The sequence below is a fragment of the Arthrobacter yangruifuii genome (assembly GCF_009192775.1).
Classification (GTDB): Bacteria; Actinomycetota; Actinomycetes; order Actinomycetales; family Micrococcaceae; genus Arthrobacter_B; species Arthrobacter_B yangruifuii.
On the sequence record NZ_VTFX01000003.1, the window covers coordinates 112670 to 170340 of the forward strand.

Here is a 57671-nt window from a genome sequence, read left to right on the forward strand (position 1 = left end):
CCGTCGTAGGCGGGAAGGGGCTCGGCATGCTTCGCGGAGCTGCCGCTCCAATCGGTGGAGAAGCCGCCCGGTTCGATCAGGGTGACCTTGATCCCGAAGCCGGCAACCTCCTGGGCCAGTGACTGGCTCAGCCCTTCAAGCGCCCACTTCGAGGCGTGGTAGATGCCCACGGACGGGAAGGCGGAGATGCCGCCGATGGAGGAGACCTGGATGATGTGGCCGCTGCCTTGGGCACGCAGGTACGGCAGGGCGGCCTGGGTGACCCAGAGTGCTCCGAAGAGGTTGGTTTCAATCTGGCCGCGTGCTTCGGCCTCGGAGAGTTCCTCGACCATGCCGAACTGACCGTACCCGGCGTTGTTGATGACGACGTCGAGCCGGCCGAAGTGCTCCTGCGCCTGCCGGACGGCGGCGAAGACCGCGTCACGGTCCGTGACGTCGAGCGAAAGCGGCAGGACCCGGTCGCCGTAGGTGTCCGCCAGTGCCGTGAGGCTGTCCGTGCTGCGGGCCGTGGCGGCCACCGAGTCGCCGCGTTCCAGGGCGGCTTCCGCCCATTCGCGGCCGAAGCCGCGCGATGTTCCCGTAATGAACCAGATCTTGCTCATGCTGTGCTCCCTGCTAAGTGTGGTGCCGAAACTGCGTGCTTGACCAAAAGCGGTCAGTCGGCGCTGATCTGGCGGCGGAAGGTGTCCCGGCCGCGGTGGAGATCCCACAGGACGCCGGCAAGGGCGTCCGGATCCTTCTCGGGATCGCCTTCAATGATGCGGCCGCCGATGATGAGCTGCGATACGTGGATGCCTTCCTCGCCGAGGACCTCGTGGAGCAGCTGGGCATAGGCCGCCTGGCCGGCGAAGGCCACCGAGGTTCCGGTGACGCCGCGGCCGGGCTTCACGGCGGAGCCGCCGTTGACGAAGAGGATGGTGCCGCGGTTTTCACCGAGGAACCGCATTCCGGGCAGCACCTGGTGGACCGCGGCAACCGGACCGTAGATGGAGAACTCGACGGGACCCACCAGGTCCGCCGGGGTGGTCTCGAGGACGGGCCGCATGAAGTCCTTCTGCGGCAGCGGGCTGTACTGCAGCACCTCGACCGGGCCGAGGGTCTCGGCGGCGGCCTCAAGGGCGGCGGCGATGGACTCCGGTTTGCGGACATCGGCAGCGAAGCCGCGGGCCTGGATGCCGGCCTTCCCGAGGTCTTCCGCCAGCGCGTCCAGTTTGGCCTGGTTCCGGGAAATCAGGGCCACCGAGAATCCCTCCGCGCCGAATCGCCGTGCGACGGCGGCCCCGAGGCCCCGCCCTGCTCCAATGATCGCGATTGTTGTCATGGGAAAGGGAACCCGTTAGGCGCCCGAATAATTCCGGGTCCCGGCCGCAGAGGCGGGAAATGGAGGAATACAGCACTTAAACCAACGATGCCCCGGCCTTTTTGCCGGGGCATCGTTGTCACGGGAGGCAGTGGTTAGTGCCCCCGGTCAATCCATTCCTGCAGGTGCGGCCCTTCAGCACCGATCGACGTCGAATCTCCGTGCCCGGTGAGCACCTTGGTTTCCGCCGGCAGCGTCAGCAGCCGTTCGCGGATGGACTCGATGATGGTGGGGAAATCGCTGTAGGAGCGTCCGGTGGCACCGGGACCGCCGTTGAACAGCGTGTCGCCGCTGAACACCACCGGTTCGGGAACATCGTCGCCGGCAGCCAGGGAGAAGCACACCGACCCGGGGGAGTGGCCCGGGGTGTGCAGGGCGCGCAGGGTGTGCCCGGCGATCTCGAACGTATCGCCGTCCTCGATTTCATCATCCGGTCCCTCGTCCGGGAACACTGCGTCCCAGAGCATCCGGTCCGCTGCGTGCAGGAACACCGGGGCGCTGAAGCGGTCCCGGGCCTCGCCGACGGCGCGGATGTGGTCATCGTGGCCGTGCGTGAGCAGGATGGCCATGACTTCCCGGTCCCCGACGGCTTCGGCCACGGCATTGATGTTGTGCGCCGGGTCGATGACAATCACCTGGGCGTCGTCGCCGACAATCCAGACGTTGTTGTCCACGTCCCAGGTGCCGCCGTCGAGGGAGAACGTCCCCGAGGTGACCACGTTGTCGATGCGGAACATTACAGTTCCACCACCGAACGCAGGACCTTGCCGTCATGCATCTTGGTGAAGGCTTCCTCAATGTCGCCCAGCCCGATGCGCTCGGTGACGAAGGCATCCAGGTCCAGCCGGCCGAGCTTGTACTGCTCCACCAGCATGGGGAAGTCACGCGAGGGCAGGCAGTCGCCGTACCAGGAGGACTTCAGGGAGCCGCCGCGGCCGAAGACGTCCGCCAGCGGCAGTTCGATCAACATGTCCGGGTTGGGGACGCCCACCAGCACCACGCGGCCGGCGAGGTCACGGGCGTAGAAGGCCTGCTTATAGGTTTCCGGGCGTCCCACGGCGTCAATGACGACGTCGGCGCCGAAGCCGCCCGTGAGGGCGCGGATGGCCTCCACCGGATCTTCGTCCTTGGAGTTGATGCCGTGCGTGGCGCCCTGCGCCAGCGCCATCTCCACCTTGGCGGGGTCGATATCCACCGCGATGATGGTGGTGGCTCCGGCCAGCTTCGCCCCGGCGACGGCGGCAATGCCCACGCCGCCGCAGCCGATCACGGCCACGGATTCCCCGCGCTGCACGGCGCCGGTGTTGATGGCTGCACCGATGCCGGCCATCACGCCGCAGCCGAGCAGGCCCACCGCGGCGGCGTCGACGTCGTCGTCCACCTTGGTGCACTGGCCGGCAGCCACGAGGGTCTTTTCAGCGAACGCGCCGATGCCCAGGGCAGGCGTCAGCTCGGTGCCGTCCTCCAGGGTCATCTTCTGCGTGGCGTTGGCGGTGTTGAAGCAGTACTGCGGCTCGCCCTTGCGGCAGGCACGGCACTCACCGCACACGGCACGCCAGTTCAGCACCACACGGTCGCCGGGAGCCACCTCGGTGACGCCGGGGCCGACGGCGGAGACGACGCCGGTGGCTTCGTGGCCGAGCAGGAACGGATAGTCGTCATTGATGGCGCCCTGCTTGTAGTGCAGGTCGGTGTGGCAGACGCCGCAGGTGAGGATGTCCACCAGTGCCTCGCCGGGACCGGGATCCGGAACCAGGATGGTCTCCAGGGAGACGGGGGCGTTTTTTTCCTTGACGACTACGGCCTGAACCTTATGAACCATGAGTGTGCTGCCTCTTTCGATGTTCGGGCGGGAAGCCTGAGTCCGGCATCCCGCCTTCCATCCTATGAAGCCTTTCACCGGGGGCGAAGCCGGGAATTACGCTTCCGCTTCCGGCGCAACCGTGCGGGGCCTGCCGCTGCCGCCGGCGGCGCCCTACGATGAAAGACGGAAAGGCCCGCAGGCGGCCGCTCCCCGCCCGCGGGAGGCCCCCTGGGGCGCCGCCTACCCCCGAGGACGGCCCCATGAACGCCTCAGTGTCCGGCAGCAGCACACCGGATTCCCCCGATGGTCCGCGGAACCGGGGGACAGGGCGGCGTACCGCACGGTCCCTCTTCCTGCTGCCGGTGCTGCTGGTCCTGGCCTGGCTGGCCGTCGGCGGTATCGGCGGCCCCTACTTCGGAAAAATCAGCGAGGTGGCGGACAACAACCAGACCTCGTATCTGCCCGCCAGCTTCGCGTCCACGAAGGTGGCTGCGCTGCAGGAGAAGTTTACGGACAGCGACGCTATCCCCGCCGTCATCGTGTACGTGAACAATGACGGCCTGACGGACGCGGACAAGGACTTCGTCACCGGCCGGACGTCCGCGTTGTCGGATGTCAGCGGCGTGGCCGGCACGGTTTCCCCGCCCCAGTTCTCCGCTGACGGCAAGGCAGCGGAAATCTTTGTGCCGGTGCAGGACAATGACGGCGCCACGGCCACCGTCCAGGATCTGAGCAGCGTCGTGGCGAAGGACCTTCCGCAGGGACTGGACAGTTACGTCACCGGACCGGCCGGACAGCTGGCAGACATCACGGAGGCCTTCGGCGGCATCGACACGTCGCTGGTGCTGGTGGCGGCAGTGGCGGTGCTGGTGATCCTGGTAGTGGTCTACCGTTCACCGCTGCTGCCGTTCCTGGTCCTGCTGACGTCCATTTTCGCCCTCTCGGCAGCCATCCTGGTGGTTTTCTACCTGGCCAAAGCCGGAACCCTGACCTTGAACGGCCAGGTCCAGGGCATCCTGTTCATCCTGGGTATCGGTGCCGCAACGGACTATTCGCTGCTCTACGTCTCCCGGTACCGGGAATCCCTGCGGGACTTTGAGGGCAGGTGGGACGCCACCAAGGCAGCGCTGAAGGGAACCTTCGAACCGGTGCTCGCGTCCGCGGCCACCGTGGTGGCCGGGCTGCTGTGCCTGCTGCTCAGCGACCTTAATTCCAACAAGGCGCTGGGGCCGGTGGCGGCCATCGGCATCGGGTTCGCGTTCCTGGCGGCCATGACCCTGCTGCCGGCACTGCTGATGCTGACCGGGAGGGCGGCCTTCTGGCCGCGCCGGCCGAAGTTCGGTTCCGAACATCCGGACCGGGACGGGAACTCCGCCAAGGGCCTCTGGCCCCGGGTGGCCCGGGCCGTCAAGGCGCATCCTCGCCGGCTCTGGGTGATTCCCACCGTGGTCCTCCTGATTGCCGCGGCTGGCCTGCTGCAGCTGCGGGCCTCCGGGGTGCCGCAAAGCGATTTCGTGCTGGGACAGACCGCCACGAAGGAAGGCCAGCAGGTCCTGGGCGAGCACTTTCCCTCCGGCTCGGGCAGCCCGGCGCTGATTGTCGCCCCGGAAGGGGAACTGGATGCCGTGGCCCGGAACATCCTGGCGGTTCCCGGGGTGGATGCCCTGTCCGTGAACGCTACGGGAACCCCGGCCGGTACCCTGCCGGTGACGGCAGACGGGGTGCAGGCCTCACCCGTGCCGGGAACCTCGGGCGCACCGAAGGTGGTGGACGGGAAAGTCCTGCTGGAAGCCACGCTGAAGGACGCCGCGGAGTCCGACGCCGCGGAGCAGGCCGTCTCGGCCATGCGGGAGAAAGTGGCCGGGATCAGCGACGTGCTGATCGGCGGTGTGACGGCCACGACCATCGACACCAACGCTGCCGCCGCCCATGACCGGGACCTCATCATCCCGGTGGTTCTGGTGGTGATCCTGTTCCTGCTGATGCTGCTGCTGCGGGCATTGCTGGCCCCGTTCCTGCTGATCCTGACGGTGCTGCTGTCCTTCGGGGCCACCATGGGTGTCTCCGCCCTGGTGTTCAACCACGTCTTCCGCTTCCCGGGAGCCGATCCGGCCGTGCCGCTGTTCGGCTTCATCTTCCTGGTGGCCCTGGGCGTGGACTACAACATCTTCCTGATGACCCGAGTGCGGGAGGAAAGCATCGGGCACGGCACCCGCGAGGGAGTGGTCCGCGGGCTGATGATCACCGGCAGCGCCATCACCAGCGCCGGCATTGTGCTGGCGGCAACCTTCGCCGCCCTGGGCGTGATTCCGGTGCTCTTCCTGGCGCAGCTGGCCTTTATTGTCGCCTTCGGGGTGCTGCTGGACACCCTGGTGGTGCGCTCCCTGCTGGTCCCCGCGCTGACCTATGACATCGGCCGGCACGTCTGGTGGCCGTCGCGCCTGGCCCGGAACAACGCCGGATCCGGCACGACGGCGGGCCGCACGACGGCGGGCGGCACGACGGCGGAGGGCTAAAGCCCCAGGCGGGACTTCACTTCCGAGGCGGACGGGTTGGTGGCGGAGGATCCGTCCGGGAAGATCACGGTGGGCACCGTCTGGTTGCCGCCGTTCAGTGCCTCCACCAGGTCCGCCGTGCCCTCGACGTCTTCGATGTTGACCTCGGTGTAGCCGATGCCCTGGCTGTCCAGCTGGGACTTCAGGCGGCGGCAGTACCCGCACCAGGAGGTGGAGAACATGGTGATGGTTCCGGCTGCGGGGGTAAATGCTTCGGCTGTGGCGGCCACGGTAGTGCTCCTCTTCCAGGGGAAATAGCTGATTGCCTACTCCAACAGTATTCCGGCCGGCGGCATTCCCGGTGGCAGACTGAAAGCATGTGCGGACGATATGTGATGGCCCGGACCACGGCGGACCTGGTGGCCGAAGCCGAAGCGGAAGCGGAAGCGGACGCGAACCTGGAACTGCGTGCCTCCTGGAACGTGGCGCCGACGTCGGACGTCCCGGTGGTGCTGGAACGCCTGGTGGACGGCCGGCGCGTCCGGGAAGTGCACGTGGCGAAGTGGGGGCTGGTGCCGGGCTGGGCGAAGGATGCCTCGGTGGGGGTGCGGGCTTTTAATGCACGAAGCGAGACGGTGCTGGAGAAACCCACGTTCCGGGACGCCGTCGCTGCCCGCCGCTGCGCCGTTCCGGTGGACGGCTACTACGAGTGGAAGGCCGGTCCGGGTAAGGCCCGCCGGCCGTTTTATGTCTCCCGGACCGACGGACGCCCCATTTTCCTCGCGGGGCTGTATGAGTGGTGGCGGGACCCGGCCAAGGGCCCCGGCGATCCGCAGCGGTGGCTGCTTTCCACCACGATCCTGACCGTTGCCTCGCCCCCGGCGGACAGCACCGAACCGGTGCTGCGGGAACTGGGGGAGCTGCATGACCGGCTGCCGCTGCCCCTGTCCCCCGAGGCGATGGCCGCCTGGCTGGATCCGGCGGCGCTTCCCCGGCGGAATCCTGCCGGAACAAACTCCGCCGGAACGAGTCCCGGCGGAACAAACGCCGCCGCGCTGGTGGGGATGGCCGTGGCACAGGCCCACCCCGCGGCGTCGGACTGGCAGGTGCGGCCGGCGCACCCGGAGGTGGGCAATGTCCGCAACGACGGAGAGTACCTGCTGCACCCGGATACCTCCGCCGCGGTGGACGTGCTCTTTTAGCCCACCGGGCTGTCCAGGCCGGATACCTCCGACGTGTCCGGAGTGAGGGCCGAGATGGTGACCCGGCCCTCGTCGTCCACTGACAATCCGGGATTGAAGCAGACCTCCCACCGGATACCGTCCGGATCGGTGAAGTACCCGGAGTACCCGCCCCAGCTCATCTGCGTCCCCGGTGCGGTGATCTGCCCGCCGGCGGCCGCAGCGTTGGCCAGAACCTCATCCACCTCCCCGGGGGAACCCACGTTGTGCCCCAGCGTGAAGGGCGCCTCACGGATGTCGCCCACCGGGCCGGCTTCGGCCGCCAGATGGTCGGCGCGGAAGAAGGCCAGGACCAGCCCGTGGTTGATCTGGAAGAACAGCACTTCCTCGGGAACGTACTGCACCGGGTCCCAGCCCAGCCGGGATACGTAAAACGCGTAAGTTACTTCGAGGTCCCGTACGCCTACGGTGACCACGGATACATGGGGGTTCACGTCTCGATCCTGCCACCAACGGCCCCGGATTACGCATTCCGGCGGAGGAGAATTTCGCAGCCGTGTCCCGGCGGGCCCCGCCAGCACGCACGAATTGCGGGGCCGCGGCCCGACGGTGCTGGATACTCTTAAAGCATGGAAGCAGCTGAGCAGAAATCCGTTTCGGGACAGCTAGACAATGTCCGGGCAGCAATTGACGAGATTGACGAGGAAATCGTTGCGCTGATCTGGCGGCGCGAGCGGCTGGTCCGCCTCGCCGGGGGACTGAAGGAAAATGACGCCGCCGTCCGCTCGCCCAAGCGCATGGAGGAAGTGATAGCCCACGTCCGGCAGGCCGCCGAGGAGCAGGACAGCGACTCCAACGTGGTGGAGCGGACCTACAAGGCAATGATCGAGGCCTTTATCGACTACGAACTCAAGGTTCGGCACCAGGCGGAGACCCAGCGGAAACTGGACGCGTTCAGCCGGAGCTGAGGACCGGGCCGGGGCATCGGGTAGGTTATGGCCCATGACGCTCACCACTGCTGCTGGTCCGTTCCGGGGGAAACCATGAATCCGGGAAAGACGGCGTCAGGGGAGAACCGCTGGCGTCTCGTGGCCGCCGCGCTGGCTGACCCGCGGCGCCTGCATCTCTACGCCCGCGCCGTGCTGGCGGCCGACGACGGCGCCCCGCTGGATCCGGCTGGACTCACTTCTGCAGAGGCCAAGTCGCTGGCGGTGCTGCAGCAGGCCGGGCTGCTGGACGTCCGGGAAAACCGGGTGGCGCCCTCCCCGGCAGTCTTCCGCGACCTGCTGGCCGCCGGAGTCCGCCCGCCTGATTCCTCGGCCCGCAGGTTCCTGGTGAGCGGCAGGGTCGAAACCTATCCGCGCAAACGCGCGGACCGGTTGGAGCTGCTGCATTTCCTGGCCGGAGAGGTCTTTGAACACGCCCGCCCGCCGGAGCCCGGACTGCGCCCCGTGCTGACGGAGAAGGAACTCACCACCCGGCTCGCCAAATTCACCGCCGACCCGGCCTCGATCCGCCGCTACCTGGTGGACGAAGGCATTGTGGCCCGGGATGCTTCCGGTACCCAATACTGGCTCACCCGGCCCCGCCCGGCGGAAGGCATGGAATTTGCCTGACGCTCCCGGCCGGCCCGCTACCGCTCTTTCCTGCCCCGATGCAACGGCGCGCACCGTTCCCGGGCTGGTCAACTTCCGTGACCTGGGCGGCCGACGCCGGAGCAACGGCGTGCTCACGCCGCACGGCGTCTTCTTTCGCTCCGAGACTGTGGATGCAGTGCCCCCGGCAGGCTGGGAGAAGCTGTACACGCTCGGGATCCGCACCGTCGTCGACCTCCGCCAGCCCGGCGAGCGCGCCCGGGACACCGGGACCCGTCCGCCCTGGCTTACCACCGTGCCCGTGGACCTGGACGGGCTGGCCGACCACCCGGATTTTTGGGCAGGCTACTGGGACAACGGGCTGATGGGCACACCCCTTTACTACCTTCCGCACCTCGTCCGCCTGCCCCAGCGGATGGGCGCAGTACTGGCGGCCCTGGCCGAGGCACCCGAGGGCGGGGTGCTCTTCCACTGCATGGCCGGGCGGGACCGGACCGGGATGACGGCCATGGTCCTGCTCGCCGCGGCAGGGACGGAACCGGAGGACATCCGCGACGACTACTTCGAGACGGTCCGCAACGCCGATGCGCTCGCTGCCGCCACGGGCCGTCCCAACCCGGAGGCCCAAGCCGAGCAGCTCTGCACCGTGCACGGCACCAGTATGGACGGTGCCTTCCGTGCGGCGCTGGAGGGCCTGGACCTGGAGCAGCTGTTTGACGCCGCCGGGCTGCCCGGCGACGTCCGGACCCGCATCCGCACCTGGCGGGGAACCGTTTCCGTGCTGTCCTGAGGTGCTACTCCGAGGTTCCCGCCTCCAGGATGGACACGATGGAGAAGAGGGTAAAGCAGACAGCACCGAGTCCAACCAGCACGTGCGCGGGGACAAAGAACGCCGGGTCCGTGCCTGCGGCTTCAAAGAGGAACGCGGCGAAGAACAGGCAGGTGAGCGCTGTTCCGATGGGCATGAGCGGGATGCGGTTGGCCAGCTCAAACGTGCGGCGCCACACGAGGGCCAGCAGCAGCACTTTCGACAGGATGCTGAAACAGATCAGCCCCAGGCCGATCAGCACACATCCCGGGGCCAGCCGATAGGGCTCGTCGGAACTGAACAGCACGAACAGCCCCAGCAGCAGGTTGACCGTGCCCGCGGCCGCCACGAGCCCGGCCCAGGCGAAACGTTCGCCGTCGCCGAATTCGTTGCGCACCTGGCGCACGATGCTAGCGACCAGAGCGATCAGTGACGTGCAGATCGCCGAGAGACCGATCAGGACGTGGCCGGCAACGAACCCGGGAGCATCTCCGCGCACCAACAGGCCGATCGCGAGGGAGAAACCGGCGATGGCTGCCACAACCGGAACTGCTGTCAGCACGGCGCCGATGGTGCGGGAGTGAGCACCTTCCGGCGGACCGCTCCGAGGCTCGAGTAACTGCGCTGACTGGATGAGCGAGAATTTGGTGGATGCGGCCGCTACGGTGCTGACGCATGCGGAAACGAAGCCGACGCCGATCACCACGAAGCCTGCCGTGAGGTTTTCCGCGGTGCCCTCCCGGTTGGCCAGAACAATGCCCCAGATGACGGCGGCGGCAGCAACCACGTAGCCGGAGAGCGGCAGGATGATTCCCCACACGCGCCCGTAGCGGTCGATGAGCTGCCGAATGATGGTGGCCGCCGTAGTGAACAGTGCATAACAGATGGCGGTCAGCCCCACGTTGACGTGTCCGGCGACAAAGTGGTCTGCATCCTTTGGTCCGGCCAGGATGTAGAGGCCATAGGACAGGCAGACAGCGCCCATCAGAAGCGGTATGGCACGAAAAATGACACTCACTGTGTGGTTCATGGCGTACCCCGTGAGAAACATCGTGGATTCCGCCCGGCTTCGACACCATGGCCGGTGCGCGGCTAGTGCCAGTCTGCGCCTGCCCTACCCGTGGAACAACGCCGGAGGGAGGAAGCAGTACATTCGGGCCAGCATGCGGAAGCAGTTTCCACCGGACCCTTGACGGGGCAGGTCCGCGGTCGTGCCATGGAGAGTGTCTGCGTCAAACTTTCCTTAGCCCCCAAGAAGGTGGATATGGCAGAGCGATTCACCGCCCGTGGAACAACAGCAGCCCACCCCGCCGCAGGGATGACCGGAGCCATGGGCGCTCCGGTCAGCACCGTGTCGCTCGCGGCCCATTCCGGTGCAACGCTGGCCCATCCGGCAGCCGTTCCGCATTCCGGCGCTTCGGCGGCGGGTGCCGATTCCCCGGACCTCCCCTCCGGCAGGCAGCCGGCACCGGAGCACTCCCGACGCCGTGTCGCCGTCGTCTTCGCCGGCCTGATGCTCTCGGTGCTGCTCGCTGCCCTGGACCAGACCATTGTCTCCACGGCGCTTCCCACCATCGTGGGGGACCTGCACGGGCTGGACCACCTGTCCTGGGTGATAACCGCGTACCTGCTGACCTCCACCATCGGCCTGCCCATCTACGGCAAACTCGGGGATCTGCTGGGGCGCAAGAACATCTTTATCTTCGCCATCGTGGTGTTCCTGGGCGGCTCGGCGCTGTCCGGCCAATCACACAGCATGGCCGAACTGATCACCTACCGGGCCATCCAGGGCGTGGGCGGCGGCGGGTTGATCATTGGCGCGCAGGCCATCATCGGCGACATCATTCCGGCCCGCGAGCGCGGCAAGTACATGGGCCTGATCGGCGCGGCCTTCGGCATCGCCTCCGTTAGCGGGCCCCTTCTGGGTGGATACCTGACCGATTACTGGTCCTGGCGGTGGGTGTTCTACATCAACCTTCCTATCGGGGTCATTGCGCTCGCCGTCATCATCGGCGCACTGCACCTGCCAAGGAACAGTGCCAAGGGCGTCCGCCTGGACTATGCCGGTGCCGCCCTGCTGGCCATTGGCAGCGCCGCCCTGGTACTGCTGACCAGCTGGGGCGGCAATAACTATGCCTGGACATCCCCGACCATCCTGACGCTGGGCGCCGTGTTCATCGTCGCCGTCGCCGTGTTCATCCCGGTGGAACTGCGGGCCAAGGAGCCGCTGCTGCCGCTGCGGCTGTTTTCCATCCGGAATTTCCTGATCTGCACCCTGGTGGGCCTGGCCGTGGGGCTGGCAATGTTCGGTTCCATTGCCTACCTGCCCACCTTCCTGCAGATTGTCAACGGAGCGTCCCCCACCATGTCCGGGCTGATGATGCTGCCCATGACGGCCGGCCTGCTGATCACCTCCATTGGCACCGGACAGCTGATCTCCCGGACCGGAAAGTACAAGATCTACCCGATCCTCGGTTCGGCAACGATGATTCTCGGCCTGCTGCTGCTCTCCCGGATTTCCAGTTCGACGCCGTACTCGCTGACTGCAGCGGGCATGTTCGTGCTGGGGCTGGGCATCGGGGCGCTGATGCAGAACGTGGTGCTGATAGTGCAGAACAGCGTCCCGTCCCATGACATGGGCACCGGAGTGTCCACCTCCAATTACTTCCGCCAGCTGGGCGGGTCGCTCGGGATAGCACTCTTCGGATCCCTGTTCATTCGCCGGCTGAACGACCAGCTGGCCTCTGCTCCCCCCGGGGCGGGTGACCCCGCATCCGGCGGGGCCAACTCGATCAGCCCCGAGGCCATCAAAGCCCTCCCGCCCGCGGCTCAGGACTTCGTCAAATCCGCCTTCGGTGAGGCGCTGCCGCCGATCTTCCTGCTGGGGGTGCCCATCCTGGCGGTGGCGTTTATCCTCACGCTCTTTATCGTGCAGCAGCCGCTGTCCAAAACCGCCCGCGTGGAAGCGGAAGTCGAATAGGGCACACCAATCAGCGAGGAGAACCATTTCCGCTATGTCCCACAAAGCCGTCACGCCGCGTGTTGCGGCAGTTCCACCCCGTCCCGTGCAGGCAGTGCCCAGACACCGGGAGGAGACCGTCCAGGGGGAACCGAAGCGGAGCCTTCCCTTTGTCCTTACCGGCCTGCTGCTGTCCGTACTGCTGGCTGCCCTGGACCAGACCATCGTGGCCACGGCGCTGCCCACCATCGTGGGTGACCTCAACGGGTTGGAGCACCTGTCCTGGGTAGTGACCGCCTACATCCTGGCTGCCACCATCGGACTGCCCATCTACGGCAAGCTCGGCGACCTGTTCGGCCGCAAGAACATTTTCATTTTCGCCATCGGGGTGTTCCTGATGGGCTCGGTCCTCTCCGGCCTGTCGCAGAACATGGGCCAGCTCATCGGTTTCCGTGCCCTGCAGGGCATCGGCGGCGGTGGCCTGATGATCGGGGCGCAGGCCATCCTGGGGGATCTGGTGTCTCCCCGGGAGCGCGGCAAGTACATGGGCCTGATCGGCGCTGCCTTCGGGCTGGCTTCGGTGGGCGGTCCGCTGCTGGGCGGGTGGATCACCGATGCCTGGTCCTGGCGGTGGGTGTTCTACATCAACCTGCCTATCGGAGCCCTGGCGCTCGCCGTCGTCATCGCCTCGCTGCACCTGCCCAAGCCGCAGGGGCGGCGCCCGAAGCTGGACTATGCCGGCGCGGGACTGCTGGCGCTCGCGAGCGCGGCGCTGATCATGCTGACCACCTGGGCCGGCACCACCTATGCCTGGTCCAGCCCGCAGATCCTGATCCTGGCCGGTGTGACGCTGGCGGCCGGAGCAGCCTTTGTCCCGGTGGAGCGGCGTGCCCCGGAACCCCTCCTGCCGCTGGGCCTGTTCCGGCACCGGAATTTCCTGATTCCCGTGCTGGTGGGCATCTCCGTGGGGATCGCCATGTTCTCCACCATCTCCTACCTGCCCACCTTCCTGCAGATGGTCAACCGGGCCACCGCCACGCAGTCGGGCCTGATGATGCTGCCGATGATGGGCGGGCTGCTGCTCACCTCCATTGGCACCGGCCAACTGATCTCCCGCACGGGCCGGTACAAGATCTATCCGGTGCTGGGATGTGCGGTGATCATTGCCGGGCTGGTGCTGCTCTCCAGGATTTCCAACACCACCCCGTACAGCTTTACGGCCATCGGCATGCTGGTGATGGGTATGGGCATCGGCATGCTGATGCAGAACCTGGTCCTGATTGTGCAGAACAGCGTACCCGGCAGGGACATGGGCGCGGCTATCTCGGCAGCCAACTATTTCCGCCAGATCGGGGCGTCGTTCGGCATTGCACTGTTCGGCTCGATCTTCATCCACCGGCTGGGCAACGAGCTTGCTGCCGCACCGCAGGGCGCCGGGGCTGCGGTGGGCGGGGACATCAATTCCCTGAGCCCGGCGACCCTGCGCGGCCTGCCGGCTCCCGTCCAGGACTTCATCGGGTCGGCCTTCGGACACGCGCTGCCGCCGATTTTCCTGCTCAGTGTGCCCATTGTCGCAGTCGCCCTGGTGCTATGCCTGTTCATCCGTGAGGTGCCGCTGTCCACAACGGTGCGGAGGGAAGCGGAAGAAGAGCTCTAGAGCGTACTCAACCGGAATGCCTGCACCGGATATCCCCGGTACATGGTCCCGTTTGTCCCCGGCCAGTCGTACACTGGTGGCGGAGCATTCGAACATATGTTCGAATTAGTTGCGGGTTAATAACCAGTGGCGGCCAAGGACGCAGGCGGTATGCCTGCACGGCGGGCGGAGAGGAAGCTGAATGGGTGTCTTCAGCGAAGCAATAGAGGTGGTGTGCTCGCCCGCGGGCCAGCCGCTTCGGCTGATCTGGGGCGGACACACCTACCGGGTGGGTGCGGATCCCGTGCGCTGGTATGAACGCCGCAACTGGTGGGAAGAGGAAACCCGTGCCGAACGCGGGCACGGCGCCGGGCTGGTGGATACCGAGATCTGGCGGGTCCAGGCACGCCTCAATGACCGCTCCGAACTGCGCACCCTTGACCTCTCGCACCATGTCCGCAGCGACCGCTGGCGCCTGATCCGGATCCACGACGCCCTGAAGGACAGCGCCTGAGTATGGGCTTTATCCATCTGCACGCAGCCACCGCCTTCAGCGCCCATTACGGGGTGTCCTGGCCGGAGGAGATGGCCTCCGCCGCCGCGGCGGACGGAGCCGACGCCCTGGCCTGCACCGACCGGGACGGGCTCTACGGAACGGTCAAGCATCTGCGGGCCTGTATGGACGCCGGCATTGATCCCATCGTCGGTGTGGACCTGGCCGTGCTGGATGACGGGAACGCCGTGACGGGACGGGTGGTCATCCTGGCCCGCGGACATGCCGGGGGAGCAGGTTACCGTGCACTGTGCCGGCTGATCTCCGCCGCACATGCCGCCACCTCCGCCTCACGCGCCCGTACCGGGAAGCCGGTGGGCGTCACCATGGAACAGCTCGCCGGGTATGTCTGCGTAGAGGGGGAGGAAGAACCTGTCCTGACCGTCCTGGTCGGCCCGCAGTCCGACGTCGGCCAGGCCATGCGCTGGCGCAGCTACGCCGTCGCCCGCACCCTGTTCGGCCGCTGGCGCTCGCTGATCCCTGCCCGGGCGCTCGCCGTGGAGGTGGTCACGCATCTGTCCGCACCGGGGGAGAACCTCAGCCTTGCCCACGCAGTGCGCATGTTCCGGCTGGCCGATGAGATGCGAGTGCCCGCCATCCTCACCAATGCCGTGCGGTACGTGGATGAGGACGGAGCCGCCACCGCCGACGTGCTCGACGCCGCGCGCTCGCTGACCTCGCTCTCGCGGCTGCCCGATTTACAACCCAACGCACAGGGCTGGCTCAAGGGGACACGGGAGATGACCGCCCTAGCCCGCGAAATCAGCTCGGAGGCAGGCTACGGCGCCTCGGGAGCGGCACGGATGCTCGCCGACACTGCGGCGCTCGCGGACAGCTGCCGGATAGACCCGGTGGCGGACATGGGCTGGAAGCAGCCCGTGGTACCGGAAGCCTCGGTGATCGGCATCGAGGCGGAACCTCTGATCGAACTGCGCCAGCGCTGCGAGGCGGGGATCACCCGCCGGCTGCGTCCCCGGGACTCCATTGCGGAAATGGAACTGCGCAACCGGCTCGAGCATGAGCTGGGCATCATCGAGCGGCTGGGGTTCGCCTCGTACTTCCTCACGGTGGCGGAGGTCTCGGCCATGATCACCGGAATGGGAGTACGCGCTGCGGCCCGGGGATCGGGGGCCTCCTCGCTGGTGAACTACCTGCTGGGCGTCAGCCACGTCAACCCGCTGGACCATGACCTGATCTTTGAACGCTTCCTCTCCCGGGACCGCTCCACGCTGCCGGATATCGACATTGACGTGGAAAGCGCCGAGCGGCACAACGTCTATCACCGCATCTTCGAACGCTTCGGCTCCGAACGGGTCACGCTGATGAGTATGCAGAACGGCTATAGGGCACGCGGGGCAGTGCGCGACGCCGGCATGGCGCTGGGCATGGCGGAAGCGGAGATCGGCGCTGTGGCTAAACAGCTATGGCGTTTCTCGGCCCGCAACTTCCGCGAGGCGCTCGCCGAAAAGCCCGAACTGCGGGAATTCTCCGGCCAGGTGGAAAAGAACCGGCAGCTGGACCTGCTGGTGGACCTCACCGAACGCCTGGACCGGCTGCCCCGGCACATTTCCATGCATCCCTGCGGAGTGATCCTGGGGGACACCTCCCTGCTGGACCGCACCCCCGTGCAACCCAGCGGACTGGGGCTGCCCATGTCCCAGTTCGACAAGCACGACATGGACCCCATGGGCATGCTCAAGCTCGACGTGCTGGGTGTGCGGATGCAGAGCGCCATGGCCTTCGCCGTCCGCGAAGTGGTGCGTGTGCATTCCTCCCGCGAGGACGTTATTGCCGCAGGCCGGCACCGGGCGGGACCGCAGACCCCGGATCCGGAGTTCATCGAAGCGGACGGCCGGATCAACCTGGATGCCGTGCCGTTCGACGACGAACCCACCTATGAGCTCATCCGCAGCACGCACACCCTGGGCTGCTTCCAGATCGAATCCCCGGGCCAGCGCGAACTGGTGGGCAAGATGGCGCCGCGGGAATTCAATGACCTGATTATCGACATCTCCCTGTTCCGGCCCGGCCCGATGAAATCCGACATGGTCCGGCCGTTCCTGGAACACCGGCACGGATTCTCCCCCGAGGTGTACCCGCACGAGGCGCTGCGGCCGGTGCTGGCCGAAACCCACGGCGTCACGGTCTTCCATGAACAGGTGCTGCGGACCCTGAATGTCTTCACCGGCTGCGGACTGGCGAAGGCGGATGAACTGCGCCGCCTGCTGGGCAACGAGACCGCCGAGCCGGGGGTGGAGGAATACTTCCGCAGCAAGGCAGCCGCCCGCGGCTACACCCCGGACACCATCAACAAGGTCTGGGAGACGCTCAAGGCCTTCGGCAGCTTCGGCTTCTGCAAGGCCCACGGCGCCGCCTTCGCCGTGCCCACCTACCAGTCCGCGTGGCTGAAGGCGCACCACCCGGCCGCGTTCCTGGCCGGGATCTTTGAGCATGATCCCGGCATGTACCCCCGCCGGCTGCTGGTGGCCGAGGCCCGGCGGATGGGCATCCCCATCCTGCCCCTGGACATTAACCGCAGCGGCGACACCTACCGCGTGGAACGCCTCGACGACGGACGGCTGGGTATCCGGCTGTCCCTGGCCGGAATCTACGGGCTCTCCGCCGTGGAGCTCCGGCGCATCGCCGCCGGGCAGCCCTACGACTCCCTGGCGGACCTGCGGGCACGGGCGAAGGTGTCCCGGCCCACCCTGCGCCGCCTGGCCCGGCTCGGTGCCTTCGATTCGCTCAGCCATCAGACCGGGTCCGGGGCGAGCCGGGCGGACCTGATCTCCTACCTCGACGCCGCTGCGGCCAAGCCCGCTTCCCGCAAATATGATCCGATTCCCGGGCAGCTGGCCCTGCCGCTGGGGGATACCGAGCTGGCGAACCTGCACCACGAGCTGCCCGAACCGGGACTGCGGGAAAAGGTCCGCACCGAACTGGACCTGCTGTCCGTGGATGTCAGTGCGCATCTGATGGAAAGCTACGCTCCGCTGCTGCGCAGCCTCGGGGTCACACCCGCGGAAGCCCTGGTGGACCTGCGCAACGGGACTGAGGTGCTGGTGGCCGGGATCCGGGTGGCCACGCAGACCCCGCCCATGCGCGGGGGCCGCAGGGTGGTGTTCATCAGCCTCGACGACGGCACCGGATGCATTGACTGCACGTTTTTTCATGAGGCGCAGGAGAAATCCGGTCCGCTGCTGTTCGGTACGGAACTGCTGCTGGTCCGCGGCCTGACCCGCCGTACCGGCCCGCGGGGCATCAGCCTCCAGGCGCTCGAAGCATGGAACCTGGCGGACACGGACTCGCTTCCGAAGCCCGCCGCGCAGCGCGGCATGTTGGTGGGGTCCAAGCGCAGCGGATAACATCGGTACGGGCGGAAGTGCGGCCGTGTCCAGGCCGTGCAGCAGACGCCGTACAACGAAATCTAGGAGACAACCGTGTCAGTGCCAGAGAAATTCACCCTCATCGTCGACGGCGAAGAGACCACGGTGGATACTGGCACCACCGGTGCGCAGCTCTTCTTCGACCGCCGCGACGTCGTCGTGATGCGCGTGGACTCCGTCCTCAAGGACCTGGATACCCCGCTGGAGCAGGGTGACGTTGTGGAATCCGTCACCATTGAATCCGAAGACGGACTGAACGTGCTGCGCCACTCCACCGCCCACGTGATGGCCCAGGCCGTGCAGCAGCTGCGCCCGGACGCCAAGCTGGGCATCGGCCCGTACATCAAGGACGGCTTCTACTTCGACTTCGACGTGGCCGAGCCGTTCACCCCCGAGGACCTGAAGACCCTCGAGAAGATGATGCAGAAGATCATCAACTCGAACCAGAAGTTCGTGCGCCGCGTGGTCAGTGAAGACGAAGCCCGCGAAGCCATGGCCAACGAGCCGTACAAGCTGGAGCTGCTCGGCACGAAGGACGGCGCCGAGGAAGCCGGCGAAGGCGCGAACATCGAGGTCGGCGCCGGCGAGATCACCATTTACGACAACGTGGACCGCAAGTCCGGCGACGTCATCTGGTGCGATCTGTGCCGCGGCCCGCACCTGCCCAACACCAAGCTGATCTCCAATGCCTTCGCCCTGACCCGCTCCGCCGCCGCCTACTGGCTGGGCAACCAGAAGAACCAGATGCTGCAGCGCATCTACGGCACCGCCTGGCCCACCAAGGACGCCCTGAAGGCCTACCAGGAACGCCTGGCCGAAGCCGAACGCCGCGACCACCGCAAGCTGGGCACCGAACTGGACCTGTTCTCCTTCCCGGACGAGCTGGGCTCGGGCCTGCCGGTGTTCCACCCCAAGGGCGGCATCATCCGCAAGGCCATGGAGGACTACTCCCGCCAGCGCCACACCGAGGCCGGCTACGAATTCGTCTACACCCCGCACATCACCAAGGGGCACCTGTACGAGGTCTCCGGCCACCTGGACTGGTACCGCGACGGGATGTTCCCTCCCATGCACGTGGACGAGGTCACCGACCCGGAGACCGGTGAGGTCACCAAGCCCGGCCAGGACTACTACCTGAAGCCGATGAACTGCCCCATGCACAACCTGATCTTCCGCTCCCGCGGACGGTCCTACCGCGAACTGCCGCTGCGCCTGTTCGAATTCGGCTCCGTGTACCGCTACGAGAAGTCCGGCGTGATCCACGGCCTGACGCGCGTGCGGGGCATGACCCAGGATGACGCCCACATCTACTGCACCCGCGAGCAGATGAAGGACGAACTGACCAACACCCTGAACTTCGTCCTGGACCTGCTCAAGGACTACGGCCTGGATGACTTCTACCTGGAACTGTCCACCAAGGACCCGGAGAAGTACGTCGGCTCCGACGAGGTGTGGGAGGAAGCCACCCGCACCCTCGCCGAGGTCGCCGAAGCCTCCGGCCTGGACCTGGTTCCGGATCCGGCCGGCGCTGCCTTCTACGGCCCGAAGATCTCCGTCCAGGCCCGTGACGCCATTGGCCGCACCTGGCAGATGTCCACCATCCAGCTGGACTTCAACCTGCCCGAGCGCTTTGAACTCGAATACCAGGCCGCCGACGGCACCCGCCAGCGCCCGGTCATGATCCACCGCGCACTGTTCGGCTCCGTGGAACGCTTTATGGGCGTGCTCACGGAGCACTACGCCGGCGCGTTCCCGGCCTGGCTGTCACCGGTCCAGGTAGTGGGCATCCCCGTGGCCGAAGCGTTCAACGACTACATGTTCGACGTCGTCGACAAGCTCAAGGCCCAGGGCATCCGTGCGCAGGTGGACACCGGCACCGACCGGTTCCCGAAGAAGATCCGCACCGCCTCCAAGGACAAGATCCCGTTCGTCCTGATTGCCGGCGGTGACGATGCCGAAGCCGGCGCCGTCTCCTTCCGCTTCCGTGACGGCAGCCAGGACAACGGAGTGCCCGTCGACGAAGCCGTGAAGCGGATCGTCGAAGCCGTCCGGAACCGGGACAAGTAGGGCGGCGGGGACGCTATGGGAGAACAACCTGACGACGCCGCAGTGACGGACACGTTCGAACTCGCCGGAGTCCCCGACGCTTTCCAGCGGCTCTGGACCCCGCACCGGCTGGCCTACATCAAGGGCGGACAGAAGCAGGTCTCCTCCAAGGAGACCTGCCCGTTCTGCGCCGCACCGCAGCGCTCGGACGAGGAATCACTCATTGTCCACCGCGGCAAGCATGCCTTCGTGATCCTGAATCTCTTTCCGTACAACGCCGGCCACCTGCTGGTCTGCCCGTACCGGCACGTACCGGACTACACGGACATCGATCTGGAGGAGACCGCGGAAATTGCGGCCCTGACCCAGACCGCCATGCGCGTGCTGCGGAAGGTCTCCAGCCCCACCGGGTTCAACCTGGGCATGAACCAGGGCGAAACCGGAGGCGCCGGGATTGCAGCCCACCTGCACCAGCACATTGTTCCGCGGTGGGGCGGGGACGGAAACTTCCTGCCGATCATCGCGCAGACCAAGGCCATTACCCAGACACTGGGTGACGTGCGCCGGCAAGTGGCGGACGCCTGGCCTGCGGACGGCTCCGGCCGGGACAGCGAGGACTGACACGTGCTCAACAAATATGCACGGGGATTCTTCACTGCCGTTTTCACTCCGCTGGCCACCTGGCTGCTGCGGCACCGGGTCACTCCGGACATGGTCACCATCGCCGGCACTCTCGGCGTGATGATCGGCGGCCTGGTGTTTTATCCGCTGGGCCAGCTGTTCTGGGGCACCATCTTCATCACGCTGTTTATCTTCTCCGACGTCATAGACGGCATCATGGCCCGGCAGCAGCAGCGCAAGGGCAGCTGGGGCGGGTTCCTGGATTCCACCCTGGACCGCTTCGCCGACGGCGCCCTGTTTGCCGGCGTCGCCATCTGGTTTTTCACCGGCGGCGGCAATGACGCCATCGGTATTGCGGCGATCCTGTGCCTGGTGGTGGGCATGCTCGTGTCCTATATCCGGGCCAAGGCCGAGTCGCTGGGCTTCACCGCCAACGTCGGCATTGCCGAACGTGCCGAGCGGCTGGTTTCGCTGCTGGTGGCCACCGGGCTGGTGGGTCTGGGCGTGCCCGAGGTCCTGCTGCTGGCGGTCCTCATCCTGCTGACCCTGGCCAGCTGCGTGACCATCGGCCAGCGGATGTACACCGTCCGGAAGCAGGCGCGGATGAACAACCCCGCGTAGGCGCCTCCGACCTTAACGGAAAAGACAGAAGGCGGGAACCGGTGATCCGGTTCCCGCCTTCTGCTGTTCGGCGTCCTGCGGGCGGGGCGGGCCGCCCGGGAAATTCCCCGTAGTAGGCTTCCGGCCATGGACAGAAGCATCGGCACCTCGGATTATCGGCTCTACTCCCGCCCCGCTCCCGGCGGAGGCGGGGACTATGTGGAAGTGGTGGACGACGGCGGGGAACTCCCGGCGGCTCCCGCCCGCGCGCAGGCGGAGGCCGGGGAAACCGGACCCGCCGCCGGCGCTGCCGGCGGCTGGGGACCGGATACGGCCCCCCGAAGCCGGTTCAACCCCTATCTGTGTGCCGCATGGGCGGTTGTGGCCCTGATGCTCGCCGGCGGACTGACCTGGCTCTCCGGTGCCCTTCCGGAGATGGCAACTGTCTACTCCAGCAGCGCGGCACACATGACCAGCCAGGACCTCATGAGGATGAACTTCCAGATGATGGGTGTGTACCTGCTGCCCTTCGGCCTTGCCGGAGCCCTCGCCCTGCTCACCGTTCAGGCTGCCCGCTACCGCGGGCCGGGCCGGCGCCGGTCCTAGGCCAGGCCGCGCCGGTTCAGCAGCGGCTCGATCTGTGCGTCCCGGCCGCGGAAGTTCCGGAAGGCCTGCAGCGGATTGATACCGTTGCCGCGGGAGAGCAGCTCGGTGCGGAAGTGTTCCCCGTTTTCGCGGGTGAGGCCGCCGTTGTCCTTGAACCATTCCACCGTATCGGCGTCCAGGACCTCGCTCCAGATGTAGGCGTAGTAGGCGGCCGAGTAGCCGCTGGCGTAAATGTGCTTGAAGTACCCGGTGCGGTACCGCGGCGGCACGAGGTCCAGGGCGACGCCGGCTGCCTGAAGTGCCTGCGCCTCGAAAGCCTCCGGGTCTTCAACGGTTTCGCCCGGTGCCAGCTCATGCCAGGCCAGGTCCAGCAGGGTGGCTCCGAGGTATTCGGTGGTGGCGAACCCCTCGCCCCAGACCGCCGCGGCGTTCACCCGGTCAATGACGTCCTGGGCCAGCGGCTCGCCGGTGACGTGGTGGTTGGCGAAGTTACGCACCACCTCGGGCCAGAGCATCCACATCTCGTTCACCTGGGACGGGTACTCCACAAAGTCGCGGGGGACCGCGGTGCCGGAGAGCAGCGGATAGGTGACTGAGGAGAAGAGCCCGTGCAGGGCGTGTCCGAATTCGTGGAACACCGTGACCACTTCGTCGAAGCTCAGCAGCGTCGGTTCGCCTTCGGCGGGCTTGGAGAGGTTGAGGTTGTTCAGCACCACCGGTTCCTGCGCCAGCAGGCGGGACTGGTTCACCAGCGAGTTCATCCAGGCGCCGCCGGCCTTGGTGTCCCGGGTGTAATAGTCGCCCAGGAACAGGCCCAGCCCGGTGCCGTCCTCGTTCTTCACTTCCCAGACGCGGACATCCGGATGGTAGCCGGACAGATCCGTGCGTTCGGTGAAGGTGAGTCCGTACAGGCGGTTGGCGGCGAAGAACACGCCGTCGGTCAGGACCCGTTCCAGTTCGAAGTACGGACGCAGGGCGGCGAGGTCAACATCGAACTTCTCCCGGCGGACCTGCCCGGAATAGAACGCCCAGTCCCATGCGGCCAGCTCATGCCCGTCCCTCGCGGCGGCTTCCTGCAGCTCCCCGGCTTCGGCCCGGGCATTGCGGACGGCGGCCGGAGCCAGCTTGTCCAGCATCTCGTGGATGGCGTCCAGCGAGGGCGCGGTCTGATCATCGGTGGCGTATTCGGCGTGGGAGCCGAAGCCCAGCAGGGCAGCCTTCTCGGCGCGCAGGGCCGCCAGCTCGGCGGCGATGGACAGTGTGTTGGACTCATTGTCCCGGAATCCGCGGTTCAGGGCGGCGGTGTGCAGCTGCCGGCGTACCTCACGGTTCGTGAGGGAGGCCAGGGCAGGCTGCGCCGTGGGCAGGACCAGGGACAGCAGATACTTGCCCTCATGGCCGGCTTCCCGGGCGGCCGCTGCGGCGGAGGCCACGTCGTCGTCGGACAGTCCGGCGAGATCGGCGGCGTCGTCCAGGACCAGGGCCGAATCATTGGTGTCTTTGAGCAGGCGCTGGGAAAACTCGGTGCTCAGCTCGGACAGGCGGGCGTTCAGTTCGCGCATCCGGGCCTGGCCGGCATCGTCCAGCTGTGCACCGGCACGGATGAAGCGGCGCTGGTATTCGGAGACCAGGCGTGCCTGCTCGTCATCCAGGCCCTCCTGCTGCCCGGCGACCGCCTGAACCCGCTCGAAGAGCTGCCGGTTCAGGTAAATGCTGTCCTCGTGTGCAGCCAGCTGCGGGCCGACCTGCTGCTCGATTTTCTGTACGCCTTCGGTGGCATCCGCGTGGGACAAAGTGAAGAAGACCAGGGCGGTGCGGCCCAGGACCTGCCCGGCGGTTTCGAGGGCGGCCACCGTGTTGTCAAAATCCGGGGCTTCCGGGTTCGCGGCGATCGCTTCGATTTCCGCCGTGTGCCGGGCGAATCCGGCGTCGAAGGCGGGGAGGAAGTGGTCCTCGCTGATCTGCCCGAACGGCGGAAGCTGGTACGGCAGGGTGCTGGGGGAAAGGAAGGGGTTGTCCATAAGGCCCAAGACTGGCACACCGTCCTCCCTCGGACCAACATGACGGTGCCGTAGGATCGCAGGCAATCCCCGCTGCCCATGTTGTGCAGATCCGGGGCCGGCCACTGAAGGAGTCGGGCTCCATGAGGCACCACACGTATGTCAGCGGGCGGGGACGGACCGCCCGGGCAGCCATGCTGATCCTGTTCTGCCTGCTGGCGGGAGCCTGCAGCCCGGCGGGGAACGACGACGGCGGGCCGGCAGGTACGCCGTCGTCCACCGCGCCCTCGCCAGCCGCGCCGTCCGGGACAGGCGGGGCAACGGCGGCCGCCCCGGAGCCCGAACCTGCAGCGGTTCCGGGCAAGGGGCCGGAATGTCCAACACGGAACTGCTTTTCGGTGCTGCTGGCCGGGGATCTGCTGGTCCATCCCCAGCTCTGGGACCAGGCCGCCGCGGATGCGGCGGTGACGGGAAAAAGCCCCTGGATTTCGAGCCGCTGCTGGCCGGCCAACGGACCTATATCGGTGCTGCGGACCTCTCCGTGTGCCACATGGAGACGCCGGTGGCGGAGCCGGACGGTCCGTACGCGGGCTATCCCATGTTCAACGTACCGCCGCAGATCCTCACGGCCGCTGCCGCCGTCGGCTACTCCGGCTGCACCACGGCCAGCAACCACACCGTAGACGCCGGGACCGAGGGGGTGAACCGGACCCTGGGGGTGCTGGATTCCCTGGGCCTGGAGCACACCGGATCATATGCCGCGGAGGCCGGTGCCGGCGCGCCCATGCGCCTGTCCGCCCCGGCCGGGGAGCTCGCCGTCATCGAGGCAACCTACGGGTTGAACGGGCTGGCGGCGGAGTATCCGTGGCAGGTGGACCTGCTCGACGCTCCGGCGATGACCGCCAAGGCGAAGGCGGCCCGTGCGGCGGGGGCCGACGTCGTTGTCGCCGCTATCCATGCCGGGGAGGAATACGCATCCATGCCCAACGCCCAGCAGGTGGAAACGGCCCATGCGCTGGCGGACAGCGGTGAGTTTGACTTCATTTACGGCCACCACACCCATTCGGTGCTGCCGATCGAGAACTACAACGGCACCTGGATTGTGTACGGGCTCGGCAACGCCGTGACGGAGCTTTCGCCCTGGTACAACGTCAACAATGAGGGACTGATTGTGCGGGCACAGTTCGCGCGCGACGACGCCGGGGACTGGTCCGTCAGCGACCTCGCCTGGGCGCCGTCAGTGATTGTCCGGGACCCGTACCGGTGGTGTTCCGTTGCCGGGGACCTGCCGCAGGGCGAGTGCGCCCCGGTGTCCCAGCGGGAAGCGGTGCGCACACGGACCATTCCGGTGGTCGAGTCTCTGGGAGCCGCCGACGCCGGGGCACACGAGTGGCTGGTGTCGCAGGACGGCGGGGGAGGGTAGGCGAGGGTTGTGCTGGCTAAAGCCCTTTGGTGAGGAAAATCCACTCCGGTGAACCTTGCCGCACCGGGCTTCGATCCCAGTTCCCCCAGCACTGATCGACCGTAAGTCCTGTGGCTTGCAGCCCTGAGGTCACCGTATCCCAGGAGGGGAAGCGGAGGGTCTCGGTCGTGGTCCAGGTGCCGGATCCGTTGGTCCAGGTATCCGTGTGCGTGACGAGGTCACCGTTGCGCCGGACGGTCTGGATGACTGTTCCCCGACTGGTGCTGTGCGTGCCCTCCCACCGGCGCCAGGCTTGAGCATCCGGGTTGCGCACTTCAAATGCCAGCCTGCCTCCGGTCCGCAGTGTCCGTCCGGCATGCGTGAGCACCTGCACCCAGGCGGTGTCATCAAGGAAGTACTGCGCCACATGTCCGGTCATCAGAACCAAATCGGCCCACGCATCCGGCAGGCGTTCCGCGGTTCCTCGAATCCAGGCGACGGCGTCGGCGTGCGGCTGGGATGCAGCAAGGGAGAGCATGGTGTCTTCCGGCTCGACGCCGGTGACCTCATACCCCTGCCCTGCCAGCAGGCTGCACAGCAGGCCTGTTCCCGATCCGATGTCCGCAACGCGGCGGGCTCCCGTCTCGGCGGCCAGGGTCAGGTAGAACTGCAGGTCCTGCCGGGATTCGGTATCGGCGTCGTAGGCGGCAGCAAGCTCAGGGACGGCGTAGTAGTTGGCCGGCTTCGGTGCAGTCACGAGGCTCGTTTCGGTCGGGGGCTTTTCATTGGGGGAGCAGGGTAGCTTCGGTCTGGGTAGGCGCCTGAACGGTAGCACGCGTCCCGGATCTGGGGTGGCCTGCGGGGGCACGCCTCCAGCACCCGGAACCGGCAGACCGCGGCAGGATCCTGACCGAACCTTTCAAGTATTTTCCCAAGTCAGGACCGGGGTACTTGGCGTTGTGGGTAGTTTTCCACAAGGACGAAAACTCCTATTGCAGGCTTGGTCTTCAGCCCATAGCATCGAACACATGTTCGAATCAAATCCAGGGTATTCACCACCTGTTGACGGCGCGTATCGCGGCAACGAACCGTCATCCCCGCAGGTCGCCATGTGGATCGCCGAGCTGTCTTCCGGGCGGGTCATGGAGGAGATCGCCTCCGATACAGACGGGGGTTTGATAGGCCGATTGCGGGTACTGGAGGAACTCAAGGCCGCTGCGGCAGCAGCCCAGGTTCGCGTCGCAGCCGCCTTCGATGCCTCCGTCCGTGCAGCACATGCCCGCGCCGGAATTCCCGAGGGGCAGCAGGGAAGAGGAGTTGCTGCCCAAATTGCCCTCGCCCGGCGCGAATCGCCTGCACGCGGCGGGCGGATTCTTGGCTTTTCCAAGGCGCTTGCACACGAAATGCCATGCACGCTCCGGGCGCTGTCCGAGGGCAGACTCAACGAATGGCGGGCCACGCTTCTGGTCCGTGAAACTGCATGCCTGTCGGTATCCGACCGTCGTTTGGTGGACCGTGAGGTAGCCGGAGACCCCGCAGGGCTGGAGGGCTTGGGCGATGGACGCCTGATCGGACGGATCCGGAAACTGACCTACCGGATCGATCAGGAAGCGCTGGTTCGCCGGGCTGCTAAGGCAGAGGCGGACCGTTATGTTTCCTGCCGGCCTGCCCCGGACACCATGACCTACCTGACCGGCCTATTGCCTGTGGCCCAGGGTGTCGCCGTCTTTGCCGCCCTCAGCCGTGAAGCAGATTCCCTCCGGGCACGTGGCGATGAACGCGGCCGGGGCCAGATCATGGCTGACACCATGGTGGAAAGAATCACCGGTCTTGCCCAGGCGGACCGGGTGCCTTTGGAGGTCCAGCTTGTTATGACGGACCGTACGCTGCTTGCCGGCTCGAACGAACCGGCCTATCTCAGCGGATACGGAGTGGTGCCGGCCAAGTGGGCACGAGACGCGGTGCGAAACGCCGGAAGCCGCAGCGGCGGCGGTGAAATGACCGAGAAGGAGCGGCCACACAAAGCCGGACACGATGAACCGGCCACCCGGCGTCGATCCTCTGCAGCGCCGGACCTCTGGCTCCGGCGCCTCTACACAGCACCGACCTCAGGCGAACTCATTGGCCTGGACTCCAAGGCGCGGTTTGTTCCCGAGTCATTGGCAAGGTTCATCTCCGCGAGGGATCAAACCTGCCGGACACCGTGGTGCAACGCCCCAATACGGCACCGCGACCACATCCGCCCGCACCGGACCGGCGGAAGCACTCACGCCGGCAACCTGCAGGGCCTGTGCGTAGCCTGCAACCAGGCGAAGGAAGCACCGGGCTGGCGGACTGAAAAAACTGAAAAACCTGGCCGGCACACAGTCGTAATTACTACGCCCACCGGACACACCTATCAGTCCACGGCGCCGCCGCTGCCGGGTGCCCGGGCGTTTTAAGTCACAGCGATAGCTCGCGTACTCCGCACCGCCGATTAGTCTGATGGTCATGATCCCAAGTGCCGACCTGGATGCCTACGCACAAAAGATGCGCCGGTTCATGGAAAACGGAATAGACCTCGAGGTCGACGCACGGTTTATCGACATGCTTGCCGCCCGCAAAAGCCGGATTCTCGACATCGGATGTGGCATCGGCTCGGCGGTTAGTGCGCTGCGTCATAGTGGGCATCAGGCGTACGGCATCGATCCGGCTTCCGCCGTTTTGGATGTCGCCGCTGACATTTTCGATGCCGTTTGGTACCGACAACTGGCAGTGGAGGAACTCACGGGTGACCGTTTGTCTCGTGAGGGTCTTCCTACCCGATATGAGGTCGTTTCCATGTGCGGAAACGTGCCGGCATTCCTTTCCGCCGAGGCTTTGCAGGACGCTTTCGGGAGAGTCAACGGGCTCCTGATTGAGGGTGGCTTGTTTGTGGTTGGTACAACCGTCGAGGCACGGGGAGGACCGAAGTCCCAAGACACGGCGGCTGGTTTCGCAGGGTTGACGTTGTTACACAGGTTTTCGGATTGGCACCTCGGCGCTTTTGATAAGGACTCAGGCTGGTCCGTTAGCGTGTACGCCAAACCTGGTGCGCTTCACCCTCGCACTGGCCCGGATGGGATCTTCATCCTGGAATATCCGGCAAAATGACAGTATGCCCCTCGAAGATCTACTTACCCGTCTGCGGACACTTCCTGATTCAAAGCGGAAAGAAGCGTATCTGCGCTTCTTGAACGCAGCGGGAACGGCAGCGCTGCGCAAGGACGGCGGCCCGGAACATGTCACGGGGTCCTGCTTCGTCTTTTCGCCCGGATTCGATCACGTTCTCCTGTGTTTCCACCGCAAGGGCCAGTTCTGGGTGCAGTTCGGCGGCCATGTCGAACCGGAGGATGCATCAGTGGCGGAAACCGCCCAAAGGGAAGCCCGCGAGGAATCGGGACTTGGCGACCTTGCTCTGCTTTCCCCGGCAATCATGGATCTCGACCGGCATGACCTGCAGGGCGGTTTCTCGTGTTCAGCACATTGGGACGTGGGGTTCGCTGCGGTCATTAGCCGGGATGTCGTGACCACTGTGAGCGATGAGAGCGAGGCCGTCCGCTGGTTCCCGATCAGCGAATTGCCGGCCAGGCTTCCTGAGGGATTCCTCGAACGCCTGGAATACGTGCGGCGCACGGCTATGTCTCTGCCAGGCGCAGGCTACGGCACCACCCGCGGCGGATAGGCTGCGTGCATGAACACAACCCGTGAGTACCGCCCGGCCTTCTTCATTATTGGTGCAGCCTTGCTCGCGGCCGCGGCCGTCATCCTGGTGCCGGGGTTATTCGATGATTTCGGGACACCCCGGCTAGTCGCGGTCCTGGCGCTGACGGCAGGTGCGGTGTGCTTCGCCGTCGCAGCTGTCCGGAACCGGCGCGCCGGCACCGACTAGGAGAGCCGCGACGCCGGTTCGGGGTGACCCCGACGCTACCGCGGCCGCTGTCCGGCGTGCTGGCGTGCCATTTCGGAGAGCTTCGACAGCTCGGCGAGGTCCTCTTCGGACCGCGGCACGGGGGAGAAGCTGCCGAACTTCCGGACGGCCGCCTGCTCGATCAGGAAGTCCGCAATCGCCGGATTCTTCGGCAGGAGGGAACCGTGCAGGTAGCTGGCCACCACGTTTTTATAGCGGGCACCCTCGGTGCTGTCCTTGGTGTTGTTGCCTTCACCCTTGCGGATCTCGGCCAGCGGCTTCACTCCCGGGCCAAGGAACGTCTGGCCGCTGTGGTTCTCGTAGCCGTGGATCTCGCCGAACTCCTCGCTGACGGACAGGACGTTGCCGATCAGCCGCACGTCACCGCCGTGGGTCTCCAGGTCCAGGATGCCGATGCCCGGAATGAGCGCGCCCTCATGCGTCCGAAAGAACTTCCCGAACAGCTGGTAGAGCCCGCAGATCACGAGCATGGGCAGGCCGTCATCGGCCAGTGACTGCAGGGTGGGCGCCAGCTGCTGAAGGTCCTGCTGGATCACCACCTGGCCGCTGTCCTGGCCGCCGCCGCCCACAATGATGTCGACGTCGGCCGGGAACTCGTCCCCGGCGTTGTACTCCTCGACCACCGGGTTGTAGCCGTACCATTTCAGGCGCTGCTTGAGCACCAGGACGTTGCCCCAGTCGCCGTAGATGTTCATTTCCCGCGGGTACAGCTGCAGGATCCTGATTGTGCGGTCCTCGGTCATGAGACCACCTCTACCTTCGTGATCTTGGAGAGCTCCCGGCGTACGGCCAGCATGGCCGTGTACGTGCAGAAGATCCGCATGGGAACTCCGGGGGAGTCCTTGATGAAACGCTTCAGCCCGTCCGTGATGTCCGGTTCGATGGTGCGGACGGGCACGTCGTCGTACTTCAGGCGCAGGGCCATGTCGTAGGCACGCACTCCGCTGACGACGTCGACGCCGCCCTCGGCCAGGGATTCGAAGTCCACGTCCCACAGCCAGGACATGTCCCGGCCGTCGGCGTAGTTGTCATTGATGGCGATCATCGTGGAATAGCCGTGGGCGGCGAAGGACTTCAGGCCCAGACGGAAGCCGCTGGGATTCTTGACCAGCACCAGTTCCAGCGGCTGCCCGTTGACGGTCAGGGACTCGCCGCGCCCGAACGCAGGCTCCACGTTGGCCAGCGCCTCGAACAGTGCATCGGAGTCCAGGTCTTCGCCCTTGATGGACCGGGCAAAAGCCAGCGCGGCGGCGGCATTGAAGATGTTGTAGACGCCGCGCAGCTTCAGTCCGGACGTGCGGGTTTCGCCGTCCACCAGGAAATCCGCCTCGGTTTCGCTGACCCGCTGCAGGACGACGTCGGCCTCCTGGGTGGCGGCGAGGGCCTCGGCGAGGCTGCCGCGCATTTCGTCGTCGTTGGGGAAGGTGCTGCGCAGCGAGGCATCGAGCCCGAAGTACACCGCACGCTGGCCGTTCAGGGACTCGGCAATGCCGGCCACGCGCGGGTCCTCGCGGTTCAGGACCACGGTCTGCGTAGTGGCCCGGGCAATCTGCTCCAGCAGCCGGGTGGTCTTGTCGATCTCGCCGAACCGGTCCAGCTGGTCCCGCAGCACATTGAGCAGCAGGCTGTAGCGCGGTTGGATCAGCTTCACGAAATGCACGGCATGGGCTTCATCCAGTTCCAGGACGGCGATGTCCGCGTCCAGCCGGCCACGCAGATTCACTTCGCCCAGCAGTGCCGCCGCCACGCCGCGGGTGAAGTTGCTGCCCGTGCGGTTGGTGAAGACCTTCAGGCCCTGGCTCTCGAGGAGCTCCACCACCATCTTGGTGGTGGTGGTCTTGCCGTTGGTTCCGGAGACGACGGCGACGCCGAGCGGCAGGTCCGCCAGCGTGCGGCGGATGAAGTCGGGGTCGATTTTCTCCACCACCAGGCCCGGCAGGGCGGAGCCGCCGCCGCGCAGTTTGGAGGCACTGCGGACCAGTTTTCCGACCAGGATGGAGAAAGAACTCATGGTTACTGAATATAGCGCACCCCCTTGAAACGGCACGGTTGCCGGGGGCGTGAGGCTGGACGCATAGTTGCCTGTCAACGCCGCTTTTACCTGTTCGAATCCGTCCCGGAACCCGGACAGGACGCGTTGACGGCCCCGGAAGCCGATTCGGTCGCTAGAATTGTGGCAGTGCGTTCGGGAAGCTTAGCTGGTCTCCCTGTCCGGCCCCGGGTTCCCCGGCGTTCCGGCGGGCGGCAAGCAGCCGGACTTTTTTTATTCGATCAGAGGAGAAGCGTAGAGCATGTCGGGCCACTCTAAATGGGCAACCACCAAGCACAAGAAGGCCGTAATTGATGCCAAGCGTGCCAAGTCCTTCGCCAAGCTGATCAAGAACATCGAAGTTGCAGCACGCGCCGGCGGAGCCGACATGGCAGGCAATCCGGCCCTTGAACTGGCGGTGTCCAAAGCCAAGAAGACGTCGGTGCCGATCGACAACATCAACCGCGCCGTCAAGCGCGGCGCGGGCCTGCTCGGTGAAGCCGTCGATTACCAGACCATCATGTACGAAGGCTACGGACCCCAGGGTTCGGCACTGCTGATTGAGTGCCTTACCGACAACAAGAACCGTGCCGCCTCGGAGGTCCGCCTGGCGGTCACCCGCAACGGCGGCAACATGGGAGATCCCGGCTCGGTGGCCTACATGTTCACCCGCAAGGGCGTCGTGAACCTGCCGAAGAACGGCCTCACCGAAGATGACCTGCTGATGGCCGTCCTCGACGCCGGTGCGGACGAGGTCAAGGAATCCGGCGAGAACTTCGAGATCATTTCCGAGCCGCAGGACCTGCGCGCCGTCGTCGGTGCCCTGGAGGAAGCCGGCATCGAGTACGAGACCGACGAGGCCGAATTCGTGCCGTCCATGCACGTGGAACTGGACGCCGACGCCGCCCGCAAGTTCCTCAAGCTGGTGGACGCGCTCGAAGACCTTGACGACGTGCAGAACGTCTACTCCAACGCGGATATCCCGGCCGCCGTCATGGCCGAGCTCGAAGAAGACGACTAAGCGCCGTCTCCGTGTCCTTACGCGTCCTGGGGGTGGACCCCGGCCTGACCCGCTGCGGCCTTGGAGTAGTTGAAGTCGAGGGAAACCGCCGGGCCACCCTTGTGGCCGTTGGAGTTGTCGGCACGGTGGCCGGAACCGCTTTGGACGCCCGGCTGCTGGTGATTTCCGAAGCCATCGACCTGTGGCTGGACACCCACCGGCCCGATGTCCTGGCCGTGGAGCGGGTGTTCAGCCAGCTCAATGTCAGCACCGTCATGGGTACGGCCCAGGCCTCCGGCGTCGTGATTGCCGCTGCCGCACGGCGGGGCATCCCCGTGGCCCTGCACACGCCCACCGAGGTCAAGGCCGCGGTCACCGGCTCCGGCTCGGCCAATAAGGATGCCGTGGGCAAAATGGTGACCAAGATCCTGCGGCTGGACGAAATGCCCAAGCCCGCCGACGCCGCCGACGCACTGGCCCTGGCCATCACCCATGCCTGGCGGCGCGGCGTCGCCGGTCCCGGCCCCACAGCGGGTTCCGCCTCGCGGGGCGCCGCACCGGTGAGCGGACTGACCCCGGCACAGCGGCTGTGGGCCGAAGCAGAAGCGCGGGCAAAACGCGGAAGCTACTGACCAGCAGGGGGAATGCGGCTGCCGGCAAGTAGGGTATTCGTAGATATGTTCTATACAGCCTCTGGAGTTCCTTCATGATCAGTTCCCTCCGCGGGGTGGTTTCACACGTGGGCCTTTCCTCCGCCGTCATCGATGTCCACGGACTCGGGATGCTCGTCCAGGCCACGCCCCAGACCCTTGCGGCCCTGCGCACGGGAAGTGAAGCCTTCATCCACACTGCCATGATCGTCCGCGAGGACTCCATGACCCTGTATGGATTCACGGACGCCGACCAGCGGGAAGTCTTCGAAATCCTCCTCGGCGTCAGCGGCGTGGGCCCGCGGATCGCCCTGGCCGTCCTGGCCGTGCACACGCCCGAAGCCATCCGGGTGGCCGCCTCCACCGGAGATGACAAGGCGTTCAGCAAGGTTTCCGGCATCGGCCCCAAGGGTGCCCGCCGCATCGTCCTGGAACTGGCGGACAAGCTGGTGCCGCACGGCACTGCGGACACCCCGGCCGCGCCGCGCTGGCAGGAACAGGTGCTGGCCGCCATGACCGGACTTGGCTGGTCCGAAAAGGACGCGACGGCGGCCATCGAGGACACCGCCGCCGAACATCCCGACGTCGCCGCCGCCGGCAACGTCGGGGAAATCCTGAAACTGACGCTGCGCCGCCTCGGGACCGACGGCGCCCGGGCTTCCTCGCGCCGAAAGGCCGGCTGACGTGTCAGCAACAGACTCCCTCGTCGCCCCCGGCCCCGATCCGGATGACAAAGCCATTGAGGCCGCCCTGCGGCCCAAGAACCTGGACGACTTCGTGGGGCAGAAACGCGTCCGCGAACAGCTTTCGCTGGTGCTCGAAGCGTCGAGGCTGCGCGGCCGCAGCGCCGACCATGTCCTGCTGTCCGGTCCTCCCGGGCTGGGCAAGACCACCCTGTCCATGATCATTGCCGCGGAGATGAACGCGCCGCTGCGGATCAGCTCCGGACCGGCCATCCAGCACGCCGGGGATCTGGCAGCCATCCTGTCCTCCCTGACCGAGGGCGAAGTGCTGTTCCTGGACGAAATCCACCGTATGTCCCGTCCCGCCGAGGAAATGCTCTACATGGCCATGGAGGATTTCCGTGTGGACATCATCGTCGGCAAGGGTGCCGGTGCCACCGCCATTCCCCTGGAGCTGCCGCCGTTCACCCTGGTGGGTGCCACCACCCGCGCCGGCCTGCTGCCTGGACCGCTGCGGGACCGCTTTGGCTTCACCGGCCACCTGGAGTTCTACTCCACCGACGAACTGGAACTGGTGCTGCGCCGCTCGGCCATGCTGATGGACATGAAGGTGAACTCCGCGGGCTTTGCCGAGGTGGCCGGACGCTCGCGCGGCACGCCCCGAATCGCCAACCGGCTGCTGCGCCGCGTCCGCGACTGGGCGCTGGTGCATGGCATCGAGCAGATTGACGCACGCTCGGCCGGTGCCGCCCTGGACATGTACGAAGTGGACGCCCTGGGCCTGGACCGGCTGGACCGTGCCGTGCTCACCGCCCTGATCACCAAGTTCAACGGGGGACCGGTGGGCCTGTCCACCCTGGCGATCGCCGTCGGCGAGGAACCGGAGACAGTGGAGACGGTGGCCGAACCGTACCTCGTCCGCGAAGGCCTGCTCGGCAGGACCCCGCGGGGCCGCATCGCAACCCGCGCTGCGTGGGAGCATCTGGGACTGCAGATGCCCGAGAACGTGGCGGCAGCGATGCCCCAGAACATGTTTTCCGGCCCCGGGACAAACACCTCGTCCGCCGCCGCCGATGAGAGCGCGCCGGAAACTTAACAGTCCGCTCCCACGTTTTCCGTTTAGACTGGCCCTTGGGCACGGTCCCGGCAGTATGCCCGGACGCCCCGCACTTCCCCAACAGAAACGGAACTCTCCACGTGAATATTGCTGATCTCTTTCTCCCTCTGCTGCTGGCGGTTTTCGTCATCATGATGTTCCGCAAGCAGAAGAAGACCACGCAGACGGTGGCCCAGCAGCGGTCCCAGATGGTTCCGGGTACCGAGGTCATGACCCAGTTCGGACTGTTCGGGCGGATTGTGTCCGTCGACCAGGAGGAAAACAAGGCTGTGCTGGAGCTTTCCCCCGGCAACACCGCCACCGTGCACCTCCAGGCACTGACGAAGGTCGTCACCATTCCCGCTGAAGAAGCAGCGTCTGCGGAGGACACCGTCGTTCCCGATGATGCCTCCTCGCTCACCCTCGGCAAGGACACCAACGGGAGCACCGACGCCGCAGTAGGCCGCGACGCAGCCGCTCCGCGGGATGAGACCCCCGAAGAAACACTCGAGCGCCTGAACCGCGACGAGAAAAAAGAGAACTAGACTCTCCACGAGCCAGGCGGGGCATCGGTGCCCTGCCTGCCGCCCGGCGACCATGACGGTCCCGGTGATCTTCGCCCTTAAGGAATATTCCCTATGCCCCGTACCGGCCCCGGCTCGGCTGCGAAAAAGACGCTCCTCTGGTTGGGCGTCATTATTGCTGCACTGGCCCTTCTCCTTGGCGGTGGTTCCATGTGGAGCAACGCCAGCTGGACCCCGAAACTCGCCCTCGACCTCGAGGGCGGCACCCAGATGATCCTGGCTCCCGAAGTGCAGGGAGGCGGCTCCGACATCACCACCGAGCAGCTCGACCAGGCGGTGGAGATCATCCGCCAGCGCGTGGACGGCAGCGGCGTCTCCGAAGCGGAGATCAGCACCCAGTCCAACCGCAATGTGGTGGTGTCGCTGCCCGGCGTCCCCGATGCCGAGACACGCGAACTGATCCAGGCTTCAGCCAATATGGAGTTCCGTCCGGTCCTGAGCGGCGGCGGGGGACAGGGTGCAGCAGTCACGGACCCGACTCCGGCAGAACAGCTGCCCACCCCGTCGGCCGAGCCCACGGATGCTTCGGACACCAACTGGATTTCACCCGAGCTGCAGACGCAGTTCGAAACCACTGACTGCCTGAATCCCGACACCATTGCCAACGCGGAGCAGGCTCCGGCAGACCAGCCCATGGTTGCCTGCGAACCGGGCACTGCGGGTAAGTACATCCTGGGTCCGGTGGAAGTTCCCGGCGTGGACATCTCCACGGCCAGCTTCGGCATGGCCCAGGGCAACAACGGCGTCTCCACCAACCAGTGGGCCGTGAACATCGAGTTCAACGGCGAGGGCACGGACAAGTTCCGTTCCGTCACCGAGCGTCTTTTCGCCTTCCCGGAGGGGGACCCCCGGAACCAGTTCGCCATTGTCCTGGACGGCCAGATCATTTCGGCGCCGACCGTCAACGCGGTCATCACCGACGGCAAGCCCCAGATCACCGGCAACTTCACGCAGGAGAGCGCCGAGGCATTGTCCGAACAGCTCAAGTACGGCGCCCTGCCGATCAGCTTCGAGATCCAGAGCGAACAGCAGGTCTCGGCTACCCTCGGCGCCGACCAGCTCCGCATGGGCATCATCGCCGGCCTGATCGGCCTCGCGCTGGTTGCCGTGTACTCGCTGTTCCAGTACCGGGCGCTCGGCCTTGTCACCATTGCCTCCCTGGTTGTCGCCGGTCTCCTGAGCTACCTGGCCATCGCCATCCTGGGCTGGAGCCACAACTACCGGCTCTCGCTGGCAGGCGTGGCGGGCCTGATCGTCGCCATCGGCCAGACCGCCGACTCGTTCATCGTCTACTTCGAACGCATCCGTGACGAGCTCCGCGACGGCCGCGGCCTGGTGTCCGCCGTGGACAACGGCTGGAAACGCGCCAAGCGCACCGTCCTGGCATCCAAGGCCGTGAACATCCTCGCCGCCGTCGTGCTGTACTTCGTAGCGGTCGGCAACGTGCGCGGCTTCGCGTTCACCCTCGGCCTCACCGCCATTGCGGACCTCATTGTGGTCTTTATGTTCACGCACCCGACCATGGTGCTGCTGGCACGGACCAGGTTCTTCGGCGAGGGCCACCGCTTCTCCGGCCTCGACCCGAGCCGCCTCGGCGCGGTACCGCTGTACCGCGGTGCCGGACGCGTTCGCACTCCCGCGGATTCCCCGGCGGTGCGCGGCAAGAACAAGGCGGCCGCCAAGGAAGCCGAACGCAGGATGACCATCGCCGAACGGCGCCTTGCCGAAAAGCAGGAATCCATGGCCGGATCCGGCCGCAGCTCCGAGAAGGACGGCGAGTCATGAGTAAGCTCCCCAGTTTCGCCGCATTCGGCAATGACCTCTACACCGGAAAGCGGTCCTACAACTTCGTCGGCAAGGCGAAGCTCTGGTTCTTCATCGCAGCAGCCGCCGTGGCGCTGTCGATCCTCATCCCGGTGGCCAAGGGCGGCTTCAACCTCGGCATCGAATTCCGCGGCGGTTCCGAGTTCACCGTCTCCAACGTCAGCAATACCGACGTCGGACGCGGTGAGGAAGCCGTGGCGGAGGTGGCAGGCACCACCGATCCGAAGGTCACCAACATTGCCCCGAACACCATGCGTATCCAGACGGAAAAGCTCAGCGATGACCAGACCATCCAGGTCAAGGAATCACTGGCGGATACCTATGGGGTGAGCCAGGACGAGGTGACCTCCACCTTCATCGGCCCCACCTGGGGAAGCGACGTCAGCCGGCAGGCGCTGGTAGGCCTAGTGGTCTTCGTCGCGCTGGCCGCGGTGCTGATGGCCCTGTACTTCCGGACCTGGAAAATGTCCCTGGCGGCCGTCACCGGCCTGCTGGTGGTCATGGTGGTCACCGCCGGCGTCTATGCGCTGAGCGGCTTCGAAGTCACGCCGTCGGCCATCATCGGCTTCCTCACCGTGCTCAGCTACTCGCTGTATGACACGGTGGTGGTCTTCGACAAGGTCCGCGAGAACACCAAGGACCTGGACAAGCGCACCAAACGGACCTTCGCCGAGGAAGTGAACCTCGCGGTGAACCAGACCCTGGTCCGGTCCATCAACACGTCCGTGGTGGCCGTTCTCCCGGTGGCCTCCATCCTGTTCATCGGTGCGCTGCTGCTGGGTGCCGGTACCCTGAAGGACCTGTCGCTGGCGCTGTTTGTCGGCATCATCCTGGGCACCCTCGCCACCATCTTCATTGCGGCCCCGATGTACGCGGTCCTGCGCCGCAACGAACCCGGGATCCGGAAGCAGGCCAAGCGGGTGGCCGAGCGCCGCGCAGCCGAGACCAAGACCTCAGCGGCGGTCAGCGCCTAGGCCAGAACCCTGGTATTCCCTTCCGGTTCCGTCCTCCTTTAGCGAAGGAGTACGGAACCGGCGGTTTAAGTGCGGCGCGGGCAGGCTTAGACTGGGAAACAGGAGCAGCCGCAGCGGCCGCGATGGAAGCGTTTTTAAGCACCTGCTTTGAATTAAGCACGGAAGAAAGGTCGTCAGTGGCCAACAGTGCAACGCCTGCCGATGAGGCGGGAAACAGCGGCACCGGGGGGATGGCCCCGGCCGGCGAAAGCACCGCAGCCAACGAAGCTGCGGCGCTGGATGCTGAGCAAAACCGCACCACCGACGCACTGGTCCCGGTACCGGCCCAGCCCAGGACCCCCGCACCGGCGAAGGCCGGCAGCGGCTCGGGGCGGGCGCCGTCAACCGGGCGCCGCACCTCCACCCGAGCCCGGCTTGCCCGGCTCGCCGGCCGGGGCCATCCCGGCTACTCACCCATGCTGGAGCCGCTGCTGCGCACCGTGCGGGTGAACAACCCCAAGGAAGACCTGGACCTGATCCAGCGCGCCTACGTGGTGGCAGAGCGGAGCCACGAGGGGCAGAAGCGTAAGAGCGGCGACCCCTACATCACCCATCCGGTTGCCGTAGCCACCATCCTTGCCGAACTGGGCATGACCGGCACCACCCTGGCGGCCGCACTGCTGCATGACACGGTGGAGGACACCAGCTACACCCTCGATGAGCTGCGCCGGGACTTCGGTCCCGAGGTGGCCATGCTGGTGGACGGCGTCACCAAGCTCGACAAGGTCACCTTCGGCGACGCCGCGCAGTCCGAAACCGTGCGCAAAATGGTTGTCGCCATGGCCAAGGACATCCGCGTGCTGGTGATCAAGCTGGCGGACCGGCTGCACAACGCCCGGACCTGGCGTTTCGTCTCACCGGAATCCTCGGCCCGCAAGGCGCGGGAAACCCTGGAAATCTTCGCCCCGCTGGCCCACCGGCTGGGCATGAACACCATCAAGTGGGAGCTGGAGGACCTGTCCTTCGCCGCCCTGCACCCCAAGGTGTATGACGAGATTGTCCGGATGGTCGGGGACCGCACACCGGAACGGGAAAAGTACCTGGACACGGTGCGGTCCCAGATCGCCGATGACCTGCACGCGGTCAAGATCAAGGCCACCATCACCGGCAGGCCCAAGCACTATTACTCCATCTACCAGAAGATGATCGTGCGCGGCAAAGACTTCGACGACATCCATGACCTGATGGGCGTGCGCGTCCTGGTGGACTCGGTCCGTGACTGCTATGCCACCCTCGGTGCCCTGCATTCGCGCTGGAACCCCCTTCCCGGGCGGTTCAAGGATTACATCGCGATGCCGAAGTTCAACATGTACCAGTCACTGCACACCACGGTCATCGGCCCCGGCGGCAAACCGGTGGAAATCCAGATCCGCACGCATGACATGCACCGCCGTGCCGAATACGGTGTGGCCGCGCACTGGAAGTACAAGGACGGCAACAAGGGCCCCGAGGGCGCCGATGACATGGGTTGGCTGCGCAGCCTCGTGGACTGGCAGCAGGAAACCTCGGACCCGGACGAGTTCCTGGATTCGCTGCGGTTCGAAATCAACGCCCGCGAGGTGTTCGTCTTCACCCCCAAGGGCGAAGTCATGGCGCTGCCGGCCGGATCGACGCCGGTGGACTTCGCCTATGCCGTCCACACCGAGGTGGGACACCGGACCATCGGGGCACGCGTCAACGGCAAACTGGTGCCGCTGAACAGCGAGCTGCAGCACGGCGACTGGGTAGAGATTTTCACCTCCAAGGCTGAAGGCGCCGGTCCCAGCCAGGACTGGCAGGGCTTCGTCAAGAGCCCGCGTGCCCGCAACAAGATCCGCCAGTGGTTCACCAAGGAACGCCGCGAAGAGGCCATTGAAAAGGGCAAGGACCTGCTGACCCGCGGCATGCGGAAGCAGAACCTGCCGCTGCAGCGCCTGATGACGCACGATGCGCTGGTGGCGGTGGCCGAGGAGCTGCACCACCAGGACATTTCCGCACTGTATGCCGCCGTGGGAGACGGCCATACCTCCGCGCAGAACGTCATTGAGCACCTGGTCGCCCTGATGGGCGGCCACCAGGGCGCCGAGGAGGACATTGCCGAAACACCCGTGGTGACGGCAGCCCGCCGCCCGAAATTCTCCGACTCGGGCGTCACGGTCCGCGGCGCCGGCGACGTGTGGGTCAAGCTGGCCCGCTGCTGCACGCCCGTCCCGCCGGATCCCATCATCGGCTTCGTCACCCGCGGCTCAGGTGTTTCAGTACACCGCAGCGACTGCCGCAATGTGCAGGAACTGCGGGCCACGCCGGACCGCATTGTGCCGGTGGAATGGGCGCCCACCCAGTCCAGCGTGTTCCTGGTCGAAATCCAGGTGGAGGCACTGGACCGCAAGAGCCTGCTCTCGGACGTCACCCGGGTCCTTTCGGAAAACCACGTGAACATCCTCTCCGCCAGCGTCAACACCTCCAGTGACCGGGTGGCTATGTCGAAGTTTGTCTTCGAGATGGGGGATCCGAAGTACCTGAGCCACATTCTCGGCGCCGTCCGGAAGATTGACGGCGTCTTCGATGTGTACCGGACCACCGGATCGCAGCGGCGGGTCTAGCGGCTATTCGGCGGCGGCAGCTGTGACGCGTTCCAGTGCCGCCGCTTTGCCGGGCACCCGGGTGCCCGCCTCCAGGGCACGCCGCACGAGGTCCAGCCGGCAGCCCAGCACCGGGTGCGCCGCCAGACGCCGCAGGGTGGGAACCGCCTCGGCGCTGCCCGCATAGAGGGCCACGTCGGCCGCGGTCCGCAGCGGAGACGTCACAGACACTGTTCCCACGTCCACACGGTCCGCCGGCCCCAGCAGGACCTCGTGCAGGACGGAGGTGCTGAAGGGCTGCAGGGCACCGGTGCGGCTGCGCCGGTCCGCCAGGACATCGAGCCGGGACGGCCGGGGCGCGCAGCCGTAGATCCAGGCGGCGGTCATCCGCCCCATGGTGAGACGCCGGCGCAGCTGCTGCGGCACTTCCGCGGACGCCGCAAGGGCACGGACCACCGGATCCGCCCGGACGTCCCAGCGCACAAAGGTTCCGGCGTAGACATGGCGCAGCAACCCGTCCATGGCCATGGCCTGGAGTTCCTCGTGGCGGAATACCTCCCCCGCGGTAAACAGCGCCCCGCCCGTGGACGTGACCTGCGGAAGGGCTCCGGGATACGGAAAGAGTGAAGCAGGCATACCAGCCAGCGTGCGTGCTCCGCCGGCAAAGCGAAAGCCCCGGCCCGCCCGCTGTGGATAACGGGGGACCGGGGCCTGCGCGGTGCGAAGGGGATAAAGCCTAAGCGAAGTCCTGTGCGGACTTCTGCAGCATGGCCAGCCACTGCTGGCGGGCTTCCAGGGCCTCCCGGGCATCGGCGATCTTCTTCGCGTTGCCGGCCTTCTCGGCGTCGGCCAGGTCCTGCTCGAGCGCCGCGATGGTGGCCTCCAACTGGGACAGCGCGGAGTTGGTGCGTGCCTTCGTTTCGGGGTTGCTGCGCTGCCAGTGCTCGTCTTCGGCAGCCTTGACGGCTTCCTCGACCTTGCGGATACCGGCTTCCATTCGGCCCATGTCCGCCCGCGGCACCTTGCCGGCGTCTTCCCAGCGTTCGCGGATGGACTGCAGGGCCTTGCGGGCAGCCGTCAGGTCCCGCACGGGCAGAAGCGCCTGGGCTTCCTTCAGCAGCTCTTCCTTCACCACAAGGTTGGCGGCGAATTCCTCGTCGATTACCTCGTTGGCAGCCTGCCGGGCGGTGAAGAACGCATCCTGCGCGGCACGGAAACGGGCCCACAGGGCGTCATCGTCCTTGCGGCTGGCACGCTTGGAGGCTTTCCACTCGTCCATGAGCTGCCGGTATTCGGCGGCGGTGTTGCCCCAGTCGGTGGAGGTGGCCAGTTCCTCGGCGCGGGCAATGAGTGCTTCCTTCGCAGCCTTCGCGGAGGAGTTTTCACTGTCCAGCTGGGAGAAATAGGCGCGGCGGTGACGGTCGAAGACGGTGCGGGCGGAACGGAACCGCTTCCACAGGGAATCTTCGGTGCTGCGGCCCAGGCGCGGGCCGTTTTTCTGCGCCGTCTTCCAGGCGTCGAAGAGCTCGTTCATCCGGTTGCTGCTGGTTTTCCACTGGATGCTGGCGGGGTCCTTGGCGGCGATCTCCTCCGCCTCGGCAACGATCGCCTCGCGGGCAGCCAGCTCGCGTGCCTTCACTGCCTCGGCTTCGGCGCGCTCGGCGGCCTCTGCTTCCTTGAGCGTGGCTTCAAGCTCTGCAATGCGTGCGTCCAGGGCCTTGATGTCGCCCACCATCTTGCGCTCGGCCACCTGCTGGGCCAGATGCTTCAGCGTCTTATGGATGTCAGCGGCCGGCGCCTTGACCTGCACCCGCTGTTCCAGCAGCAGGAGCTGGCTGGCAACGTCGTCGTACTTGCGCACGAAGTAGGCCAGCGCCTCGTCCTTGGACGCGTCGGGGAACTGCCCGACGGCGGTTTCCTCGCCGTCCACGATCAGGAAGACGTGGCCGTCCTCCTCCACGCGTGCAAAGCGGGCGGCTTCCTCCAGCGGGGTGGAGTGTGCTGCCGGCGCGGCCACCACCGGCTGCGCTGCGGCGCCGGTGCGGGCGCCTACGGCCGCGGGGGAGGGGTGCCGTGCCGCGAGTGCTGCCGGGCTGGGAGTGGCAGGCCGGGATGCTTCCGTGGAGAGCCCTGCTGTTTCGTCGGATTTCTGACTGTCTGTCACCGCTAAAAGTCTTTCACTCGATGGATGGCAGTTTGCGAAGCCCGCGCCGCCGTTTATTTCAGGGTGAACGAGTTAATCGTCACCGGGTCCTTCGGAAAGCCATCGGTCCCCCCGGAGTCCGTCCCCGAGGAAGCAATGGCCTGTACTACGTCAAGACCTGACGTTACCTTACCCATTATCGTGTAGCCGCCCGTTTCCTGGGGTAGCGTCGAATCCTTGTAAACGATGAAGAACTGTGTTCCGTTGCTCATCACGTCATTGCCGCGGGCGACGGCGACGGTGCCTGCGGGGTAGACGCCGTCTGCCGGGGCGTTTTCCACCGGCCCCCAGAGGAAGTCCTGGTCGGCCTGCCCGTCACCGTTCGGCGATCCGCACTGCAGCACGGACACGGTTTCCGTGGCGGTCAGGCGGTGGCAGTCCTTTCCGGTGAAATACCCGTCATCGGCAAGTGTCTTGAACACGGAGACGGCCTGCGGGGCGGCAGCGCCGTCCAGCTCCACCCCGACCTCACCCTGGCCAAGGGAGAGGGACCCGGTGAAGGTTTTGCCCGCAGCCACGGATGGATCCGGAACGTCGGGCAGCTCGGCGACGGCGGCGTCCTCCTTCAGCAGTGCCAGCTCCTCGGCCGTGGGGTCCGAACTGAACCAGCTCACCTGCAGGGCCACGGCCAGGGCCAGGAGAACGACGGCGGCCGCGGCCGCGAAAAGGTTGTCGCGTTTCCGGCGTTGGGCACGGGCGGCGGCGAAGGCCCTTCGGGCTTCCATCCTCGCCACGCGCCGCCGGTCTTCACGGCTGGTGCGGTGTGCTGACACCGTTGCCTCCTGTGCTGGATTGGATGCTGGATTGGATGCTTGATCTGTCATGGCGCGGCCCGGACCGCAGGGACCTGCCCCGCGCGTCCGGAACAAGGGCTGCGCCCGAGTTCGCTAAAATGAGTGCCGCACATAGTTTATGCACGCCTCGAGCGTGCACTTTGGCCGGGCGGAGCGCTGCCTGTGCCGTTTCGCCCACCTCTAAGGAGTTTGCCGCCATGGCACGCAAGGCCTCACTGTCCGGTTTCCCCGAATGGCTACCGCAGGAGCGCCTGGTTGAACTCCATGTCCTGGACGTACTGCGCCGCACCTTCGAACTGCACGGCTTTTCCAACATTGAGACCCGTGCCGTGGAAACGGTGGGCCAGCTGCTGCGCAAGGGCGAAATTGACAAGGAAGTCTACGCACTGAGCCGGCTGCAGGCTGAAGAAGGCGAAGCCTCCGGCAAGACGGATCCCAACTCCCTGGCCCTGCACTTTGACCTGACCGTGCCGTTTGCCCGTTACGTAGTGGAGAACGCCGGCCACCTGTCCTTCCCGTTCCGGCGCTACCAGATCCAGAAAGTCTGGCGCGGCGAACGCCCGCAGGAAGGCCGAGCCCGCGAATTTACGCAGGCCGACATTGACGTGGTGGGCGACGGTGCGCTGCCGTTCCGGTACGACGTCGAGCTGGCGCTGGTCATTGCCGAAGCCCTCGGCGCCCTGCCCATCCCCGACTTCAAGATCCGGGTCAACAACCGCAAGCTGGCCGAAGGCTTCTACCGCGGCATCGGCCTGGAAGACACTGCCGGGGTGCTGCGGAGCATCGACAAGCTGGAGAAAATCGGTGCGCAGCGGGTGGCCGAACTCCTGCAGGAAGAACTCGGTGCCACGGCCGAGCAGGCGGATGCCGCCCTGAAGCTGGCGTCCATCCGCACGGAGGACATGTCCTTCGTGGAGCAGGTCCGCGCCCTGGGCGTCTCGAACGAGCTGCTCGACGAAGGGCTGGACGAGCTTTCCCAGGTCATCTCGGAAGCCGTCAAGCGCGCCCCCGGCCGCGTGGTGGCGGACCTGAGCATTGCCCGCGGCCTGGACTACTACACGGGCACTGTCTACGAAACGGTGCTCGTGGGGCATGAATCCCTGGGTTCCATCTGCTCCGGCGGCCGCTATGACGCGCTGGCCAGCAAGGGCAGCCGCACTTTCCCCGGCGTCGGGCTGTCCATCGGGGTGACGCGCCTGGTCATGCGGATCCTCAGCCAGGACTTCGCCTCAGCCTCGCGCAGCGTGCCCACCGTGGTGCTGATGACCCTGGCCACGGATGACTCCTGGTCCTCCGCCCAGGACACCGCGGCACTGCTGCGCAGCCGCGGGATTCCCGTGGAGGTGGCAGCCAAGGCGGAGAAGTTCGGTAAGCAGATCAAGTACGCGGACCGGCGCGGCATCCCGTTTGTCTGGTTCACCGCCGAGGACGGCAGCCACGAAGTCAAGGACATCCGCACCGGCGAGCAGGTGCCGGCGGATCCCGCGCTCTGGACACCGCCGGCGGAGGACCTCGCCGTGCAGGTGACCCCGGCTTCGGTTCCCACCGCCTAGCGGAGCGGGCCGGGTAGCTGTTGCCGGCGGAGGCTCCTAGGCTTGGTCCATGGTTGCCGAACTGCTTGCCACCCCGCCCTGTGCCGAAATCCACCTGCACATAGAAGGGACGCTGGAACCTGAGCTGATCTTCGAACTGGCTGCGCGCAACGGCATCGACCTGCCCTACGCCGATCTCGAGGACCTCCGCGCCCGCTACCGCTTCACGGACCTGCAGTCCTTCCTGGACCTGTACTACTCCAATATGGACGTCCTGCGTACGGAGGCGGACTTCGCCGATATGACCCGTGCCTATCTGCGCCGGGCAGCCACCGCCGGGGTGCGGCATGTGGAAATGATGATGGACCCGCAGGCGCACCTCCTCCGCGGGATTCCGCTCGAGACCTCCGTCCGCGGCGTCTGCGCGGTGCTGGAGCGCAGCGAGGAGGAATTCGGCATCTCCACCGGGCTGATCGCCGCGTTCCTGCGTGACCGCCCTGCGGCGGAAGCCCTGGAGGTCCTGGAAGAGCTGCTGGCCATGGGTGCGCCGATCATTGCGATAGGCCTGGACTCCGCGGAGGTGGGGAATCCACCGTCGTGGTTCGTCGAGCTGTACCGGAGGGCGCGGGAGGCCGGACTGAGGACCGTTGCCCATGCGGGCGAGGAGGGGCCGCCCACCTACATCGTGGAGGCCCTGGACCTGCTCCTCGTCGACCGGATTGACCACGGCATCACCTGCCTGGATGACCCGGCCCTGGTCGAGCGGCTGGTCCGCGAGAGAATCCCGCTGACCATCTGCCCGCTGTCCAACGTGCGCCTGCAGGCCGTGGAGAGCCTGGCGCAGCATCCGCTGCCGCAGATGCTCGATCACGGGCTGAACATTTCAGTGAACTCTGACGATCCCGCGTACTTCGGCGGCTACGTGGATGACAACTTCCGGACCGTGCAGGAAGTCTTCGGCCTGAGCCGGGCGCAGCTCGCCCGGCTCGCGGAGGATTCCATCGAAGCTTCGTTTGCGTCCGCGGGACGGCGCGCCGAACTGCTGGGCGAAGTCCGTGCGTGGGCGGCGGCCGGGCCCGAAGCGGCCTAAAGCGCCGGCGGCGTCCTGGTGGAGCGCGGCCGCCGGAAACTCAACCGGACCACCAGCCCCGCCACGAGGATGATCAGCGTCAGGCTGATGGACAGCGGCGGCAGCGACAGTGCCAGCAGCAGGGCACCGGCCGCTCCCGCGAGGTTCAGGATCCGCGGGGCATGGCGGCTGCGGTCCTTGAGTGAAAATGCGCACACGGCGGTAATGGCCGCATAGAACAGCAGCGCGAAGGACGCCATCCCCAGCAGCTCGTCCAGATCACCGAACAGCACCAGCAGCAGGGCAATGCCGGCCGCCGTTCCCTGGGCAGCCCAGGGCACGGACCCGGTCCGGGTGTTCCGGGACGCGGCGAAGAATGCCGGCAGATCACGGTCGGAGGCCATGGCGGACGCTGTTCCGCCTGCCGAGTCCAGCAGGGACCACAGACCGCCAAGGGCAGCGGCGGCCACCGCAATAACCAGCGCCCCCGTCCCCACGTTCGCGCCGACGCTCAGCATGGGTTCCAGCAGCGGAGCGGGTTCCGCGGACAGCGCTGCGGCCCCGTAGTACGCCAGCAGGGAGGAGCCCATGAACCAATAGAGGATGAAGGCCACGGCCAGTGCCGCGGGGATGGCGAGGGGAAGGTTCCGTGAGGGATTGCGCACACCGGGACCCATGGTGGCCAGCCGGGTGTAGCCCGAGAACATGAAGAACAGGAGCCCGGCTGCCTGCAGCACTCCGGAGGTGGAGGCCTCAATCTCCGCGCCCACCCGCACCGGCTGGTTCGGTGCCTCGTTGAAGAGCACCACCACCGTGAAGGCGAGGACGCTGAAGACGAAGGCAACGGTGAAGCGGGTCACCCACGGGTCTCGGTGAAATCCCAGCAGATTCACGGCGGCCATCACCACGACGGCGCCTGCCGCACCGGCTCTGGGGTGCTCAGGGACAACATACGCACCAAGCGCGAGGGCCAGCACCGCGGAGGAGAGCAGCAGCCCCCACACCAGGGTCCAGCCGGACAGGAACCCGCTGTACGGTCCCAGCAGGATCCGTGCCGCGGTTCGGGCAGTGGCATCCCCGCCCTGGTCCTCGGGAAGGCGCCGCAGGACGGCGCGGCTGAGCTGGAAGGTCGAGAGTCCGCAAAGGACGGCCACTAACGCCGCGATTCCCAGGGCCGCACCCACTGCGGGACCGGCGGCGGCCGCCGCCGGCGCAAAGGCAACAAACGCACCCGCACCGACGATGGAGCCTAAGCCGGCAGTGGTGGCGTCAAAGCCTCCCAGGGGAACGCGCGGGTGGGTAGTGCCGGACAACAGGGGTGTCCCATCGGTAGGTGCTTGGCGGGGGGCTGGTCGGTTCACCGGTAAACTCTCAAGAAGACCGTGTATTCACAATGGGCGGAAACAGTGGTTTCCGCAAGTTTCTCGAAAGGACAGCTGTGCTGCGCACTCATGCCCTTGGTTCCCTGAGGGCCGAGCATATTGGACAGACCGTTACTCTTGCAGGCTGGGTCGCCCGACGGCGCGACCACGGCGGCGTTGCCTTCCTCGACCTCCGCGACGCTTCGGGCGTGGCGCAGGTAGTGGTGCGTGAAGAGGATGTCTTCCACGGCCTGCGCAACGAGTACGTCCTGCAGATCACCGGCACGGTGCAGAAGCGGCCCGAGGGCAACGAAAACCCGGCCCTGGCCACCGGCGAAATCGAGGTGATCGCGGACGACGTCGTGATCCTGAACACCTCCGACCCTCTGCCGTTCCAGATTGACGAGCACGTGGAGGTCGGCGAGGAAGCCCGCCTGCGCCACCGCTACCTGGACCTGCGCCGCCCGGCACCGGCAGCGGCCATGCGCCTGCGCTCCGAAGCCAACCGGGTGGCCCGGAACCTGCTGCATGACGAAGGTTTCGTGGAAATCGAAACCCCCACGCTGACCCGTTCCACCCCTGAGGGTGCCCGCGACTTCGTGGTTCCGGCACGCCTGGCACCGGGGTCCTGGTACGCGCTGCCGCAGTCCCCGCAGCTGTTCAAGCAGCTGCTGCAGGTGGGCGGCTTCGAAAAGTACTACCAGATTGCCCGCTGCTACCGCGACGAGGACTTCCGCGCCGACCGCCAGCCGGAGTTCACGCAGCTGGACATCGAGGCCAGCTTCGTCGAGGAAGATGACATCATCGCCCTGGGCGAGCAGATCGTGAAGTCGCTGTGGAAGCTGATCGGCGTCGAGATCAGCACCCCGATCCCGCGCATGACCTACGCGGACGCCATGGCCCGCTACGGCTCGGATAAGCCGGACCTGCGTTTCGGCCTGGAGCTGACCGAACTCACCGAGTTCTTCAAGGACACCACTTTCCGCGTCTTCCAGGCCCCGTACGTCGGCGCCGTGGTCATGCCCGGCGGCGCCTCGCAGGCCCGCCGTACGCTCGATGCCTGGCAGGAATGGGCCAAGCAGCGCGGCGCGAAGGGCCTGGCCTACGTGCTGGTCCAGGAGGACGGCACGCTGACCGGCCCGGTAGCCAAGAACCTGACGGACTTCGAGCGGGAGAACCTCGCCGAAAAGGTCGGTGCCAACCCCGGCGACTGCATCTTCTTCGCTGCCGGCGACAAGAGCGAGGCACGTGCCCTGCTCGGCGCCGCCCGCGTGGAGATCGGCCACCGCACCGGCCTGATCGATCCGAAGGACTGGGCCTTTGTCTGGGTGGTTGACGCCCCCATGTTCGAGCCGGCCTCCGCAGCCGTCGCCGCCGGCGACGTCGCAGTGGGCGGGGGCGCCTGGACCGCGGTCCACCACGCCTTCACCTCGCCGAAGCCCGAATTCATGGACACCTTCGACACCGATCCCGAGTCGGCCGTGGCCTACGCCTATGACATTGTCTGCAACGGCAACGAAATCGGCGGCGGTTCCATCCGTATCCACCAGCGCGATGTGCAGGAACGCGTCTTCAAGGTCATGGGCCTTTCGCAGGAGGATGCACAGGAGAAGTTCGGCTTCCTGCTGGAGGGCTTCAAGTACGGCGCACCGCCCCACGGCGGCATCGCCTTCGGCTGGGACCGCGTGGTGGCACTGCTGGCCGGCACCGACTCCATCCGCGACGTCATCGCCTTCCCGAAGTCCGGCGGCGGCTACGACCCGCTGACGCAGGCGCCGGCACCGATCACGGCGCAGCAGCGCAAGGAAGCCGGCGTGGATTACAAGCCGGAAGCCAAGAAGGACAAGGAAGCACCGGCGAAGGAAGCCTAGCCTTCTTCCGCCCCGACGGTACCCGGACGCAGCACGCGTCCGGGTACCGTGCTTTAACTCCCGGGCTTCGACTCCGGTCAACCCGCGCCGGGACATGCCGGCTTTCGCTGGACACTCCCGTGCCGGCACCCGATAGTGTTTGGGCATGAGAGAGCGCTGGTTCAAGCAGGTGGACGTCTTCGGCACCAAGCCCTATCTGGGCAACCCCGTGGCGGTGGTACTGGACGCGGACGGCGTCTCCGACGCAGCCATGGCCTCCTTTGCCCGGTGGACCAACCTTTCCGAGACCACTTTCGTGCTGCCGCCCACGCAGGCCGGCGCCGACTACAAGGTCCGCATCTTCACGCCCGGGGGAGAGATCCCCTTCGCCGGACACCCCACCCTGGGAACCTGCCACGCCTGGCTGGAAGCCGGCAACATTCCGCACTATCCCGGCGTCGTCATCCAGGAGTGCGGAGTGGGGCTGGTAACCCTGCACGCCTCGGCCGGTATGGCCGCCTTCGGCGCCCCGCCGTTGATCCGCTCGGGCGAGCTGGAGGAGAGCGTCCTCCGGCAGGCCGTCGACGCCCTGGGCATCACCCGGGACCAGGTTTCCGCCTCGAACTGGATCGACAACGGCCCCGGCTGGCTGGGCCTGCTCCTGAAGGACGCCGAAACCGTCCTGTCCCTGACTCCGGATCCTACGGCCATGGGTTCCCTCGCCGTCGGAGTCATTGGACCCCAGGCCGACGGCGGCGAAACGGACTACGAAGTCCGCGCCTTTGCGCCCGGCCACGGTGTCCTGGAGGATCCCGTCACCGGCAGCCTCAATGCCGGGCTGGCACAGTGGCTGATCGGCGCCGGGCTCGCGCCGGAACGCTACACCGTAACCCAGGGCACCGCGCTGGAACGCTCCGGGCTTGTGCGGATCTTTACCCGGGACCGCAAAACCTGGGTGGGCGGGGAAACCACCACCTGCATCGACGGCACCGTGAAGCTGTAACCGCCGGCCATGGTGACGCTGCACTCCCTTCCGCACGCCGTCGTCGGGGCGCCGATGGCCGGCGGGCCCTCCACGCCGTCTCTGGCGGCGGCCGTCAGCAACGCCGGCGGCCTGGGGTTCCTGGCCGCCGGCTACAAGGACGCCGCGGCGGTGGCCGAAGAGATCACCCGGACCCGGGATTTGACCGACGCACCGTTCGGAGTGAACCTTTTCGTGCCGGACACCGCCAGCACCGTCGGATCCGGAACATCCGGGCGGATCGGGGAAGCACTGGCGTACCGGCAGCAGCTGGCCCGCGAGTACCCGCCGGAACTATTGCCGTTGCCGGATCCGGAGGATGACGACGGCTGGGATGCCAAACTCGATCTGGTTCTCCGGCTGCAGGTACCGGTGGTGTCCTTTACCTTCGGCCTGCCCGCCCGGGAGATCATGACGGCGCTCCAGGATGCGGGCAGCGCCGTCGTCGTCACCGTAACCACCGCAGGGGAAGCAGCCCAGGCCGTTTCCGCCGGTGCCCGGATCCTGTGCCTGCAGGGGCCGGGGGCCGGCGGCCACCGCGGGACTTTTGACGCCGCCGCGGAACCGGCCGCACAGCCGCTGACCGAGCTGGTGCGCGGCGTGCGCACTATCAGCCCAGGCGTCGAACTCATTGCCGCCGGGGGGATCTGCACCGCCGCGCAGGTACGGACGCTGCGGGCGGCAGGGGCTGACGCCGTGCAGATCGGCACCGCGTTGCTGCTGAGCCCGGAGGCCGGCACCGCAGACGTACACCGGGCCGCCCTGCAGGACCCGCAGTTCACCCATACCGCACTGACGCGTGCCTTCTCCGGACGGTCCGCCCGTGGACTCGCCAACCGGTTTATGGCTGAGCACCCGGATGCTCCGGCCGCTTATCCGCTGGTCAACCAGATGACGAAACGCCTCCGGGCGCAGGCGGCGGCTGCCGGGAATCCGCACGGCACCAGTCTCTGGGCCGGAACGGGTTACCGTTCTGCGGCGCCGGAGCCGGCGGCCGCCGCGGTGGCGCGATTAGGGAGCGCGGCAGGCGTCCCCTAGGGCAGGGTGACTCGGACGAACACCGATGCCGCATTCCGGGCCGCCTGCGCCAGGACCGCAGCCTTCGGGTCAGGGACGTCCAGCGGACGCAGCCGGGGAAGGGCGGCCCAGCGGGAAAATTCCCGCCTGGCGGCTACCTGTTCGGCCAGCACCCGGTCGCCGCCGAAGACCAGGTACTCCGGGGTGGCACCCGCAAATACTGCGGCCGCCTGTTCCGCCGTGACCGCGGCAACGGCATCAGCTGCGTTGGTCCGGCGGCTGTTGGGGGAACCGGTTTTCGAGGCCAGCAGCCTGCCTTCCCGGGAGACCCCGACGGCGTAACCGCCGCGGCGCACCAGCACCAGGCCCAGGGTCCGGGCCTGCCCGGCCAGCGAAGCCAGGCGTTCGACGTCGTTGGCCCCCCGCCCCGGACGGCCGTCTGCGGGCCACGGGGCGAACAGCCGGGCCTCGGCACCGGAGGCCGCCCGCACGCGCAGACCCTCATTTTCGGGCACGAATTCCACGGTGCCCTGCGCGGCCTCGAACCGTTCCAGCCACCCGGACAACCGGTCTGCGGAAACATAGGTGGTGCGCGAGCCGGGCACGGCGGGGCCTGCTTTCCATGATGAGGGGGTGGACCAGCTCAGGTTACGGCACGAGTAGCCTTGAAACGTGAATGGTATGCCGGGGAATGATTTGTTCAGCACTGACGGGGACGACGACGCCGAGTTTGACGATGCCGGAGCGGCAGCGGGAACGAGGGTGCGTCCGCGCAGCCCCCTCGCCGTGCGGATGCGTCCGCGCACCGTGGACGAAGTGGTGGGCCAGCAGCACCTGCTCGGCCCCGGTTCGCCGCTGCGTACACTGGCCTCCTCCGCCGATGACCGCAACCCCGCCGGGCCCTCGTCGGTCATGCTGTGGGGTCCGCCCGGCACCGGCAAGACCACCCTCGCCCACGTCGTCGCCCGCGGCGCCGGACGCAAGTTCGTGGAGCTTTCCGCCATCACGGCCGGCGTGAAGGACGTCCGCCGGGTGATGGAGCAGGCCCTGACGGACCGTGACCTGCACGGCGTCACCACCATCCTCTTCCTGGACGAAATCCACCGCTTCAACAAGGCCCAGCAGGATGCGCTGCTGCCCGGGGTGGAAAACCGGTGGGTGGTCCTCATGGCGGCCACCACGGAAAACCCCTCCTTCTCCGTGGTTTCCCCGCTGCTGTCCCGGTCCCTGCTGCTGACCCTGAAACCGCTGACCGAGGAAGACATCGCGGCCCTGCTGCAGCGCGCCGTCGAGGATGAACGCGGACTCGCCGGGCGGGTCACGCTCAGCGACGAGGCACTGGAGCACCTGGTCCGGCTGGCGGCGGGGGATGCCCGCCGGGGACTGACCGCGCTCGAGGCCGCCGCCGGCGTCGCCTACTCGGAGAAGGCCGAGGGCGACGACGTCCCCGAAGTCACGCTCAAGCACGCCGAGGAAGCCCTCGACGTGGCGGCACTGCGCTATGACCGGGCGGGGGACCAGCACTATGACATCACCAGCGCCTTCATCAAGTCCCTGCGCGGATCCGACGTCGACGCCGCCCTGCACTATCTGGCCCGCATGCTGGAATCGGGGGAGGACCCCCGGTTCATTTCCCGGCGGCTGATCATCTCCGCGTCCGAGGACGTGGGAATGGCGGACCCGACGGCGCTGCAGACCGCCGTCGCTGCGGCCCAGGCCGTGCAGCTGATCGGGATGCCCGAAGGGCGGATCATCCTCGCGGAAGCCGTAGTGCATATTGCCACGGCGCCGAAATCCAATGCCGCCTACAACGGCATCAACGCAGCTATCGCAGACGTACGGGCCGGGTGGGGCCAGGGCGTGCCCGCACATCTGCGTGACGCCCACTATCCGGGGGCCAAGCAGCTGGGGCACGGCAAGGGGTATGTCTATTCGCATGATTCGCCGCACGGCGTGGCCCGTCAGCAGTACGCCCCCGATGACCTGGTGGGGAAAAACTACTACGAACCCACCGGCAACGGCGTGGAACGTGACATCTCGGCCCGGCTGGAGCGCCTGCGCGGAATCATCCGGGGCGGAAAGTCCTGACGGCCGCTCCCGCGCAGGGCGTCGGGCAGGGCGCGGCATGCGTGTTAGCATTGATGGTTGACTGGCAAGCCCAGACGCCGGCGTCCTCTTCCCCCGTATGTAAAAGTATGGCGGCAGTGGTGTGTCCGGAGTTCGGGTCTGTAGCAGACGGCAGCGGTTGGCCGGAGCTCTCCCTCATGGAGGCCAGCATATTTCGCAGCAGTCACGGCATGCAGCACCGCCGTGGCCAAACCGCCAAACAGTGAAAGGTGAACGTGGCTAACAACACACGTGCACGCCGGCAGGCACGCGCATCGCGCGCCCTCGGCATTGCTTTGACCCCCAAGGCAGCAAAGTACTTCGAGCGTCGGCCTTACCCCCCGGGTGAGCACGGCCGCGCCCGTCGCAAGCAGGACAGCGACTACGCGGTACGTCTGCGTGAAAAGCAGCGTCTGCGTGCCCAGTACGGCATCCGCGAAGCACAGATGACCCGTGTCTTCGAAGAAGCCCGCCGCACCGCCGGCCTGACCGGTGAAAACCTGATCGAACTGCTCGAAATGCGTCTCGACGCACTCGTGCTGCGTGCCGGCTTTGCCCGCACGATCGCCCAGGCCCGCCAGCTGGTTGTGCACCGCCACATCCTGGTTGACGGCGCCCGCGTGGACCGCCCGTCCTTCCGCGTTTCCGAAGGCCAGCTCATCCACGTGCACCAGCGCAGCGAGACCATGACGCCGTTCCAGGTTGCCGCAGCCGGCGCCCACCGCGACGTCCTGCCCGCCGTTCCGGGTTACCTCGATGTTTCCCTGGACAAGCTGCAGGCACGCCTCGTGCGTCGCCCCAAGCGCTCGGAAGTTCCCGTGACCTGCGAAGAGCAGCTCGTCGTGGAATACTACGCACGCTAATAACGGGAATTCTTTTCCGTTTACTGAACAGCCCGCGGCCCTGCGCCGCGGGCTGTTCCGTTGTCCGGAGCAGATTTCCCCCACGTGGCGCACGCGTCAAAAGTAAGTGCCGCGGGGCAGCAGTAGGTAAGGTACATAGCGGGGTCTTTAGCTGTTTTCAGGCAGGGACTCGCGGGCAGAGCCGGTCACGGTGATGTGAACCACAATTTTTGCGTAAAAGGAGTCCCATGTCGGGTGGAGATATAGCCGGTCTGATCGCGGCCGGTGTGTTTGCCGTGTTGGTCGCTTTGCTGGCCGTTCCCGTCTGGAAGCTGGGAAAGGTTTTTGATGAGATGCGCACCGCCATCCGGACCCTCAGCGAGGAAACAACGCCGCTGATAGACGAGGTCACCACCACGGTGTCCACCACCAACCTGCAGCTGCAGAAGGTGGACGGCATCTCCTCGAATGTCTCGGACGCCTCGGCCAACCTGTCCGCCCTCTCCTCCCTGGTGGCGGCCACGGTAGGTTCTCCGCTGATCAAGGTTTCGGCCTTCAGCTACGGTGTCCGCTCGGCCCTCGCCTCCCGCAGGACCGCCGGCCGCGGACGCCGCAGCCGCTAGGCTGCGAGCACACTCAAACAACTACAGGAGCCAGCCATGATCAAGCGCGTATTTTGGATGTCCATCGGCGTCGCCATCGGCGTCATTGCCGTCCGCCGGGTTTCGGAGGCCAAGGCCAGCCTGAGCCAGGCGGGTATCAACCGTGCCGTGGATTCCGCCGCGGGCGTGGTGCAGGGCTTTGCCGAGGCCCTGCGCGAGGGTATGGGCCAGCGCGAGGGTGAGCTGCGCGCCGCCCTCGGACTGGACACCCCCGAGAACATCACCGAGACGCTGAGGTCCATGCGCCGCTGAGCGCCGGTACTTCTTCATCGCTGGCAGCACAGCACCACGCACGCAGTTCCACCTGCATGCTGAACCATCATTACCGGAAGGGTATAGAAGCACCATGAAGTCCCACGAGATTGCACGCCGCTGGCTGGATTACTTCAGCGATAAGGGACATACGGTGGTGCCCTCGGCGTCGCTCGTCTCCAACGATCCCTCGCTGCTGTTCACCGTGGCCGGCATGGTGCCGTTCATCCCTTACCTCACCGCCCGGGAAAAGGCCCCGTATCCCCGGGCCACCAGCGTGCAGAAGTGCATCCGCACCGCGGACATCGAAGAAGTGGGCAAGACCGCCCGTCACGGCACCTTCTTCCAGATGGCCGGCAACTTCTCCTTCGGCGACTACTTCAAGGAAGAAGCGATCACCTACGCGTGGGAGCTGCTGACCTCCGAGGTTGATAAGGGCGGCTTCGGCCTGGACCCCGAGCGCCTCTGGGTCACCGTCTACGAAGACGGCGACGAGCGCGACGACGAAGCCCGTGCCATCTGGCGGGACAAGATCGGCATCCCCAACGAGCGGATTATCGGCACCGGCAAGGCCGACAACTACTGGAACACCGGCCAGGCCGGCCCCGGCGGCCCCTGCTCCGAGATCTACTATGACCGCGGCCCGGCCTACGGGCAGGAAGGCGGCCCCGCCGTCGACGAGACGCGCTACATCGAGATCTGGAACCTTGTCTTCATGCAGTACCAGCTCTCCGCCGTCCGCTCCAAGACGGACTTCGATGTTGCCGGCGAACTGCCGCAGAAGAACATCGACACCGGCCTCGGACTGGAACGCCTCGCCATGATCCTGCAGGGCGTGGAGAACATGTACGAGACGGACCAGGTCCGTCCCGTGCTGGACAAGGCCGCCGAGCTTTCCGGCAAGACGTACACCAGCGCCGAGGACCCGTCCGACCCGCACCACACGGACGACGTCCGGATGCGCGTGGTGGCCGATCACATCCGCTCCGCCCTGATGCTGATCTCCGACGGCGTGAGCCCCTCCAACGAAGGCCGCGGCTACGTGCTGCGCCGCCTGATCCGCCGTGCCGTGCGCGCCATGCGCCTGCTGGGTGTGGAAACCGCCGTGCTGCCCGAACTGCTGCCCGTCTCCCGGGACGCGATGAAGGGCACCTACCCCGAGGTCGACACCGACTTCGCCCGGATCAGCCGCATCGCCTACGCCGAGGAAAAGGCGTTCCTGCGGACCATCGCCTCCGGCACCGAGCGCCTGGAAGAAGCCGTCAAGGAGTCCAAGGCCGCCGGCACCCCGCTGAGCGGCGAAGAAGCCTTCGCCCTGCATGACACCTACGGGTTCCCCATCGACCTCACGCTGGAAATGGCGGAGGAAGCGGGGCTGAAGGTGGACGAGGCCGGCTTCCGGTCCCTGATGTCCGAGCAGCGCAAGCGCGCCCAGGCCGACGCCCGCGGCAAGAAGCACGGTCACGCCGACATGTCGGTGTTCAACGAACTGCTGGCTGCCGGCAATACCGTCTTCACCGGTTACGACGAGCTGAGCACCGAATCCACGGTCCGCGGCATCATTTCCGGAAACTCCCGGGTGGAATATGCCGGACAGGGATCGGAAATCTCCCTGGTCCTGGATGAGACCCCGTTCTACGCCGAAGCCGGCGGACAGGCGGCCGATACGGGCCTGATCACCGGTGACGGCTTCGTCCTCGAGGTGCAGGACGTCCAGCGCCCGGTCAAGGGACTGAGCGTGCACAAGGCCATTGTCCGCGAAGGCGAAATCGCCGCCGGCGCGCAGGTGCTGGCCGCCGTCGACGCCCAGCGCCGCCACGAAGCCGAGCAGGCACACTCCGGCACGCACATTGTGCATGCAGCCCTGCACCAGATCCTCGGCCCGGAGGCGCTGCAGCGCGGCTCCTTCAACAAGGCCGGCTACCTGCGCTTCGACTTCTCCTGGGGCGAAGGCCTCTCCGACGCCGCGAAGTCCGAAATCGAAGAGGTTTCCAACCTGGCGATCCGCAGCAACTACCAGGTCGAAACCAAGATCATGTCCCTGGCGGAGGCGAAGGCCCTGGGCGCCACCGCCCTGTTCGGTGAAGCCTACGGCGACACCGTGCGCGTGGTGGAAATGAACGGCGACTGGTCCCGCGAACTCTGCGGCGGCACGCACGTGGCCTCCACCTCCCGCATCGGCAGCCTGACGCTGCTGGGCGAGCAGTCCGTGGGATCCGGCAACCGCCGTGTCGAAGCCTTCGTCGGTATGGACGCCTTCCGCCACCTGGCTGCCGAGCGGGCACTGGTGAACGAACTCTCCGAGATGCTCAAGGTTCCGTCGGCACAGCTGCCGGACCGGCTTGCCGCCACCCTGGCCAAGCTGAAGTCCACCGAGAAGGAACTGGACAGGCTGCGCCGCGAGCAGCTGGCTGCCTCCGCTGCCGCCCTCACCGGCACCGCGGTGGATGTTGACGGTGTCCGGCTGCTGGCCCACGACGCCGGTGAAGTCGGGGGCGCGGATGACCTGCGCACCCTGGCC

The 57671-nt window shown here is 66.6% G+C and carries 52 protein-coding genes (2 of these 52 running past the window's edge); 36 read left to right on the forward strand and 16 right to left on the reverse strand.

What is annotated here, in order from left to right; genetic code table 11:
* The 4 genes from GD627_RS07220 to GD627_RS07235 form a co-directional block, all read right to left on the reverse strand.
* On the reverse strand, nt 1-602 hold the 5' portion of the coding sequence (locus tag GD627_RS07220) for an SDR family oxidoreductase (protein WP_152271962.1). Its footprint begins 226 nt before the window's first position; only the first 602 of its 828 coding nucleotides appear in the window; it begins with the start codon at nt 600-602; the stop codon falls past the left edge of the window.
* 53 nt (nt 603-655) lie between these two features.
* Nucleotides 656-1321: an SDR family NAD(P)-dependent oxidoreductase gene (locus tag GD627_RS07225; RefSeq protein WP_152271963.1), complete on the reverse strand. Its 666-nt coding sequence runs from the start codon at nt 1319-1321 to the stop codon at nt 656-658.
* 134 nt (nt 1322-1455) lie between these two features.
* Entirely contained in the window at nt 1456-2097 is a 642-nt protein-coding gene (locus GD627_RS07230) for an MBL fold metallo-hydrolase (protein ID WP_152271964.1), read from the reverse strand.
* A complete protein-coding gene (locus tag GD627_RS07235) occupies nt 2097-3182 on the reverse strand; it encodes an S-(hydroxymethyl)mycothiol dehydrogenase (protein ID WP_152271965.1) in 1086 nt (361 codons plus the stop codon). Before GD627_RS07235 ends, GD627_RS07230 begins: the two co-directional genes overlap by 1 nt.
* Nucleotides 3183-3424: 242 nt before the next feature.
* On the opposite strand from GD627_RS07235, the gene GD627_RS07240 reads away from it, so the two are divergent.
* Nucleotides 3425-5680: an MMPL family transporter gene (locus GD627_RS07240; RefSeq protein ID WP_152271966.1), complete on the forward strand. Its 2256-nt coding sequence runs from the start codon at nt 3425-3427 to the stop codon at nt 5678-5680.
* Here the strand turns inward: GD627_RS07240 and GD627_RS07245 are convergent.
* Nucleotides 5677-5901: a mycoredoxin gene (locus GD627_RS07245; protein ID WP_146361879.1), complete on the reverse strand. Its 225-nt coding sequence runs from the start codon at nt 5899-5901 to the stop codon at nt 5677-5679. The genes GD627_RS07240 and GD627_RS07245 overlap by 4 nt on opposite strands.
* 135 nt (nt 5902-6036) lie before the next feature.
* Here GD627_RS07245 and GD627_RS07250 point away from each other — a divergent pair, with 135 nt between their 5' ends.
* Nucleotides 6037-6861, forward strand: a complete 825-nt coding sequence (locus tag GD627_RS07250; RefSeq protein ID WP_152271967.1) for an SOS response-associated peptidase — start codon at nt 6037-6039, stop codon at nt 6859-6861.
* Here GD627_RS07250 and GD627_RS07255 read toward each other — a convergent pair.
* Complete coding sequence (locus GD627_RS07255; protein ID WP_146361806.1) at nt 6858-7334, reverse strand: VOC family protein; 477 nt, start codon at nt 7332-7334, stop codon at nt 6858-6860. The two genes, GD627_RS07250 and GD627_RS07255, sit on opposite strands and share 4 nt — an antisense overlap.
* A gap of 135 nt (nt 7335-7469) precedes the next feature.
* Here GD627_RS07255 and GD627_RS07260 point away from each other — a divergent pair, with 135 nt between their 5' ends.
* Genes GD627_RS07260 through GD627_RS07270 form a run of 3 tightly spaced genes read left to right on the forward strand, consistent with a single transcriptional unit; the run spans nt 7470 to nt 9225 of the window.
* Complete coding sequence (locus GD627_RS07260) at nt 7470-7808, forward strand: chorismate mutase (RefSeq protein WP_146361807.1); 339 nt, start codon at nt 7470-7472, stop codon at nt 7806-7808.
* Between the two features lie 27 nt (nt 7809-7835).
* Nucleotides 7836-8456, forward strand: coding sequence for a DUF2087 domain-containing protein (locus GD627_RS07265; RefSeq protein WP_146361808.1), 621 nt, complete (start codon nt 7836-7838; stop codon nt 8454-8456).
* The gene (locus tag GD627_RS07270; protein WP_246165378.1) at nt 8449-9225 is read left to right on the forward strand and encodes a tyrosine-protein phosphatase; all 777 of its coding nucleotides are present in this window, start codon (nt 8449-8451) and stop codon (nt 9223-9225) included. The genes GD627_RS07265 and GD627_RS07270 overlap by 8 nt, the downstream gene beginning before the upstream one ends.
* Nucleotides 9226-9229: 4 nt before the next feature.
* On the opposite strand, the gene GD627_RS07275 is transcribed toward GD627_RS07270, so the two are convergent.
* Entirely contained in the window at nt 9230-10261 is a 1032-nt protein-coding gene (locus GD627_RS07275) for a DUF2776 family protein (RefSeq protein WP_210244062.1), read from the reverse strand.
* 246 nt (nt 10262-10507) lie between these two features.
* Here GD627_RS07275 and GD627_RS07280 point away from each other — a divergent pair, with 246 nt between their 5' ends.
* From GD627_RS07280 to GD627_RS07315, 8 genes are all read left to right on the forward strand, one after another.
* Nucleotides 10508-12223 carry an MDR family MFS transporter gene (locus GD627_RS07280; protein WP_186764236.1) on the forward strand — a complete coding sequence of 572 codons (1716 nt, stop codon included), beginning with the start codon at nt 10508-10510 and terminating at the stop codon, nt 12221-12223.
* A gap of 34 nt (nt 12224-12257) precedes the next feature.
* Entirely contained in the window at nt 12258-13859 is a 1602-nt protein-coding gene (locus GD627_RS07285) for an MDR family MFS transporter (protein WP_152271968.1), read from the forward strand.
* 181 nt (nt 13860-14040) lie between these two features.
* Nucleotides 14041-14352 carry a DUF6504 family protein gene (locus GD627_RS07290; RefSeq protein ID WP_146361813.1) on the forward strand — a complete coding sequence of 104 codons (312 nt, stop codon included), beginning with the start codon at nt 14041-14043 and terminating at the stop codon, nt 14350-14352.
* A gap of 2 nt (nt 14353-14354) precedes the next feature.
* A complete protein-coding gene (locus tag GD627_RS07295) occupies nt 14355-17756 on the forward strand; it encodes a DNA polymerase III subunit alpha (protein ID WP_152271969.1) in 3402 nt (1133 codons plus the stop codon).
* Nucleotides 17757-17831: 75 nt separating this feature from the next.
* Entirely contained in the window at nt 17832-19844 is a 2013-nt protein-coding gene (gene thrS / locus GD627_RS07300; RefSeq protein WP_146361815.1) for a threonine--tRNA ligase, read from the forward strand.
* 15 nt (nt 19845-19859) lie between these two features.
* Nucleotides 19860-20444, forward strand: a complete 585-nt coding sequence (locus tag GD627_RS07305; RefSeq protein ID WP_146361816.1) for an HIT family protein — start codon at nt 19860-19862, stop codon at nt 20442-20444.
* Between the two features lie 3 nt (nt 20445-20447).
* A complete protein-coding gene (pgsA, locus tag GD627_RS07310; protein ID WP_146361817.1) occupies nt 20448-21065 on the forward strand; it encodes a phosphatidylinositol phosphate synthase in 618 nt (205 codons plus the stop codon).
* Between the two features lie 126 nt (nt 21066-21191).
* On the forward strand, nt 21192-21650 hold the full coding sequence (locus tag GD627_RS07315) for a hypothetical protein (RefSeq protein ID WP_152271970.1): 459 nt from the start codon (nt 21192-21194) through the stop codon (nt 21648-21650).
* Here GD627_RS07315 and GD627_RS07320 read toward each other — a convergent pair.
* Nucleotides 21647-23671, reverse strand: coding sequence for a M3 family metallopeptidase (locus tag GD627_RS07320; protein WP_152272064.1), 2025 nt, complete (start codon nt 23669-23671; stop codon nt 21647-21649). The genes GD627_RS07315 and GD627_RS07320 overlap by 4 nt on opposite strands.
* Before the next feature lie 352 nt (nt 23672-24023).
* Here GD627_RS07320 and GD627_RS07325 point away from each other — a divergent pair, with 352 nt between their 5' ends.
* Nucleotides 24024-25073, forward strand: coding sequence for a CapA family protein (locus GD627_RS07325; protein ID WP_246165379.1), 1050 nt, complete (start codon nt 24024-24026; stop codon nt 25071-25073).
* 16 nt (nt 25074-25089) lie between these two features.
* Here GD627_RS07325 and GD627_RS07330 read toward each other — a convergent pair whose 3' ends face one another.
* Nucleotides 25090-25809: a class I SAM-dependent methyltransferase gene (locus GD627_RS07330; RefSeq protein ID WP_194265996.1), complete on the reverse strand. Its 720-nt coding sequence runs from the start codon at nt 25807-25809 to the stop codon at nt 25090-25092.
* Nucleotides 25810-26080: 271 nt separating this feature from the next.
* Between GD627_RS07330 and GD627_RS07335 the strand changes: the two genes are divergently transcribed.
* Genes GD627_RS07335 through GD627_RS07350 form a run of 4 tightly spaced genes read left to right on the forward strand, consistent with a single transcriptional unit; the run spans nt 26081 to nt 28962 of the window.
* Nucleotides 26081-27493, forward strand: a complete 1413-nt coding sequence (locus GD627_RS07335) for an HNH endonuclease (protein ID WP_194265997.1) — start codon at nt 26081-26083, stop codon at nt 27491-27493.
* A 49-nt stretch (nt 27494-27542) separates the two neighbouring features.
* Nucleotides 27543-28184, forward strand: a complete 642-nt coding sequence (locus tag GD627_RS07340) for a class I SAM-dependent methyltransferase (protein WP_152271972.1) — start codon at nt 27543-27545, stop codon at nt 28182-28184.
* Between the two features lie 4 nt (nt 28185-28188).
* Nucleotides 28189-28755 carry an NUDIX hydrolase gene (locus tag GD627_RS07345; protein ID WP_152271973.1) on the forward strand — a complete coding sequence of 189 codons (567 nt, stop codon included), beginning with the start codon at nt 28189-28191 and terminating at the stop codon, nt 28753-28755.
* 9 nt (nt 28756-28764) lie between these two features.
* Entirely contained in the window at nt 28765-28962 is a 198-nt protein-coding gene (locus tag GD627_RS07350) for a hypothetical protein (RefSeq protein ID WP_152271974.1), read from the forward strand.
* Between the two features lie 35 nt (nt 28963-28997).
* On the opposite strand, the gene GD627_RS07355 is transcribed toward GD627_RS07350, so the two are convergent.
* Together GD627_RS07355 and GD627_RS07360 are read right to left on the reverse strand one after the other, a co-directional pair.
* Entirely contained in the window at nt 28998-29744 is a 747-nt protein-coding gene (locus GD627_RS07355; protein ID WP_146361822.1) for a type 1 glutamine amidotransferase, read from the reverse strand.
* Nucleotides 29741-31012 (reverse strand): Mur ligase family protein, encoded by a 1272-nt coding sequence (locus GD627_RS07360; RefSeq protein WP_152271975.1) that lies wholly within the window; start codon nt 31010-31012, stop codon nt 29741-29743. Before GD627_RS07360 ends, GD627_RS07355 begins: the two co-directional genes overlap by 4 nt.
* A gap of 280 nt (nt 31013-31292) precedes the next feature.
* Between GD627_RS07360 and GD627_RS07365 the strand changes: the two genes are divergently transcribed.
* From GD627_RS07365 to GD627_RS07400, 8 genes are all read left to right on the forward strand, one after another.
* Nucleotides 31293-32051, forward strand: a complete 759-nt coding sequence (locus GD627_RS07365) for a YebC/PmpR family DNA-binding transcriptional regulator (protein ID WP_146361824.1) — start codon at nt 31293-31295, stop codon at nt 32049-32051.
* 11 nt (nt 32052-32062) lie between these two features.
* The gene (gene ruvC, locus GD627_RS07370) at nt 32063-32662 is read left to right on the forward strand and encodes a crossover junction endodeoxyribonuclease RuvC (protein WP_146361825.1); all 600 of its coding nucleotides are present in this window, start codon (nt 32063-32065) and stop codon (nt 32660-32662) included.
* Nucleotides 32663-32736: 74 nt separating this feature from the next.
* A complete protein-coding gene (gene ruvA / locus GD627_RS07375; RefSeq protein WP_152271976.1) occupies nt 32737-33363 on the forward strand; it encodes a Holliday junction branch migration protein RuvA in 627 nt (208 codons plus the stop codon).
* Between the two features lies 1 nt (nt 33364).
* Nucleotides 33365-34459: a Holliday junction branch migration DNA helicase RuvB gene (gene ruvB / locus GD627_RS07380; RefSeq protein ID WP_152271977.1), complete on the forward strand. Its 1095-nt coding sequence runs from the start codon at nt 33365-33367 to the stop codon at nt 34457-34459.
* A gap of 101 nt (nt 34460-34560) precedes the next feature.
* Nucleotides 34561-35004: a preprotein translocase subunit YajC gene (locus tag GD627_RS07385; RefSeq protein WP_281349984.1), complete on the forward strand. Its 444-nt coding sequence runs from the start codon at nt 34561-34563 to the stop codon at nt 35002-35004.
* 93 nt (nt 35005-35097) lie between these two features.
* Nucleotides 35098-36828, forward strand: coding sequence for a protein translocase subunit SecD (gene secD, locus GD627_RS07390; protein WP_152271978.1), 1731 nt, complete (start codon nt 35098-35100; stop codon nt 36826-36828).
* Nucleotides 36825-37841, forward strand: coding sequence for a protein translocase subunit SecF (gene secF / locus GD627_RS07395; protein WP_152271979.1), 1017 nt, complete (start codon nt 36825-36827; stop codon nt 37839-37841). Before secD ends, secF begins: the two co-directional genes overlap by 4 nt.
* A 455-nt stretch (nt 37842-38296) precedes the next feature.
* Nucleotides 38297-40462 carry a RelA/SpoT family protein gene (locus GD627_RS07400; protein WP_246165390.1) on the forward strand — a complete coding sequence of 722 codons (2166 nt, stop codon included), beginning with the start codon at nt 38297-38299 and terminating at the stop codon, nt 40460-40462.
* Between the two features lie 3 nt (nt 40463-40465).
* Here GD627_RS07400 and GD627_RS07405 read toward each other — a convergent pair whose 3' ends face one another.
* From GD627_RS07405 to GD627_RS07415, 3 genes are all read right to left on the reverse strand, one after another.
* A complete protein-coding gene (locus GD627_RS07405) occupies nt 40466-41077 on the reverse strand; it encodes a type IV toxin-antitoxin system AbiEi family antitoxin (RefSeq protein WP_194265998.1) in 612 nt (203 codons plus the stop codon).
* 100 nt (nt 41078-41177) lie between these two features.
* Complete coding sequence (locus tag GD627_RS07410) at nt 41178-42605, reverse strand: DUF349 domain-containing protein (protein ID WP_146361831.1); 1428 nt, start codon at nt 42603-42605, stop codon at nt 41178-41180.
* A 53-nt stretch (nt 42606-42658) separates the two neighbouring features.
* A complete protein-coding gene (locus tag GD627_RS07415) occupies nt 42659-43417 on the reverse strand; it encodes a peptidylprolyl isomerase (protein ID WP_246165380.1) in 759 nt (252 codons plus the stop codon).
* Nucleotides 43418-43635: 218 nt separating this feature from the next.
* Here GD627_RS07415 and hisS point away from each other — a divergent pair, with 218 nt between their 5' ends.
* Together hisS and GD627_RS07425 are read left to right on the forward strand one after the other, a co-directional pair.
* The gene (hisS, locus tag GD627_RS07420; RefSeq protein WP_146361833.1) at nt 43636-44991 is read left to right on the forward strand and encodes a histidine--tRNA ligase; all 1356 of its coding nucleotides are present in this window, start codon (nt 43636-43638) and stop codon (nt 44989-44991) included.
* 49 nt (nt 44992-45040) lie between these two features.
* The gene (locus GD627_RS07425; RefSeq protein ID WP_152271982.1) at nt 45041-46060 is read left to right on the forward strand and encodes an adenosine deaminase; all 1020 of its coding nucleotides are present in this window, start codon (nt 45041-45043) and stop codon (nt 46058-46060) included.
* On the opposite strand, the gene GD627_RS07430 is transcribed toward GD627_RS07425, so the two are convergent.
* Nucleotides 46057-47352 (reverse strand): APC family permease, encoded by a 1296-nt coding sequence (locus GD627_RS07430; protein WP_194265999.1) that lies wholly within the window; start codon nt 47350-47352, stop codon nt 46057-46059. The two genes, GD627_RS07425 and GD627_RS07430, sit on opposite strands and share 4 nt — an antisense overlap.
* 125 nt (nt 47353-47477) lie before the next feature.
* Between GD627_RS07430 and aspS the strand changes: the two genes are divergently transcribed.
* The 3 genes from aspS to GD627_RS07445 all read left to right on the forward strand — a co-directional run bounded on the left by aspS (nt 47478) and on the right by GD627_RS07445 (nt 51309).
* Entirely contained in the window at nt 47478-49271 is a 1794-nt protein-coding gene (gene aspS / locus GD627_RS07435) for an aspartate--tRNA ligase (RefSeq protein ID WP_186764240.1), read from the forward strand.
* Between the two features lie 145 nt (nt 49272-49416).
* Entirely contained in the window at nt 49417-50253 is an 837-nt protein-coding gene (locus tag GD627_RS07440; RefSeq protein WP_152271984.1) for a PhzF family phenazine biosynthesis protein, read from the forward strand.
* A gap of 9 nt (nt 50254-50262) precedes the next feature.
* Nucleotides 50263-51309 carry an NAD(P)H-dependent flavin oxidoreductase gene (locus GD627_RS07445; RefSeq protein WP_152271985.1) on the forward strand — a complete coding sequence of 349 codons (1047 nt, stop codon included), beginning with the start codon at nt 50263-50265 and terminating at the stop codon, nt 51307-51309.
* Here the strand turns inward: GD627_RS07445 and GD627_RS07450 are convergent.
* Complete coding sequence (locus GD627_RS07450; protein WP_152271986.1) at nt 51306-51893, reverse strand: Vms1/Ankzf1 family peptidyl-tRNA hydrolase; 588 nt, start codon at nt 51891-51893, stop codon at nt 51306-51308. The two genes, GD627_RS07445 and GD627_RS07450, sit on opposite strands and share 4 nt — an antisense overlap.
* 76 nt (nt 51894-51969) lie before the next feature.
* Here GD627_RS07450 and GD627_RS07455 point away from each other — a divergent pair, with 76 nt between their 5' ends.
* From GD627_RS07455 to alaS, 5 genes are all read left to right on the forward strand, one after another.
* The gene (locus GD627_RS07455; protein ID WP_152271987.1) at nt 51970-53376 is read left to right on the forward strand and encodes a replication-associated recombination protein A; all 1407 of its coding nucleotides are present in this window, start codon (nt 51970-51972) and stop codon (nt 53374-53376) included.
* A 254-nt stretch (nt 53377-53630) separates the two neighbouring features.
* Entirely contained in the window at nt 53631-54257 is a 627-nt protein-coding gene (gene rpsD, locus GD627_RS07460) for a 30S ribosomal protein S4 (RefSeq protein ID WP_146361840.1), read from the forward strand.
* A 227-nt stretch (nt 54258-54484) separates the two neighbouring features.
* Nucleotides 54485-54859 (forward strand): DUF948 domain-containing protein, encoded by a 375-nt coding sequence (locus GD627_RS07465; RefSeq protein WP_146361841.1) that lies wholly within the window; start codon nt 54485-54487, stop codon nt 54857-54859.
* Between the two features lie 36 nt (nt 54860-54895).
* A complete protein-coding gene (locus GD627_RS07470; protein ID WP_246165381.1) occupies nt 54896-55150 on the forward strand; it encodes a hypothetical protein in 255 nt (84 codons plus the stop codon).
* Between the two features lie 94 nt (nt 55151-55244).
* Nucleotides 55245-57671 carry the 5' portion of an alanine--tRNA ligase gene (gene alaS / locus GD627_RS07475; protein WP_146361842.1) on the forward strand. The gene runs 267 nt beyond the window's last position, so 2427 of the gene's 2694 nt are visible here — the first part of the coding sequence; its start codon is at nt 55245-55247; its stop codon lies beyond the right edge, outside the window.

Excerpts from the sequence above, each read along its gene's own strand:
- GD627_RS07240 (WP_152271966.1), top strand. The coding sequence starts at position 3,425 with ATGAACGCCTCAGTGTCCGGCAGCAGCACACCGGATTCCCCCGATGGT.
- GD627_RS07225 (WP_152271963.1), bottom strand. The coding sequence starts at position 1,321 with ATGACAACAATCGCGATCATTGGAGCAGGGCGGGGCCTCGGGGCCGCC.
- GD627_RS07440 (WP_152271984.1), top strand. The coding sequence starts at position 49,417 with ATGAGAGAGCGCTGGTTCAAGCAGGTGGACGTCTTCGGCACCAAGCCC.
- GD627_RS07365 (WP_146361824.1), top strand. The coding sequence starts at position 31,293 with ATGTCGGGCCACTCTAAATGGGCAACCACCAAGCACAAGAAGGCCGTA.
- GD627_RS07320 (WP_152272064.1), bottom strand. The coding sequence starts at position 23,671 with ATGGACAACCCCTTCCTTTCCCCCAGCACCCTGCCGTACCAGCTTCCG.
- GD627_RS07340 (WP_152271972.1), top strand. The coding sequence starts at position 27,543 with ATGATCCCAAGTGCCGACCTGGATGCCTACGCACAAAAGATGCGCCGG.
- GD627_RS07465 (WP_146361841.1), top strand. The coding sequence starts at position 54,485 with ATGTCGGGTGGAGATATAGCCGGTCTGATCGCGGCCGGTGTGTTTGCC.
- GD627_RS07360 (WP_152271975.1), bottom strand. The coding sequence starts at position 31,012 with ATGAGTTCTTTCTCCATCCTGGTCGGAAAACTGGTCCGCAGTGCCTCC.
- ruvA (WP_152271976.1), top strand. The coding sequence starts at position 32,737 with ATGATCAGTTCCCTCCGCGGGGTGGTTTCACACGTGGGCCTTTCCTCC.
- GD627_RS07250 (WP_152271967.1), top strand. The coding sequence starts at position 6,037 with ATGTGCGGACGATATGTGATGGCCCGGACCACGGCGGACCTGGTGGCC.
- GD627_RS07400 (WP_246165390.1), top strand. The coding sequence starts at position 38,297 with ATGCTGGAGCCGCTGCTGCGCACCGTGCGGGTGAACAACCCCAAGGAA.
- GD627_RS07350 (WP_152271974.1), top strand. The coding sequence starts at position 28,765 with ATGAACACAACCCGTGAGTACCGCCCGGCCTTCTTCATTATTGGTGCA.
- GD627_RS07260 (WP_146361807.1), top strand. The coding sequence starts at position 7,470 with ATGGAAGCAGCTGAGCAGAAATCCGTTTCGGGACAGCTAGACAATGTC.
- GD627_RS07405 (WP_194265998.1), bottom strand. The coding sequence starts at position 41,077 with ATGCCTGCTTCACTCTTTCCGTATCCCGGAGCCCTTCCGCAGGTCACG.
- GD627_RS07470 (WP_246165381.1), top strand. The coding sequence starts at position 54,896 with ATGATCAAGCGCGTATTTTGGATGTCCATCGGCGTCGCCATCGGCGTC.
- GD627_RS07325 (WP_246165379.1), top strand. The coding sequence starts at position 24,024 with ATGTCCAACACGGAACTGCTTTTCGGTGCTGCTGGCCGGGGATCTGCT.
- GD627_RS07295 (WP_152271969.1), top strand. The coding sequence starts at position 14,355 with ATGGGCTTTATCCATCTGCACGCAGCCACCGCCTTCAGCGCCCATTAC.
- GD627_RS07305 (WP_146361816.1), top strand. The coding sequence starts at position 19,860 with ATGGGAGAACAACCTGACGACGCCGCAGTGACGGACACGTTCGAACTC.
- GD627_RS07265 (WP_146361808.1), top strand. The coding sequence starts at position 7,836 with ATGGCCCATGACGCTCACCACTGCTGCTGGTCCGTTCCGGGGGAAACC.
- secF (WP_152271979.1), top strand. The coding sequence starts at position 36,825 with ATGAGTAAGCTCCCCAGTTTCGCCGCATTCGGCAATGACCTCTACACC.
- GD627_RS07245 (WP_146361879.1), bottom strand. The coding sequence starts at position 5,901 with ATGTTCTCCACCTCCTGGTGCGGGTACTGCCGCCGCCTGAAGTCCCAG.
- GD627_RS07345 (WP_152271973.1), top strand. The coding sequence starts at position 28,189 with ATGCCCCTCGAAGATCTACTTACCCGTCTGCGGACACTTCCTGATTCA.
- GD627_RS07230 (WP_152271964.1), bottom strand. The coding sequence starts at position 2,097 with ATGTTCCGCATCGACAACGTGGTCACCTCGGGGACGTTCTCCCTCGAC.
- hisS (WP_146361833.1), top strand. The coding sequence starts at position 43,636 with ATGGCACGCAAGGCCTCACTGTCCGGTTTCCCCGAATGGCTACCGCAG.
- GD627_RS07425 (WP_152271982.1), top strand. The coding sequence starts at position 45,041 with ATGGTTGCCGAACTGCTTGCCACCCCGCCCTGTGCCGAAATCCACCTG.
- GD627_RS07285 (WP_152271968.1), top strand. The coding sequence starts at position 12,258 with ATGTCCCACAAAGCCGTCACGCCGCGTGTTGCGGCAGTTCCACCCCGT.
- GD627_RS07335 (WP_194265997.1), top strand. The coding sequence starts at position 26,081 with ATGTTCGAATCAAATCCAGGGTATTCACCACCTGTTGACGGCGCGTAT.
- GD627_RS07455 (WP_152271987.1), top strand. The coding sequence starts at position 51,970 with ATGCCGGGGAATGATTTGTTCAGCACTGACGGGGACGACGACGCCGAG.
- secD (WP_152271978.1), top strand. The coding sequence starts at position 35,098 with ATGCCCCGTACCGGCCCCGGCTCGGCTGCGAAAAAGACGCTCCTCTGG.
- GD627_RS07290 (WP_146361813.1), top strand. The coding sequence starts at position 14,041 with ATGGGTGTCTTCAGCGAAGCAATAGAGGTGGTGTGCTCGCCCGCGGGC.
- GD627_RS07315 (WP_152271970.1), top strand. The coding sequence starts at position 21,192 with ATGGACAGAAGCATCGGCACCTCGGATTATCGGCTCTACTCCCGCCCC.
- GD627_RS07445 (WP_152271985.1), top strand. The coding sequence starts at position 50,263 with ATGGTGACGCTGCACTCCCTTCCGCACGCCGTCGTCGGGGCGCCGATG.
- GD627_RS07355 (WP_146361822.1), bottom strand. The coding sequence starts at position 29,744 with ATGACCGAGGACCGCACAATCAGGATCCTGCAGCTGTACCCGCGGGAA.
- GD627_RS07235 (WP_152271965.1), bottom strand. The coding sequence starts at position 3,182 with ATGGTTCATAAGGTTCAGGCCGTAGTCGTCAAGGAAAAAAACGCCCCC.
- GD627_RS07280 (WP_186764236.1), top strand. The coding sequence starts at position 10,508 with ATGGCAGAGCGATTCACCGCCCGTGGAACAACAGCAGCCCACCCCGCC.